47 protein-coding genes, 1 tRNA gene and 1 pseudogene (1 of these 49 only partly in view) are annotated in these 47,608 nt (G+C 58.1%); 20 read left to right on the top strand and 29 right to left on the bottom strand.

The window, feature by feature from the left end; all coding sequences use genetic code 11:
- Positions 1-186: 186 nt before the first annotated feature.
- The 4 genes from RAE09_RS05355 to ychF form a co-directional block, all read right to left on the bottom strand.
- Complete coding sequence (locus tag RAE09_RS05355; protein WP_005323579.1) at positions 187-1,116, bottom strand: PRC and DUF2382 domain-containing protein; 930 nt, start codon at positions 1,114-1,116, stop codon at positions 187-189.
- A gap of 512 nt (positions 1,117-1,628) precedes the next feature.
- Positions 1,629-2,540, bottom strand: coding sequence for a cation diffusion facilitator family transporter (locus RAE09_RS05350; protein WP_316981140.1), 912 nt, complete (start codon positions 2,538-2,540; stop codon positions 1,629-1,631).
- Between the two features lie 227 nt (positions 2,541-2,767).
- Positions 2,768-3,301 (bottom strand): type 1 glutamine amidotransferase domain-containing protein, encoded by a 534-nt coding sequence (locus RAE09_RS05345; protein WP_150851747.1) that lies wholly within the window; start codon positions 3,299-3,301, stop codon positions 2,768-2,770.
- 130 nt (positions 3,302-3,431) lie between these two features.
- Positions 3,432-4,517 (bottom strand): redox-regulated ATPase YchF, encoded by a 1,086-nt coding sequence (gene ychF / locus RAE09_RS05340; protein WP_316981139.1) that lies wholly within the window; start codon positions 4,515-4,517, stop codon positions 3,432-3,434.
- Positions 4,518-4,564: 47 nt separating this feature from the next.
- Here ychF and RAE09_RS05335 point away from each other — a divergent pair, with 47 nt between their 5' ends.
- The 3 genes from RAE09_RS05335 to RAE09_RS05325 all read left to right on the top strand — a co-directional run bounded on the left by RAE09_RS05335 (position 4,565) and on the right by RAE09_RS05325 (position 8,007).
- On the top strand, positions 4,565-6,034 hold the full coding sequence (locus tag RAE09_RS05335) for an AI-2E family transporter (RefSeq protein WP_179386299.1): 1,470 nt from the start codon (positions 4,565-4,567) through the stop codon (positions 6,032-6,034).
- A 36-nt stretch (positions 6,035-6,070) separates the two neighbouring features.
- Positions 6,071-7,141: a DNA recombination protein RmuC gene (locus tag RAE09_RS05330; RefSeq protein ID WP_034668173.1), complete on the top strand. Its 1,071-nt coding sequence runs from the start codon at positions 6,071-6,073 to the stop codon at positions 7,139-7,141.
- 62 nt (positions 7,142-7,203) lie between these two features.
- The gene (locus RAE09_RS05325; protein ID WP_050780313.1) at positions 7,204-8,007 is read left to right on the top strand and encodes a DUF6542 domain-containing protein; all 804 of its coding nucleotides are present in this window, start codon (positions 7,204-7,206) and stop codon (positions 8,005-8,007) included.
- Positions 8,008-8,072: 65 nt separating this feature from the next.
- Here RAE09_RS05325 and RAE09_RS05320 read toward each other — a convergent pair whose 3' ends face one another.
- Entirely contained in the window at positions 8,073-9,023 is a 951-nt protein-coding gene (locus RAE09_RS05320; protein WP_005323586.1) for a 4-hydroxy-3-methylbut-2-enyl diphosphate reductase, read from the bottom strand.
- 141 nt (positions 9,024-9,164) lie between these two features.
- On the opposite strand from RAE09_RS05320, the gene xseA reads away from it, so the two are divergent.
- Genes xseA through RAE09_RS05305 form a run of 3 tightly spaced genes read left to right on the top strand, consistent with a single transcriptional unit; the run spans position 9,165 to position 11,065 of the window.
- Entirely contained in the window at positions 9,165-10,406 is a 1,242-nt protein-coding gene (gene xseA, locus RAE09_RS05315; protein ID WP_238801620.1) for an exodeoxyribonuclease VII large subunit, read from the top strand.
- Between the two features lie 21 nt (positions 10,407-10,427).
- The gene (locus RAE09_RS05310) at positions 10,428-10,697 is read left to right on the top strand and encodes an exodeoxyribonuclease VII small subunit (protein WP_005327444.1); all 270 of its coding nucleotides are present in this window, start codon (positions 10,428-10,430) and stop codon (positions 10,695-10,697) included.
- Positions 10,697-11,065 carry a hypothetical protein gene (locus tag RAE09_RS05305; protein ID WP_250413502.1) on the top strand — a complete coding sequence of 123 codons (369 nt, stop codon included), beginning with the start codon at positions 10,697-10,699 and terminating at the stop codon, positions 11,063-11,065. Before RAE09_RS05310 ends, RAE09_RS05305 begins: the two co-directional genes overlap by 1 nt.
- Here the strand turns inward: RAE09_RS05305 and RAE09_RS05300 are convergent.
- The gene (locus RAE09_RS05300; RefSeq protein ID WP_200435108.1) at positions 11,049-11,618 is read right to left on the bottom strand and encodes a DUF4245 domain-containing protein; all 570 of its coding nucleotides are present in this window, start codon (positions 11,616-11,618) and stop codon (positions 11,049-11,051) included. The genes RAE09_RS05305 and RAE09_RS05300 overlap by 17 nt on opposite strands.
- A 188-nt stretch (positions 11,619-11,806) precedes the next feature.
- On the opposite strand from RAE09_RS05300, the gene glpX reads away from it, so the two are divergent.
- The 4 genes from glpX (at position 11,807) to RAE09_RS05280 (ending at position 16,664) form a co-directional block, all read left to right on the top strand.
- Positions 11,807-12,820, top strand: a complete 1,014-nt coding sequence (gene glpX, locus RAE09_RS05295) for a class II fructose-bisphosphatase (protein ID WP_239280113.1) — start codon at positions 11,807-11,809, stop codon at positions 12,818-12,820.
- A gap of 84 nt (positions 12,821-12,904) precedes the next feature.
- A complete protein-coding gene (locus RAE09_RS05290) occupies positions 12,905-14,305 on the top strand; it encodes a class II fumarate hydratase (protein ID WP_179386293.1) in 1,401 nt (466 codons plus the stop codon).
- A 173-nt stretch (positions 14,306-14,478) separates the two neighbouring features.
- On the top strand, positions 14,479-15,102 hold the full coding sequence (locus RAE09_RS05285) for a TetR/AcrR family transcriptional regulator (RefSeq protein WP_005327437.1): 624 nt from the start codon (positions 14,479-14,481) through the stop codon (positions 15,100-15,102).
- The gene (locus RAE09_RS05280; RefSeq protein WP_005327436.1) at positions 15,096-16,664 is read left to right on the top strand and encodes an MDR family MFS transporter; all 1,569 of its coding nucleotides are present in this window, start codon (positions 15,096-15,098) and stop codon (positions 16,662-16,664) included. The genes RAE09_RS05285 and RAE09_RS05280 overlap by 7 nt, the downstream gene beginning before the upstream one ends.
- Positions 16,665-16,957: 293 nt before the next feature.
- Here RAE09_RS05280 and RAE09_RS05275 read toward each other — a convergent pair whose 3' ends face one another.
- The 4 genes from RAE09_RS05275 to RAE09_RS05260 all read right to left on the bottom strand — a co-directional run bounded on the left by RAE09_RS05275 (position 16,958) and on the right by RAE09_RS05260 (position 20,602).
- Entirely contained in the window at positions 16,958-17,527 is a 570-nt protein-coding gene (locus tag RAE09_RS05275; RefSeq protein ID WP_150850904.1) for a GNAT family N-acetyltransferase, read from the bottom strand.
- Positions 17,528-17,605: 78 nt separating this feature from the next.
- A complete protein-coding gene (locus RAE09_RS05270; RefSeq protein ID WP_316981138.1) occupies positions 17,606-18,970 on the bottom strand; it encodes a PhoH family protein in 1,365 nt (454 codons plus the stop codon).
- A gap of 184 nt (positions 18,971-19,154) precedes the next feature.
- Positions 19,155-19,781, bottom strand: coding sequence for an LGFP repeat-containing protein (locus tag RAE09_RS05265; protein ID WP_005323598.1), 627 nt, complete (start codon positions 19,779-19,781; stop codon positions 19,155-19,157).
- A gap of 146 nt (positions 19,782-19,927) precedes the next feature.
- The gene (locus RAE09_RS05260; protein ID WP_316981137.1) at positions 19,928-20,602 is read right to left on the bottom strand and encodes a LysR family transcriptional regulator substrate-binding protein; all 675 of its coding nucleotides are present in this window, start codon (positions 20,600-20,602) and stop codon (positions 19,928-19,930) included.
- 71 nt (positions 20,603-20,673) lie between these two features.
- Here RAE09_RS05260 and RAE09_RS05255 point away from each other — a divergent pair, with 71 nt between their 5' ends.
- Positions 20,674-21,003 (top strand): DUF5997 family protein, encoded by a 330-nt coding sequence (locus tag RAE09_RS05255; RefSeq protein WP_023021891.1) that lies wholly within the window; start codon positions 20,674-20,676, stop codon positions 21,001-21,003.
- Here RAE09_RS05255 and glyA read toward each other — a convergent pair.
- The gene (glyA, locus tag RAE09_RS05250) at positions 21,000-22,283 is read right to left on the bottom strand and encodes a serine hydroxymethyltransferase (RefSeq protein WP_236882514.1); all 1,284 of its coding nucleotides are present in this window, start codon (positions 22,281-22,283) and stop codon (positions 21,000-21,002) included. The genes RAE09_RS05255 and glyA overlap by 4 nt on opposite strands.
- A 118-nt stretch (positions 22,284-22,401) precedes the next feature.
- Here glyA and coaA point away from each other — a divergent pair, with 118 nt between their 5' ends.
- Positions 22,402-23,328, top strand: coding sequence for a type I pantothenate kinase (coaA, locus tag RAE09_RS05245; RefSeq protein WP_005327431.1), 927 nt, complete (start codon positions 22,402-22,404; stop codon positions 23,326-23,328).
- A 3-nt stretch (positions 23,329-23,331) separates the two neighbouring features.
- Here the strand turns inward: coaA and RAE09_RS05240 are convergent, their stop codons facing one another.
- From RAE09_RS05240 to mca, 3 genes are read right to left on the bottom strand one after another with little or no spacing between them, the layout of a single operon-like run.
- Complete coding sequence (locus RAE09_RS05240; protein WP_150850761.1) at positions 23,332-24,108, bottom strand: isoprenyl transferase; 777 nt, start codon at positions 24,106-24,108, stop codon at positions 23,332-23,334.
- 12 nt (positions 24,109-24,120) lie between these two features.
- Positions 24,121-24,432, bottom strand: a complete 312-nt coding sequence (locus RAE09_RS05235) for a hypothetical protein (protein ID WP_204609642.1) — start codon at positions 24,430-24,432, stop codon at positions 24,121-24,123.
- 3 nt (positions 24,433-24,435) lie between these two features.
- Complete coding sequence (mca, locus tag RAE09_RS05230; RefSeq protein ID WP_316981136.1) at positions 24,436-25,326, bottom strand: mycothiol conjugate amidase Mca; 891 nt, start codon at positions 25,324-25,326, stop codon at positions 24,436-24,438.
- 95 nt (positions 25,327-25,421) lie between these two features.
- Between mca and RAE09_RS05225 the strand changes: the two genes are divergently transcribed.
- The 3 genes from RAE09_RS05225 (at position 25,422) to RAE09_RS05215 (ending at position 26,854) form a co-directional block, all read left to right on the top strand.
- Positions 25,422-25,892, top strand: coding sequence for a DUF4307 domain-containing protein (locus RAE09_RS05225; RefSeq protein ID WP_316981135.1), 471 nt, complete (start codon positions 25,422-25,424; stop codon positions 25,890-25,892).
- 120 nt (positions 25,893-26,012) lie between these two features.
- The gene (greA, locus tag RAE09_RS05220) at positions 26,013-26,534 is read left to right on the top strand and encodes a transcription elongation factor GreA (protein ID WP_005323614.1); all 522 of its coding nucleotides are present in this window, start codon (positions 26,013-26,015) and stop codon (positions 26,532-26,534) included.
- Positions 26,535-26,575: 41 nt separating this feature from the next.
- Positions 26,576-26,854, top strand: coding sequence for a thiamine biosynthesis protein X (locus RAE09_RS05215; protein WP_316981134.1), 279 nt, complete (start codon positions 26,576-26,578; stop codon positions 26,852-26,854).
- 44 nt (positions 26,855-26,898) lie between these two features.
- On the opposite strand, the gene RAE09_RS05210 is transcribed toward RAE09_RS05215, so the two are convergent.
- The 7 genes from RAE09_RS05210 to RAE09_RS05185 all read right to left on the bottom strand — a co-directional run bounded on the left by RAE09_RS05210 (position 26,899) and on the right by RAE09_RS05185 (position 32,964).
- Entirely contained in the window at positions 26,899-28,524 is a 1,626-nt protein-coding gene (locus RAE09_RS05210) for a hypothetical protein (protein ID WP_316981133.1), read from the bottom strand.
- Between the two features lie 306 nt (positions 28,525-28,830).
- A complete protein-coding gene (locus RAE09_RS11920; RefSeq protein ID WP_394371999.1) occupies positions 28,831-29,445 on the bottom strand; it encodes a DUF3558 family protein in 615 nt (204 codons plus the stop codon).
- 471 nt (positions 29,446-29,916) lie between these two features.
- Positions 29,917-30,687: a Bax inhibitor-1/YccA family membrane protein gene (locus RAE09_RS05205; protein ID WP_316981132.1), complete on the bottom strand. Its 771-nt coding sequence runs from the start codon at positions 30,685-30,687 to the stop codon at positions 29,917-29,919.
- A gap of 189 nt (positions 30,688-30,876) precedes the next feature.
- Positions 30,877-30,953 (bottom strand) — tRNA-Leu (locus RAE09_RS05200).
- A gap of 40 nt (positions 30,954-30,993) precedes the next feature.
- Positions 30,994-31,959, bottom strand: coding sequence for a Ppx/GppA phosphatase family protein (locus tag RAE09_RS05195; protein WP_049379137.1), 966 nt, complete (start codon positions 31,957-31,959; stop codon positions 30,994-30,996).
- 10 nt (positions 31,960-31,969) lie between these two features.
- The gene (locus tag RAE09_RS05190; RefSeq protein WP_198492793.1) at positions 31,970-32,518 is read right to left on the bottom strand and encodes a DUF501 domain-containing protein; all 549 of its coding nucleotides are present in this window, start codon (positions 32,516-32,518) and stop codon (positions 31,970-31,972) included.
- Positions 32,519-32,526: 8 nt separating this feature from the next.
- On the bottom strand, positions 32,527-32,964 hold the full coding sequence (locus RAE09_RS05185) for a septum formation initiator family protein (protein ID WP_316981131.1): 438 nt from the start codon (positions 32,962-32,964) through the stop codon (positions 32,527-32,529).
- A 221-nt stretch (positions 32,965-33,185) separates the two neighbouring features.
- Between RAE09_RS05185 and RAE09_RS05180 the strand changes: the two genes are divergently transcribed.
- The 3 genes from RAE09_RS05180 (at position 33,186) to RAE09_RS05170 (ending at position 35,628) form a co-directional block, all read left to right on the top strand.
- Positions 33,186-33,716, top strand: a complete 531-nt coding sequence (locus RAE09_RS05180; RefSeq protein ID WP_005323635.1) for a hypothetical protein — start codon at positions 33,186-33,188, stop codon at positions 33,714-33,716.
- 35 nt (positions 33,717-33,751) lie between these two features.
- The gene (locus RAE09_RS05175; protein WP_005323638.1) at positions 33,752-34,336 is read left to right on the top strand and encodes a hypothetical protein; all 585 of its coding nucleotides are present in this window, start codon (positions 33,752-33,754) and stop codon (positions 34,334-34,336) included.
- A 116-nt stretch (positions 34,337-34,452) separates the two neighbouring features.
- Positions 34,453-35,628, top strand: a complete 1,176-nt coding sequence (locus tag RAE09_RS05170) for an HNH endonuclease signature motif containing protein (RefSeq protein WP_316981130.1) — start codon at positions 34,453-34,455, stop codon at positions 35,626-35,628.
- Here RAE09_RS05170 and eno read toward each other — a convergent pair.
- The 3 genes from eno to RAE09_RS05155 all read right to left on the bottom strand — a co-directional run bounded on the left by eno (position 35,618) and on the right by RAE09_RS05155 (position 38,346).
- On the bottom strand, positions 35,618-36,895 hold the full coding sequence (gene eno, locus RAE09_RS05165) for a phosphopyruvate hydratase (RefSeq protein ID WP_316981129.1): 1,278 nt from the start codon (positions 36,893-36,895) through the stop codon (positions 35,618-35,620). The genes RAE09_RS05170 and eno overlap by 11 nt on opposite strands.
- 90 nt (positions 36,896-36,985) lie before the next feature.
- Positions 36,986-37,747, bottom strand: coding sequence for a lytic transglycosylase domain-containing protein (locus RAE09_RS05160; protein WP_316981128.1), 762 nt, complete (start codon positions 37,745-37,747; stop codon positions 36,986-36,988).
- An 11-nt stretch (positions 37,748-37,758) separates the two neighbouring features.
- Positions 37,759-38,346, bottom strand: coding sequence for a MazG nucleotide pyrophosphohydrolase domain-containing protein (locus RAE09_RS05155; protein ID WP_316981127.1), 588 nt, complete (start codon positions 38,344-38,346; stop codon positions 37,759-37,761).
- 57 nt (positions 38,347-38,403) lie between these two features.
- On the opposite strand from RAE09_RS05155, the gene RAE09_RS05150 reads away from it, so the two are divergent.
- Entirely contained in the window at positions 38,404-39,879 is a 1,476-nt protein-coding gene (locus RAE09_RS05150; RefSeq protein ID WP_316981126.1) for an amino acid permease, read from the top strand.
- On the opposite strand, the gene mfd is transcribed toward RAE09_RS05150, so the two are convergent.
- The 5 genes and pseudogenes from mfd to RAE09_RS05125 form a co-directional block, all read right to left on the bottom strand.
- The gene (gene mfd, locus RAE09_RS05145) at positions 39,880-43,518 is read right to left on the bottom strand and encodes a transcription-repair coupling factor (RefSeq protein WP_200436283.1); all 3,639 of its coding nucleotides are present in this window, start codon (positions 43,516-43,518) and stop codon (positions 39,880-39,882) included.
- Positions 43,519-44,124, bottom strand: a complete 606-nt coding sequence (locus RAE09_RS05140; RefSeq protein WP_040425065.1) for a TetR/AcrR family transcriptional regulator — start codon at positions 44,122-44,124, stop codon at positions 43,519-43,521. It lies immediately after the preceding gene.
- A gap of 347 nt (positions 44,125-44,471) precedes the next feature.
- A pseudogene (locus RAE09_RS05135) lies at positions 44,472-45,218 on the bottom strand (IS3 family transposase); the annotation flags it as partial.
- 305 nt (positions 45,219-45,523) lie between these two features.
- Positions 45,524-46,072: a hypothetical protein gene (locus RAE09_RS05130; RefSeq protein WP_157749122.1), complete on the bottom strand. Its 549-nt coding sequence runs from the start codon at positions 46,070-46,072 to the stop codon at positions 45,524-45,526.
- 188 nt (positions 46,073-46,260) lie between these two features.
- Positions 46,261-46,977 (bottom strand): trimeric intracellular cation channel family protein, encoded by a 717-nt coding sequence (locus tag RAE09_RS05125; protein WP_200436282.1) that lies wholly within the window; start codon positions 46,975-46,977, stop codon positions 46,261-46,263.
- Positions 46,978-47,099: 122 nt separating this feature from the next.
- Between RAE09_RS05125 and RAE09_RS05120 the strand changes: the two genes are divergently transcribed.
- Positions 47,100-47,608 carry the 5' end (the start) of an MFS transporter gene (locus tag RAE09_RS05120; protein WP_005323653.1) on the top strand. Its footprint extends 688 nt past the window's final position, so the window shows 509 of its 1,197 coding nt (coding positions 1-509); it begins with the start codon at positions 47,100-47,102; its stop codon lies off the right edge, out of view.

The following is a 47,608-nucleotide window of genomic DNA, read 5'->3' as shown; positions in this document are numbered from 1 at the left end:
GCCAACCAAGGCAACTAAGCCACGACGATCCGATTCAGACAACGAATGAAACGGGCCAACAACCCCAGACACAACAACACCCTCCTAAGGGAAAGTGTTGCAACGACCCTCTGAACTCAAGGTCTCCTAAATAAGGCAAAAGAAACGCCCGCAAGGTATTCCTTGCGGGCGTTTAGCTATGCGCTTTTACTTCTTGAGGCCGTCAACACCATCGGTGTCGATCTGCTCCTTGCGCAGCTCCTCGGTGTGAGTCTCGGTGTCGCGAACGGTGTCCTTCTTCAGGTTGATCTTCTCAACCGGAACGGTTTCCTTGTTCACGTTTACGCGCTCCTCGTGCAGGGTGACGGAAGCTTCCTCGGAGTCACCGGAGATGGTGCCGTTGTAGTTCTTGGCATCCTCAGCGCTGATCGGGGTGCGCTCGACGCTAACCTCTTCACGCTCAACCGGAACCTCAACGGTCTCGGTGTCGGTCACAACGTACTTGCGCAGGCGAGCCTCACCGGTAGCCACGCGCTCCTTGTTGACGTTGAGCTGCTCCTCGGAACGGATGAGCTCGCCATCGTTGTTGGTGCGTGCAGCTGCAGCGTCATCAGCTACGCCAGCCTTGCGCTCGGTAGCAGCGGCGTCGGTGGTGTGGGTAGCTGCCTTCTTCTCATCAGCGTGTGCACCAGCAGCGCCTGCACCTGCAACACCTGCGCCAGCACCAGCAGCGCCGGCACCTGCGGTCAGGTTGTGATCCTTGTCAGCGCCAGCCTGAGCGTCACGCTTGGAGTCAAGGTTGGAATCCTTGTAGTCGGTAACGTCGTGTGCGTTATCCAGACCGTAGTGCTTGAAGATATCGGACTGTGCCTCAGGGGTCAGCGGCTTATCGGAGTCGAAGTCCGGAGCATCCTTGATGCGGTCCTTGGAGAAGCCCAGCTTCAGGTCATCGCCGGAGAAGTCGTGGCCGCGCAGCGGAACCAGGCTGGAGTTCATGCCGAACAGGCCGTGGTTAACCTCAACGAAGGTAGGCTGGCCGGACTGGTCATCAACGAATACCTCGTTAACGTCGCCCAGCTTCTCGCCGTTCTTGTCGTATGCGGTTGCGTTAAAGAGGTCCTTAATGTTCTTACCCATTGTCAGTAAATCCTTTCTGCTATTGGTATAGCTATCTTCAACCAAACAAAAGGACATTTTCTACCCCCGACACGTGGAGTATGGGGGTGAAAATCTCCAATTGGTTGCTGTAACAACCACCATACGGAGAAATCAAAATTTTTCGACCGGCAGACAAAAATTTTCTAAATTTCGTTCACCGAAATCAGGCTTCATGCAGCTCAGAACGGTTGGTAACAGTTCTATAACATTGGAAAATCTGCACCATAAGCGCCCGAATTGAGGAAACCGGATGTCGATTCCCTCGCCCGTAGCGCCCTAGACACACCCCTTCACGATCTCCAAATCGTCCACTGTTCACCACACCCCGAAATGCGGTGACAACTACCCCACAGGATTCTTTAACGAGGGTGTACTTTTATCCCAGTATCCACAGGCGGTGCACAGGCCCGTACACCCGAACGGGCCTACACACATATTGGTCTAGTACACATACACCACAGTGATGGGCAGCAAACTTAGAAGATTAAGCCTTAGCGGAATAGGTACGGACGCCGATTTTCCAGGCCCGCTGGTTCCACATGAATGATCGCACTGCAGCCTGGGTACAGCTCGTCGAGGGCAATTTCCACTGAGTCTGCAACCTCGTGAGAGTGCATGACGCTCCACTCCCCTGGCACCTCCATGGTCAGGTACACCAACCGCTGGCGGCCAGAGGCCACGGTGCGACGATCCGTGAAGTTTACCGAGTGTTCCTGCTCCAGCCGAGCTAGGAGCTGCCTAATGTTCTGACGCTCGTCGTCGGGAAGCGCCTCAGAAAGTAGGCTACTCACCGAATCGCGCAGGAGGCTATAGCCCGTCCACAAGATATTGATGCCCACTGCAAGCGCCACTACAGGATCCAGCCACCACCAACCAGTAAGGAATACGGCGGCGATGCCTATAAGGACACCTACGGAAGTCCAGACGTCGGTAAGCAAATGGTGCCCATCCGCATCCAAGGTGGCAGACCGGTAGCGCTTACCTGCACGGATGAGCGCGATGCCCACCGCGCCGTTGAGCACGGACGAAAGCGTTGACAACGCCAAGCCCCAGCCTGGCTCTTCAATCGGCTGCGGAACAAAGAAGCGGTGGATCGCCGTGTACACGATCATGCCGGCCGCAATAAAAATCATTGCACCCTCTACCAAGGCGGAGACGTACTCGGCTTTGCCGTGGCCAAACTGGTGGTTATCGTCGGCCGGCTTAGAGGCAATCCGGAGGGCATAAAAGCCGGCGACGGCCGCGACGAGATTCACGATGGATTCGAAGGCATCGGAGAGGAAGCCCACCGAACCTGTAAACCACGCGGCCAAGGCCTTGAGGATGATGGTAGCCACAGCGGCGGCGATGGATAGCTGCATGAAGCGCTCGAGAATGCGCTGCTCTGAGCCCATGGAGGACATAGCCACTTCTCCCTTCGGTTCGGTTGCGGACCGAAGGTCTCGTTCACGGCCGCGGGCACTGCGGGCGCTGGCTGGCCGGGCTAAACGCCAATATGTCGACCAGTCATCTCGGAATTAACCGAGGGAACTACTCCCCTTCAGGAATTCCTAACTTTATAGGGCACGTGATACCGGCGCAAGATCGAAAAAAGCCACGGGAAACTCCCGTGGCTTAAATTCGTGAAGCTTTAGTGCTGTCCCTCTGCAAACTCTTCTACCAGCTTGGCGTTAAAGGCTGGCAGGTCATCTGGAGTGCGGGAAGAAACCAAGCCCTGGTCGCAGTGAACTTCCTCATCTACCCAGGTAGCGCCTGCATTGCGCAGGTCGGTCTGCAGGGAGGGGAAGGAAGTCAGGGTGCGGCCCTTGAGAGCTTCAGCATCAGCCAGAATCCAAGCACCGTGGCAGATGGCGCCAAGCGGCAGATCCTTGCTCATATGGTTGCGCACGATTTCCACCGCTGCCTTATCCAAGCGGATGAGGTCAGCATTCTCGGTACCGCCAGGCAGAATAATGCCGTCGAAGGACTCGCCGGTGGAGTCAGCGGTAGCGGCGTCCACGGAAATCTCCGTACCCTTCTTACCGGTAATGGTGCCGGCCTTTGGGGCGAGGACACGCACGGTAGCGCCAGCGTTCTTCACGGCCTCCAGCGGGGAGGTCAGCTCAGAGTCTTCGAAGCCATCGGTAGCGATGATGGCAATGGTCTTATTATCTAGTTCAGCCATGTTGCAGCCTCCTTTGTTCGAGTACGCCGCCCACGGTAACGCGGAAGTTTCGTCTTCGCTACCTTCTCTTGCGCGTGAGTGGGCGGCGCCTTCTCCCTCTGACAAAGGGCCGGTTCCAAGCGGTGTGGAATTAGCCGCCGATCTTAAAGTCGCACACGTCGCCGTCCTGCAGGATGTAGTCCTTACCCTCTTGGCGGACCTTGCCATGCGCACGAGCCTCGGCCATGGAGCCGGCGGCTACAAGGTCATCGAAGGAAACGATCTCGGCCTTAATGAACTTCTTTTCAAAGTCGGTGTGGATGACACCAGCGGCCTGCGGTGCGGCAGAGCCCTGCTTGATGGTCCAGGCGCGGGCCTCCTTTTCACCTGCGGTGAGGTAGGTCTGCAGGCCCAGGGTGGCAAAACCTGCCTTAGCCAGGGTGGCTAGGCCCGGCTCATCTTGGCCGACAGCCTCGAGCAGCTCGCGGGCTTCGTCTTCTTCCAGCTCCAGCAGCTCGGTTTCGGTCTGTGCATCGAGGAATACGGCCTCGGCTGGGGCGACGAGCTGGCGGAGTTCTTCCTTCTTAGCGTCGTCGGTAAGCACTGCTTCATCCGAGTTAAAGACATAGAGGAAGGGCTTCGCGGTCATCAGGTGCAGATCGCGCACGAGGGAGAGGTCAATCTCGCCTTCCTTCGCTGCGGCGAAGAGGGTGCGATCATCTTCCAGGATCTCCTGGGCCTTCTTGGTTGCTTCCACCTCGGCGGCCAAGTCCTTATTCTTGCGCGCATCCTTTTCCAGGCGCGGCAGGGCCTTTTCGATGGTCTGGAGGTCCGCAAGAATGAGCTCGGTATTAATAACGGAGATATCGTTGCGCGGGTCAACCTTGCCATCGACGTGAATGACATTGTCATCAGAAAAGGCGCGCACTACCTGGCAAATGGCGTCTGCCTCGCGGATATTGGCTAGGAAGGCGTTGCCCATGCCTTCACCCTGCGAAGCGCCGGAGACGATGCCGGCGATGTCCACGAAGGACACGGTGGCAGGAAGGATGCGCTCAGAGTTAAACATCTCCGCCAGTTGGGTCAGGCGGGAATCCGGCAGCTCCACCAAGCCCACGTTGGGCTCGATGGTGGCAAACGGGTAGTTGGCCGCCAGGATCTCGGAACGGGTCAGGGCATTAAACAAAGTGGACTTGCCCACATTGGGCAGGCCGACGATTCCTAGTGTAAGACTCACGGGGCCAATCCTAACGCACCCGCCTTCTTTTAAGGCAAGATGGTGGGGTGAATTCTGATAACCAACCGCTGCCCGATGACCCCCAAGCGGGCCTGGGCGATAAGTTTGATGAAAGCTTCGACACCAGCAAGCTGGAGGATGTATCCCCACATCCGCCGGGCGATCAGGTAGACCGCTCCGTCATCGCCGGCGAGGTGGTTAAGGCCGCATCTCTATGGGCCGTTCGCCTGCTCATCATCTGCGTATTCCTCTACGCCCTCTACCGTTTGCTGGGCAACTTCTGGCAGGGCCTTTTGCCGGTTCTTTTGGCCCTGATTATCTGTACCGTTCTGGCACCGGTAGCGAAAAAGCTGCGCAATATTGGCCTTCCCGCCGCGTTGGCGGCCGCCGTAACCATTTTGGTTTCCTTCACGGCCGTCGGCGGCCTCATTGCTTTTATTGCCCCAGACTTCGTGCGCCAATCCCGGTCACTGTATTTGCAGACGGTCTCCGGCATCCAAAGCCTGCAGCTCTGGGCCCAAGGCCCGCCGCTTAACCTCGATAGCGATGACATGAGTAGCTACATCGACGAGGCGGCGTCCTGGCTGCAGCAACGTGCCGGCGCCATCGCAGGCTCGGTCTTTACCGGCATCGGCACTGCTACCTCCATCCTCGTCACCCTCTTCATCGTCCTGGTGCTGACCTTCTTCTTCCTGAAGGACGGCGCTAAGTTCCTTCCCTGGCTGCGCGATGCCACGGGCAAGCGTGCCGGCTGGCACCTTACTGAGCTTCTTACCCGCGCGTGGAATACGCTGGGCGGCTTCATTCGCGCGCAGGCAGTTGTCTCGCTTGTCGACGCCGTCTTTATCGGCGTCGGCCTCGCCCTCATCGGTGTCCCTTTGGCCATGGCTTTGGCGATCATCACCTTTATTGCTGGATTTATCCCCTTCGTCGGCGCGATTGTGGCCGGCGCCCTATCCGTCACCATCGCGTTGGTCTCCCTTGGCGTCACCAAGGCCCTGCTCGTCCTCGGCCTGGTATTGCTGGTCCAGCAGTTGGAAGGCAATGTTCTTTCGCCCTGGCTGCAGTCCAAGGCCATGGACCTGCACCCGGTCATCGTCCTGGTTTCCGTAACGGTAGGCTCAGCTCTCTTCGGCCTGATAGGTGGCTTCCTCGCGGTTCCCGCGGCCGCTATGTTTGCGGTGGCCTACCGCTACGGCCAAGACATGATGAAGCTACAGTCGGGCGAAAAGACCGCTGCGGATCTGGACTTTTCTACCGTGGCTGGTTATCTCATCGGCCGCTACACCGAAGACCAAGGGCGTTATAAGCGCGAGGCATGGCTCAAGATGCCGGACTATGCAGCCCCAGAAGGCGCGTTTGCCGACGTCTCCGCGGACGGCGATTCCAATTCCCTCGACGCCGCCCTCAACGTGGAGTCCACCCCCAAGAAGCATGAAAAGCCCGGCATGCGCGCAAACCTGCGCCGCGCCCGCGACGCCTTCGAAGGCCTTTTGAACGGAGATTCGAAAAAATAGTGGGTCGTGTCGGCGGCGCGTGCCATGCTGGAAACCATGACTTCCACTTTGCCCGTGCTGCTACTTTTTATCGGCCTCATTCTCGGCGCGGTAATGGGCTGGTTAGCACATTCCTACTCCGCTACCCGCTCCGCGCCGAGCGCCGAGCACCGCGCGCTGCAAGACTCGCAGCGCCGCCAGGCCGAGCTCCAGCCGCTAGAAAAGGCCATGGACCGCTTGGGATTTCAGCTCCAAGAAATTGAGGAAGACCGCACCGCGCTGCTCGCCTCCCTCTCCAGCCAGGTGCAGGCGGTGACCCGCACCTCCTCCCGCTTGACCGAACGCACCGACAAACTTGTGACCGCTCTGCGCTCACCCAATGTGCGTGGCCGTTGGGGCGAGGTGCAATTGGAGCGCGTGGTTGAGCTCGGCGGTATGACCAAGCATGTGGACTTTGATTGCCAGGTCTCCGCCCCATTGGGCGGGCGCATCGTCCGCCCTGACATGCTCATCAATTTGGCCGGTGGCCGCCACATCATCGTCGATGCCAAGGTTCCTTTTACCTCGTACCTTGACGCCCTAGAAACCGATGACCCGGAAGAACACGCCGGCTTCCTCCGCCGTCACGCGCATTTAATGCGCGGCCATGTCCAAGCACTATCGCAGAAGGACTATATTGAGGCGTTTCAACCAACGCCCGAGTTCGTCATCCTCTTCGTTCCCGCTGACCCTTTCCTTGATGCCGCGCTATCGGTGGATCCGGAACTTATCGAGTACGCCTTTGAACGCAATGTAGTCATCGCCACCCCCAGCTCGCTTTTTGCCCTCCTGCGCACGGTGGCCATGGGCTGGCACCAAGAAGATATCTCCGCCAAGGCTAAGGAGGTCCAGCGCTTGGGGCGCGAACTGTATACGCGCCTAAATACGCTTTCTGATCACTACGGCAAAGTGGGCCATAACCTAGAAAAGGCAGTCGAGGCCTATAACGCCACGCTTTCCTCGCTTGATTCCCGCGTGGGCGTCACCGCCCGCAAACTGCATGAGATGGATATCCCGGGCCGCACGGACCGCACCCCGCGGGAGCCCTTGCCTATTGATACGTGGCCGCGCGGGAATTCGGCACTATAAATCCGCCGCTTTCGTGCGTGGAAATAGCCATGGGCCGGCGGCAACCGGTAGGATCTTCCGACGTGTCACAAGCCAAGCAAAGAAAGTCCTCCGCCGCCCAAAGCTCCGGTCTCCCCAGCATCTCGCTGGGCAAGGGCCTTGGGCTGCTCGCGGCACTCTTGCTCACCGGCGCGTTTATTTCCATCCTGATGGGTTCCATCGGGTGGAATTACCTCGCGTTCCTCGTCATCGGCTCGCTGCTGGTGACGCTCATCGTGGAAGAGCGGGGTCTTTTCCTCACCGTGGCTTCTATCCCCATTGTGTATGCCATAACGGTGGGCGTGGCCGGTTTCTTTATCACCAAGGCCAACTTGCCAGAGGGTGCATCGGCGTTTTCCAAGACGGCAATCGTCACCGCGGCGTTCCCCCTTGTCCAGAGGTTCCTGTGGCTCCTCATTGCCCTGGTGGGCGCGGCAATCATCGCCTGGCTGCGCTGGGCACGTTACCGCAAGACGGCCAAGCGCACCGCCGAAATGGAAACCGCTTCCCGCCGTGCCGACGCCGAACAAGACCGACGCAACCGCGAGGAACGCCTATCGGTTGCAGACTTGATGGCGCGCGATAAGCCGGCAAAGCAATCCAAGAAATCGCAAGCCGCTCCGCAGCGCGCCCGCGCCTCACACACGCTGAAGAAGTCACGCCCCGCCCCCAAGGATCGCCTACGTGGGCGCGATCGTGAAGAGCGCCGCCGAATGCAACAAGAGGAACGCGACAATCCACGGCGCCCGGATCCAGCCCGGCGCGCTGGCGATTCCGTTCCGGCGTCTCAGCAGGAGAAGGAACAGCCTAAGCAAGGCTGGGACGATAACCTCTACGACGAGGATTAAAGCAAAAAGAAAGGCCCGTTTCCGGGCCTTTCTTTCGTTTTCACTGCCATAGAGGCAAACGCTACTTAGGTGCGTGCTGGGCGCAGGTCGCGCGGTAGGGCGAAGGTAATCGTCTCGGTAGAAGTAGTTACCTGCTCTACGTCGCTATAACCGCGCTCGTCTAGGAACTCCAGTACTTCGCGTACCAGCAACTCAGGTACCGAAGCACCACAGGTTACGCCGACGGTCTGCACGCCTTCCAACCAAGATTCGTCGATTTCCTTGGCAAAATCCACGAGGTGGGAAGCCTTGGCGCCTGCCTCCAGCGCCACCTCAACCAAGCGCACCGAGTTGGAGGAGTTCTTAGAGCCCACCACAATCATCAGGTCGCACTGTGGGGCGATGGCCTTGACGGATTCTTGGCGGTTTTGGGTGGCGTAGCAAATATCGTCTGAAGGCGGGTTCTCTAGGTGCGGGAAGCGCTCGCGCAGCTTATTGACGATGGTGATGGTCTCATCCACCGATAGCGTGGTCTGGGACAGCCAGATAAGCTTCTCATCCTGCAGGAACTCTGGCAGCTTGGCGACGCCCTCTACGCCATCCACGAGGTGGGTGACCTCAGGTGCTTCGCCGGCGGTGCCTTCCACTTCTTCGTGGCCTTCGTGGCCAACCAAGAGGATGTGGTAGCCATCGCGCTGGAAGCGCTGGGCTTCCTTGTGCACCTTGGTCACCAATGGGCAGGTGGCGTCCAAAGTAAGCTGCTTGCGCTGCGTTGCTTCTGCGCGCACGGCAGGGGAAATACCGTGGGCGGAGAAGACTAGGTGGGCGCCTTCTGGTGCCTCAGAGGCCTCGTCGACGAAGATGACGCCGCGTTCTGCCAGAGATTCTACGACGTAACGGTTGTGCACGATTTGTTTGCGTACATATATGGGCGCGCCGTACTTTTCCAGCGCCTTTTCTACGGTCTCGACCGCGCGGTCCACGCCTGCGCAGTATCCGCGCGGGGCCGCGAGGAGAACATTTTTACCATCAGTCATGGCTCCCAGAGTATCGAAACACTACGCAAAACAATAGTGGGGCCTAACGTCACCTTTCTGGCTACCCCGAGCGGGGCAATAGACCGCGCTGGCCCCTAAACTAGACGGAAGAACACGGCAGACTGAAGAAAGGGAGGCTGTGTGAATCAACCGGCAAATACTCCGGATACTCCCTGGCCCGTTGGCAAGGTCAATGACCAAGTCAAGGGCTGGATCGAGCGCCTGGGTTACCTGTGGGTAGAGGGTCAGTTGACCCAAATTAACTTCAAGCCCACCTGGAAGCTGTCCTACCTCACTCTGCGTGACGTACAGCAGGAAAAGTCCGTGCAATTGACTTGCCCATCATCGATGTTGCAGTCATTGTCTGCACCGCTGAAAGACGGCGACCGCGTCATTGTCCACGGTAAGCCCGCCTTTTACGCTGGACGCGGATCCTTTTCACTGTGGACCACCGAAATTCGTCATGTGGGCATTGGCGATCTGCTTGCTCGCATTGAAAAGCTGCGCCAACAGCTAGCTGCTGAAGGCCTTTTCGATCCCGCACGCAAGCGTCCTCTCCCCTACCTGCCGCACAAAATTGGGCTGATTACCGGCCGTGGTTCTGCTGCAGAGCGGGATGTGATGGCGGTAGCCCATGACCGCTGGCCGGCGGTGCAATTCCGCGTCCTCAATACCGCGGTTCAGGGTGCGAATACCGTACCTGAGGTTATTGATGCGCTCCAGCAGCTTGATGCGGATCCTGAGGTGGACGTCATCATCATCGCCCGTGGCGGCGGCTCCGTGGAAGATCTGCTGCCCTTCTCGGAAGAAGCACTACAACGCGCAGTGGCAGCGGCCGGCACCCCGGTAGTCTCTGCCATTGGCCACGAGCCGGATAGCCCAGTACTCGATAACGTCGCCGACCTGCGCGCCGCCACGCCTACCGACGCCGCAAAACGCGTCGTGCCCTCTGTAGCCGAGGAACGCGCCATCGTCGCAGAGGCTCGCTCTCGCATGGCGGCCGCACTGCGCGGCTGGGTGGAAAGGGAACGTCGCGGCCTCGACAATATTCGTTCCCGGCCTGTCATGGCAGACCCGATGACCCCTATCCGTGCGCGCCGCGAGGAGGTGGAGCGAACCCGCGCTACCATGCGGCGAGAAATTGAAGTCATGGTGGAGCGGGAAACCCGCCACGTGGAATCGCTGCGCGCCCGCGTATCGGCGTTGGGACCGTCGGCAACTCTCGCCCGCGGATACTCCATTGTTCAGGTAGTGCCCAAGGACGGTTCCGGGCCCGAGGTTGTCACCTCTTATAAGCAATCCCCGCCTGGCGCTCAACTGCGCATTCGAGTGGGCGACGGATCTATTACCGCAGTTTCTATGGCCTCCCAGGCCGCCGATTAATCACCAACCGAGGAGAAAATCATGTCCGATGACACCATTGGTACCGGCCAGCCAGGCCAGGATGCTTTTACCCCAGTAGAAGAATTGAGCTATGAGCAAGCCCGCGATGAGCTCATTGAAACCGTGAAGATTCTCGAGCTTGGGCAGATGGGCTTGGATGAGTCGCTAAAGTACTGGGAGCGCGGCGAAGCCCTTGCCCGTGCGTGCGAGGCGCACCTCGACGGCGCGGCGAAGCGTGTGGAAGACGCGCTCGATAAGGCCGAGGACGCAGACGCTGAAGGAGACGAGTAGTGCAGATCTATGGTTATCCAGGCGAGCGCGTGGATTTTGTGTCGAAATCCGCGGCCGCCGGTTCCATCATGGCGGGAGATTCCCGAGATTTCGTAGAAGAATTCTTCGGTCCTGCACACACCCGCGACGATAATGAGGTGAGCTACTTCTCCCGATCCGTGGTGCTGCGCTTTACGGACGACAAAGTACGCGAAATCGCCGTTTATCCGCAGCGCTCGCAACGTGAGCGCGTCGATGTCTTTGTAGGAAAGACACGCCTCAGCGGCCTGGATGCGGAGGCTTTGGCGGAGGTTATTGCCCAGGCCGGCGACGGTCTTAGCGCCACCGCCGCGGAAGAAGGCTTGGGCGAGGTTATTTTTCGGCTATAGGTGCGGCGTCGATAAACGCAGCGGTAGCAGCCTCAAAGTCACTGTCGTCCGCGGCGCCGGAAATGATGAGGCGGGCATCGCCCAAATCCGTAACCCACAGGCGGCGCACGGAATCATCGTCGCTTTCTAGCACCCGCACTTGGTGCCCCTTGACCTCGCGGGCGGATTCGATGCCGCGGTAGTTGGCATCGTACGCCTCGCCTGCCTTATCGGCCGCGACCTGCGTTTGCGTAGACTCCACAAACCCTTGGTCAGCGGTCACCCAGCTGACCACGGTGGCGTTCTCGCCGCCCATATCTACGCGGCGGGCAGCATTGGCCTCCCAGCCCTCTGGCATTTCGGGATTGCGAATAGCACCGACCCCTGCGCGGGCTTGGGTGTCTAGGAAGGTTTGTTCATCCACTTCCTGCACCGCACCTTGCTGGGTTTCGGAGTTAATTGAGCACAGGCCGGTCGCTCCCACGGCGAGCAGCATCATAATCACCACGACGGCGAGGGACAGGGAGATGTCCTTCGCGCCTTCAAAAATCTTTGGTCTTTCTTCTGCAGCCACGCGCCTTAGTATCGCACGGCCTGCTTTCAAAAAGCCACACGGCCCCTTTTGCCCCGAAAGATCTGCCGATCCCCCACAAATGGGGCGCAAAATCGAACCCATTAGAGCAAAAAAGTGCGAGAATGGAAAGGTAGAGCATCAAGGGGAACACCCCTCGATGAGAAAACTATGGAAGGCAACCACTACACATGTCCGAAAATACGTCTTATCTTCCTGACCGCAACCTAGCAATGGAACTGGTTCGTGTCACCGAGGCAGCAGCACTCGCTTCCGGCCGTTGGGTAGGCCGCGGCCAGAAGAATGAGGGCGATGGCGCGGCGGTCGACGCCATGCGCAAGCTCATCAATTCCGTAGCGATGAACGGCGTCGTTGTCATTGGTGAGGGCGAAAAGGATGAGGCCCCCATGCTCTTTAACGGCGAAGAGGTAGGCACCGGCGAGGGTGCCGCCATGGATATCGCCGTAGACCCAGTCGACGGTACCCGTTTGATGGCAGAAGGACGCCCCAACGCCATCTCCGTCATTGCGGCTGCCGAACGCGGAACCATGTATGACCCTTCCGCAGTCTTCTACATGGAAAAGATTGCTGTCGGCCCAGAGGCCGTAGGTGCCATTGACATCAACGAATCCGTGGAATGGAATATCCAGTCCGTGGCCAAGGCGAAGAATATTCGCCCCACCGATCTGACCGTGGTGGTTCTTGACCGTCCCCGCCACGAGCAGCTCATCTCTGAAATTCGCGCCGCTGGCGCCAAGGTACGCCTCATCATGGATGGTGACGTAGCCGGCGCCATCGCCACCTGCCAGGATTCGAACTCCATCGACATGATGATGGGCATCGGCGGCACCCCGGAGGGCATCATCACTGCCTGCGCTATGCGCTGCATGGGCGGCGAAATCCAGGGCAAATTGTGGCCGAAGGATGAAGAGGAAGCAGAAAAGGCCCGCGCCGCCGGCCATGATTTGGACCGCGTCCTCAAGACCAATGATCTGGTCTCCTCTGAAAACTGCTACTTCGCTGCCACCGGCGTGACCAATGGTGACATGCTGCGCGGCGTTTCCTACCGCAATTCCGGTGCTACTACCCGCTCGCTGGTTATGCGCTCCAAGTCCGGCACCATCCGCTACATCGACTCCATCCACAAGCTGTCCAAGCTGCAGGAGTATTCCGTCGTGGACTACGACACGCCAACCAAGAAGTAGGGTCCACCCCCGAAGGCGGCCCTTCTTTTGGTTCTCCGCCATACTGGAAAGCACACACTCCCAATTAACTGAGGTGATCTTCACATGACTGAATACCGCATTGAACATGACACCATGGGCGAAGTTAAGGTTCCTGCAGATGCCCTGTGGCGTGCACAGACCCAGCGCGCAGTGGACAACTTCCCTATCTCTGGCCGCGGCCTGGAAAATGCGCAGATTCGCGCCCTTGGCCTGCTCAAGGCAGCCTGCGCTCAGGTAAATAAGGATTCCGGCAAGCTGGACGCGGACAAGGCCGATGCCATCATTGCTGCCGCCACCGAAATCGCCGAGGGCAAGCATAATGACGCCTTCCCTATCGACGTATTCCAGACCGGCTCCGGTACCTCGTCCAATATGAATACCAATGAGGTTATTGCCTCCTTGGCACATAACAATGGCGTGGAAATTCACCCGAATGACCACGTGAATATGGGCCAGTCCTCTAATGACACCTTCCCCACCGCTACGCACGTGGCTGCTACGGAAGCTGCCGTTAATGACCTCATCCCGGGCCTGAAGGTCCTCCACGAGTCCTTGACCAAGAAGGCCAAGGAATTCGCCGACGTGGTCAAGGCCGGCCGCACCCACCTGATGGATGCCACCCCGGTTACCCTGGGCCAGGAATTCGGCGGATATGCCCGCCAGATCGAGCTGGGCATCGAGCGCATTGAGGCCACCCTGCCACGCTTGGGCGAGCTGGCCATCGGCGGCACCGCCACCGGTACCGGCCTGAATACCTCCGCAGACTTTGGCGCCAAGGTCACCGAGGAGCTGAAGAAGCTCACCGGCGTGCAGGAACTGAAGGAAGCAGAAAACCACTTCGAGGCCCAGGCTGCCCGCGATGGCTTGGTGGAATTCTCCGGCGCCATGCGCTCGATTGCTGTATCCCTCAATAAGATTGCCAATGACCTGCGCATGATGGGCTCCGGCCCGCTGACTGGCCTGGCCGAGATTCACCTGAAGGACCTGCAGCCGGGTTCCTCCATCATGCCGGGCAAGGTCAATCCGGTTATTCCGGAGGCCGTCACCATGGTGGCCGGCCAGGTGGTGGGCAACGACGCAGCCGTAGCCTTCGGCGGCGCCCAGGGCCACTTCGAGCTCAACGTCTTCATCCCGATGATGGCGCGCAACGTACTCGAGTCCGCTCGCCTGCTGGCTAATGCTTCCCGCGTCTTCGCCGATAAGTGCATCGATCACATCGAGGCCAACGAAGAGCGCATGAAGCACTTTGCGGAGTCCTCCACCTCCATCGTGACCCCGCTCAACTCTGCCATTGGCTACGAGAACGCAGCTAAGGCGGCTAAGCACGCCCTGCACGAGAAGATCACCGTCCGCCAGGCCGTTATTGACCTGGGCTTTGTCGACGGCGAAAACCTCACCGAGGAGGAGCTGGATAAGCGCCTCAACGTGCTGAGCATGACTAACCGCGACCGCGATAACTTCTAAGTATTCGCCGCACCGCCACCCCGCCCGGGCAGGACTCGGGCGGGGTTTCGCATGTCTGGGGTAAGGGGGCGTCGGCAAGCGCTATGGCATAGCACACATTAGGGAAAACGCACCTCTAAAATCACCACTTTTGCACTTGGTGCAAGTTTGCACCGAGTGTAAAGTTGCATGGCATGCAAGAAGAATTATCACTACGCGAGCAGAAGCGCCTCGAGACGCGCCTGCGCATTGAGGATGCCGCCACGAAGCTGGTGGATGAACAATCCTTTAGCGCGGTCACGATTGAGAGGATCTGCGAAGTAGCCGGTATTTCTCGGCGCACCTTCTTCAATTATTTCGACTCCAAGGAATCCGCCGTACTAGGTGCTCCAAGCACCGAGTTTACGGAGGAGATGCGGGAATTCTTCCTCACGGAACCAACGACCAGCATGGTGGGACTCGTCCTCCAGTTGGTCAGGCAACACATGGAAGGCCACCACATCAACCCGACCATCCGGGACCGCCGCAAGCGCATCTCTAATGATCCGGATGCGGCCGCGGCGGCAATAAGCCGGAAGCGGGCAAAGTCCATTGAGCTTATCGATCTCATTGAAGAACGCCTCACCACAGAACCGGAGCTTCGCGTCCTCGATAACTGCTCCGCAAGTACCGAGGCGATGCTCATCGCCGGCCTCGTCCGCGAGGCACTTTGGCTCGCGATGGCATCCCCCGATGCGGATTGCAGCAAGGACCTCCACGCGCGACTCGATACCTCCCTCACGCTAATAACAGATTTTATGAAAGGAATGCGATGGTAGATACGGCTACTAAGGCCCCCACGCAGGGCCAGTCCCGAGCCGATAACCTCGGGCTTATCTTCTCGGCTTTGATGCTCACCATGCTGATGAGCTCTTTGGGCCAAATGATCTTCTCTACTGCTCTTCCCACCATCGTTGGTGAGCTTGGCGGCGTCGACCACATGAGCTGGGTCATCTCCGCCTTCCTTGTCACCATGACCATCGCCATGCCTATTTCCGGCAAGCTGGGTGACATGCTGGGCCGCAAGTGGCTCTACATCGGTGGTATCGCCACCTTCGTCGTGGGCTCTACCCTCGGCGGCTTTGCAAACTCCATGACACTGCTGATCATCGCCCGCGCTGTGCAGGGCTTTGGCGCAGGTTTTATGATGATTTCCTCCCAGTCCATCATCGCCGAGGTCACCTCCTCCCGTGAGCGCGGCAAGTTCATGGGCATCATGGGCGGCGTCTTCGGCCTGTCCTCGGTTCTCGGCCCCGTCCTCGGCGGCTGGTTCACCGACGGCCCAGGCTGGCGCTGGGGCATGTGGATGAACATCCCGCTGGGTATCCTCGCCATTATCGTGTGCACCCTCGTGCTGCACCTGCGCGTAGGTGATGCCGATATGAAGCGCTTTGACTGGCTAGGTGCCACCTTCATCGCCATCACCACCGCCTCCCTTATCCTCATGACCACCTGGGGCGGCACCGAGTACGAGTGGGGCTCTTCCATGATCCTCACCTTGGGTGCCATCACCATTATCGGCGCCATCATCACCGTCTTTGTGGAGCTGCGCGCTAAAGAACCGCTCATCCCGGTTCGCCTATTCAAGAACCGCAACATGGCCCTGACTACCCTCTCCGGCGTGGTACTTGGCCTGGCAATGTTCGGTGTTCTGGGCTACATGCCTACCTACCTGCAGATGGTGCACACCCTGACCCCAACCAAGGCGGGTCTCATGATGATCCCGATGATGGTTGGCCTTATCGGCACCTCCACTGGCGTGGGCTTTATCATCGCCCGCACCGGCCACTACAAGGTCTACCCCATCATCGGCCTGGCGATTACCGCCGGCGCCCTGTTCTGGATGTCCCACCTCTCCGTAGAGACTTCCCTGAAGCAGCTGGGCTGCGAGTTCCTCGTCTTCGGCATCGGCCTGGGCATGGTTATCCAGGTCCTCGTGCTCATCGTCCAGAACTCCTTCCCGCTGTCCCAGGTGGGTACGGCTACCGCGGCGAATAACTTCTTCCGCCAGATCGGCTCCGCACTGGGTGCTTCCCTGGTTGGCTCCATGTTCATCCACAATATGAAGGATGAGATGGCCACCCGCTTGCCAGAGGCTTTCCAGAAGATGGGACCGGAGGGCGCCGCCTACGCGGAGAAGTTCGGCGACGCCAATGGCGGTGCCAATAGCCTCACCCCGGATTTGGTTGCGTCCTTCCCCAAGCCCATCGAGGAAGCAATCCTCAACTCCTACAATGACGGACTGACCCCGGTCATCGCCCTCATGGTTCCGCTGGTTATCGTCGCCCTCATCCTCCTCCTGCCACTGCGCGAGGAGCGGCTGAAGGAAACGATTGACTAATATCACCTTCACCTGCAGAAATACAGGCCACTAGCCGGGAGCTGCACGCCCTGCGCGATGCACTCCCGCTTGCCGACGCCCCCATAGAATCTGCCCTCCAAGCGGCGTTACAAATCCAGGCCGGTCCCATCGAAGTGTGGCGCAAGCCCGCGCGCACGGTGGGCCGATATGCCCCGCCCTAGGCGGGGCATTTTTATTGCCGCTCCCCTGGTTCTAAGGCCTAAACAAAAAGCCCCTGCCATCGTTACCACGAGTGTGGTAACGATGGCAGGGGCTTGTATTCGCTGGGGAAGCTAGCGCTTCTTTTCCTCCGGCTTGGGCAAAAGCAGCTCATATACGTCGGTGTCGCGCCACTGGCCCGCAAGCTCGCCGTAGGTCATCTTCGCCATGTGCGAGTAGGTGCCCACTTTCACGAAGCCGCGCGACTTATGCAGCCCCGCAGAACCTGCGTTCTCAGGGAAAATCCACGAGTGAATAGCCCACTTGTGTAGGTCTTGACACACCTCGATCAGGCGATCCAGAAGTGCGCCGCCGATACCACGGCCCTGTGCCTCGGTGCCTAGGTAGATGGAATCTTCCACTACTCCGTGGAAGACGGTGCGGGTAGATACCGGTGCCGCGGAAACCCACCCCAAGACCTTAGAATCATCATCTGCTTCAACGGCCACATGCACCGAAGGCATGATCTTGCCGGCTTTGAATTCTTCAAAGGTCAGGGATCGGGTCTCATAGGTGGCGTGACCAGTGTTGAGCCCCTGTTCATAGATCTCTCGCATCTGCGGGTAATCCGCCGCGGTGAAGGGGCGGATGCGGAAATCTTTCTTCTTATCGTCCGAAGACGTCTGCTTAGCGTTCTCGCTCATATACAACATTATTACTGGGACTTGCCCAGCTTCGCCACGCTGTACACATAAAGATCGCCCAACGCGAACGAACTTGGCCTAGTTGCCGCCTTCCAACAGGTCAGTAACGAGCTCCGCAATGGCAGAGCGCTCAGAACGCTGCAGCGTAATATGCGCAAATAGCTCATGCCCCTTGAGCTTTTCAATCACTGCCTGCACTCCGTCGTGCCGGCCTACGCGAAGGTTATCGCGCTGTGCCACATCGTGAGTAAGAACTACACGCGAGCCCTTCCCCAACCGGGAAAGCACGGTAAGCAAGACGTTTCGCTCCAAGGACTGCGCCTCATCCACGATGACAAAAGCATCATGCAGCGAGCGACCGCGAATATGCGTCAGGGGCAAGACCTCGATGAGGCCGCGCTCGTGCACCTCTTCCATGACGTTGTCAGACACCAAACCCTCCAAAGTGTCATAGACCGCCTGCGCCCACGGGTTCATCTTGTCCGATTCCGTGCCCGGTAGGTATCCCAGCGACTGCCCGCCCACCGCATACATCGGGCGGAAGACCACAATGCGCCGGTGCTCGCCGCGCTCGAGCACCGCCTCCAAACCGGCGCACAGGGCTAGTGCCGATTTGCCGGTGCCGGCACGGCCACCGATGGAAACAATACCGACATTAGGATCCATCAGCAGGTCCAAAGCTATGCGCTGCTCCGCGGAGCGCCCCTGGAGGCCAAAGGCGTTGATATCACCACGTACAAGCTCGACCACGCCATCCGCAGTCATCCGACCCAGCGCAGATTGCGCGCCCGCAGCCAAGGTGAGGCCGCAGTGCACCGGCAGGTCCTCCACGGCGGTACCCTTTTCCGTTTCGACGCCGTCTAGCATGACTTCCCCATCACGATAGAGGGCATCGATGACATCCGAGCTGGTTTGCACCGTCGCCATTCCGGTATAGCCGGTCAAGACTACGTCCTGGGCGTGATACTCATCCGCCTGCACGCCTACCGCACCGGCCTTCACGCGCAGCGGCACGTCCTTCGTGACCAACACGGTGTCCTTCCCCTCGTGCGCAAGGTTAAGCGCGCACGCCAAGATGCGGTGGTCACCTTCTGGTCCGCGGAACGCGGTAGGCAGCAAGGATTGGTCTTGATGGTTCAATTCCACGCGCAGGGTGCCGCCATCGACGTTGACGGGAACCGGCTGGTCTAAGGCCTCATAGGTAGCGCGCAGCTCCTCCAAAAAGCGAAGAGCTTGGCGGGCGAACCAGCCAAGCTCCGGGTGATGACGTTTTCCTTCCAGTTCAGAAATAACTACAACGGGAAGGACCACGTCGTGTTCCGCAAATTTGCGCAGGGCCCAAGGGTCAGAAAGCAAGACCGAGGTATCCACTACATAGGTCTTGGTAGCGACGGTGTTATCAGTAGCGGCAAGCGGAGTAGAAAGTACAGAGGGACGAGACATGATGGCAGGGTTCTCCCTTAGTGTGCGGTAGATCAGACTTCTTCCGAATCACCCCGGATCCACGGGGTTGCCACCCAAAGTAGGCACCGAAGGTTGAAATTACATGGGTGCAAGATGAACATTAAGAAAACGAAAAATCCCTCCGCAGCACTTGCTGCAGAGGGAGAAGCTCTAAAGGAGCTTTTTACTTCTCTACGGAAGAGGTGAACTTACCGCTCTCGTCCTGGATCCAGGAGATTACGCCATTGTCGAACTGCTGGGTCCAGCCCTTGCCCTGAGCAGCCTTCTCCTCAGCAGCCTTAGGCAGGCCTACCTCAGAGTCCAAGCCGCCCTGCTCTTTCCAGGTTTCAGCAATCTTGCCGACGATAGGCTGAGCGCCCTCATCGTCGTCGAAGGTCAGCAGGTTGCCGTTATCGAAGTTAGCGAGGAACTCATCATCGTCACCCTGCTCGATGCTCTTTACGTCGCCCCACTCAGCCTTCTTCTCTTCAATAGCGGAAGCGAAATCAGCCGGAACGTCTACGTCACCGTTAGCGGTAGCGATGGACTTGGTAGCGCCGCCCTTGTCGTCAGCGTCGTCCTTGTCGTCGGAAGCATCCGCACCTTCGGAAGCGTCCGCATCGTCGGCGTCATCCTTGGAAGTAGCCTCAGCAGCAGCGGAGCCAGCAGCGTCGGTAGCGTCTGCAGCTACGGAGCCGGCGGTATCCTTAGCGTCGTTAGCTGCATCCTCAGCATCGGAGCACGCTACGAGAGCAACGGACAGGGTTGCGGCTGCAAAGCCACCTGCGATACGACGGGTCATCTTCTGCATTACTGCATCATCCTTTCATCGAGAAAGTAAGTTAATTCTAAAATTATTGTTAAATCACCCTTTATGGCGAACAACGACCACCGTAACGACGACTCCCAGCTGGCGCCACCCGTCCGGACAGGAAGTAGACAGCAAACAGTAAAGGCCTACCTACGTTTGCGCTGCTTAGGGACCTTCTTTTTCTTTTGTAACGAATTGTTAACGTTTCTCCGCGCCTGCTTCGCCTTCGCCTTTTCCCTGGCGCTGCGCTTCGGCTTCTCTTGGCGGGAGGAACGAGCCGTACGGCCCTTAGCGACGCCCACGAAGTCCTGGATCGCCTCCCCATCCTCATCCTTGCGCCACACCAACGCAATCTCCGTAACCGGCACGGACTCGTCCTTAAGGCCCAACGGCACCACCTGCTTTTTGCTCAGGACCTTCAGCAGGGGCCGCGGTGCAATCGCGATACCCACGTTGGCCGCCACTACCTGCAAGGCGTCGCGGACTGCGGGGACATCGACAAGCCCGGAATCGGCGAGGCGGTAGTTGAGGTGTTCATCGGCGACGTCGGCAAGCGCAAGCTCCTCGCCCACCTCCGCATAGACCGAGTCTTTGGGAACGGCAATGCCAGGGGCCTCTTTATAAAGTCGCACCACGTGAAAGGTGTCATCCACCCGCGCATCCGGCAAGCGCGCAAGAGCTAGGTCCACCTCGCCGGCTACCAGCGGGGCAAGCGCATCGTCCGCATCAACGGTGTACAAGCCACCATGAGCAGTATTTTCCTCGAATCGGCGGAACCACTTTCCAGGTTCTGTACCGGTGGCAAAAGCTAAGCGCAGCATAGAGGACAGTCTACTGAAAGTGCTACGGTAAAGGCGTGACTGAAGAACAAAAGCAACCATCCGGCACCGCCATGCGTGCCCAAACCGCGGCGAAGAAGCTAGGAATCTACCTGCCCGCCGCGCCGGACGAGTTCCAAAATAGTGCCATTAGCCACGAAGAGCTGCGCGAACTGCAGCATAACCCACCCGAGTGGCTGCAAACCTTGCGCCGCGAAGGCCCCCATCCCCGCCCCGAGGTTGCCCATAAGCTGGGCATCTCTGTTACCGCGCTCAAGAAGAACGATATGGATAAGCCGCTGACCACAGCGGAAATCAATCAGCTCCTCCAAGAGCAGCCGGAATGGCTCCAGCAGGCCCGCGCCACCATGGCGCAGGCCCGTGGCCATGAGGTGAAGGACTAGACCAGCTTCCAGTCCTCGAGGCCCTCATACAGCGGGTAGTGCTGGGCAATCTTGTCCACGCGAGCGCGCAGGGCCTCCACATCGGCATTCTTGCCCTGGACCAGGGCGGTGCCGATAATATCTGCAACCTCGGTGAAGGCCTCGGCATCGAGGCCGCGGGTTGCCAGCGCAGAAGTACCAATGCGCAGGCCGGAGGTGACCATCGGCGGACGCGGGTCATTCGGCACGGCATTTCGGTTAACGGTAATGCCTACCTCGTGCAGCAGATCCTCTGCCTGCTGTCCATCCAATTCAGAATTGCGCAGGTCCGCCAAGACCAAGTGCACATCGGTGCCGCCGGTCAGCACGTCCACGCCAGCCGCCTTGGCATCTTCTGCGGTAAGGCGCTCTGCCAGAATGCGAGCACCCTCCAAGGTGCGCTCCTGGCGCTCCTTGAATTCCTCGGTAGCAGCAATCTTCATAGCAATGGCCTTGGCAGCGACCACGTGCATCAGCGGTCCGCCCTGCTGGCCCGGGAAGACGTTGGAATTGATCTTCTTGGCATAATCCTGCTTGGCCAAAATCATGCCGGAGCGCGGGCCACCCAGGGTCTTATGCACGGTGGTGGACACGATATCCGCGTGAGGCACTGGGCTCGGGTGCAGGCCCGCCGCCACAAGACCCGCAAAGTGGGCCATATCTACCCACAGGTAAGCGCCGACCTCATCAGCGATTTCACGGAAGGCCGCGAAATCCATGGTGCGCGGGTAGGCAGACCAGCCGCCGATAATGACCTTCGGCTTTTCCTTCAGCGCCTGCTCGCGCAGCTTATCCATGTCCACACGCATGGTCTCTGGATCCACCTCGTAGGCGGCGACATCATAAAGCTTGCCGGAGAAGTTCAACTTCATGCCGTGGGTAAGGTGGCCGCCGTGAGCCAGGGACAGGCCCAAAATCTTGTCGCCCGGCTCAGCGATGGTGGAAAGAACCGCGGCGTTCGCCTGCGCGCCGGAGTGCGGCTGCACGTTGGCGAATTCCGCACCAAAGAGTTCCTTAGCGCGGTTGCGGGCTAGGTCCTCCACGACGTCGACATGCTCGCAGCCGCCGTAGTAGCGGCGACCTGGGTAGCCCTCGGCGTACTTATTGGTAAGCACGGAGCCCTGTGCCTGGAGCACGGCGCGAGGCACAAAGTTCTCAGAGGCGATCATTTCCAGGGTTTCGCGCTGGCGGGAAATCTCTCCCTGAATTGCGCCGAATACGTCCGGATCAAGGTCGCGGAGGTCAGAGGTAAAAGAAGCCATAAAGGTGTGGTCCCCTTCTCAAAATCAAGCGGTATGGGATGCTGCATATCTTATCGTGCCAAGCTCCCTAAGGGGGCATACTTTTACCCACAGATTATGCAAGTGCAACAATGGAACCATGGCGCGCACATTGGATTCGAGTCCCTACCTAGATTTTGACCGCGAGACCTGGCGTGAACTGCGTAAATCCATGCCTCAGGTGCTCACGGAAACCGAGGTGGAAAAGCTTCGCGGCCTAGGAGACCGCATCGACCTGGACGAGGTAGCTGATGTCTACCTCCCCCTCTCCCGCCTCATCCATATGCAGGTCATGGCACGCCAGCAGCTCACCACGGCTACCGAATCTTTCTTAGGCAACCCTCCGACGCACGTTCCCTTTGTCATCGGTGTGGCCGGCTCCGTGGCAGTGGGAAAATCCACCACCGCCCGCCTCCTTCAGGTGCTCTTGCAACGCTGGGAGTCCCACCCCAAGGTGGCGCTCGTGACAACCGACGGCTTCCTCTTCCCCACCGAAACCCTCAAGAAACGCGGCCTCATGCAGCGCAAGGGATTTCCAGAATCCTACGACCGGCGTGCACTCCTTCGCTTTGTCACGGACGTAAAATCAGGAAAGCCTCTGGTCAAGGCGCCGCTTTATTCCCATATCTCCTATGACATTGTGGACGGGGAATATCAAGAAGTTCACCAGCCCGACATCCTTATTCTGGAAGGGCTCAATGTACTACAAACGAGCCCCACGTTGACCGTGGCGGACCTCTTTGATTTCTCGGTATATGTTGATGCCCGCACCGACGATATCGAGCAGTGGTATATCGACCGCTTCCTTACTCTGCGCCACACCGCTTTTCGCGAGCCCAACGCCCACTTCTCTGCCTTTGCAGACATGAACGATGAGGAGGCCCGCGACCAGGCCCGCGAAATTTGGCAGTCCATTAACCTGCCGAACTTGGTGGAAAATATCTTGCCCACCCGTGTGCGAGCCTCCCTCGTGCTGAAAAAGGGCTCGCATCACCTGGTAGAACAGGTGCGGATGCGCAAGCTCTAGCGCCTACTTACCAAAGCGGCGCGAACGTTGGGAGTAATCCCGCAAGGCGCGGAGGAAGTCCACCTTGCGGAATGCTGGCCAGTAAGTATCCGTGAACCAGATTTCGGAGTACGCGGCCTGCCAGAGGAGGAAGCCCGACAGGCGTTGTTCACCAGAGGTGCGGATAACCAAGTCCGGGTCTGGAAGACCCTTGGTGTACAGGTGCTCACCAATAGACTCTGCGGTAACGCGGTCCGCCATTTCCGCTGCGGTAGTTCCCTTTTCCGCTTCCGCGCGCACCAAGTTCTGCACTGCGTCCACGATTTCTTGGCGCCCGCCATAGCCCACCGCCACATTGACGATGACCCCGGTATTGTCCTTGGTTTCTGCCGCCGCCGTCACCATGCGCTGGCGAATATCGTCCGGGAGCAGATCGAGGTGGCCAACCAAGCGCACCTGACAGCCGACGTCGCTATGGGATAGGTGTGTGACCACGTCCGAGATGATGTCAAAGAGCAGCTCTACTTCCTGCTCGCTGCGCTTCAGGTTCTCCGTGGACAGCAAATAAATGGTGACCACTTCGATATCAGTATCGCGGCACCACGAAATCATCTCTCCGATTTTCTTCGCGCCTTGGCGGTGACCATGGCTGATATCGGTAAACCCAGCCTCACGCGCCCACCGACGATTGCCATCGGCCATGATGGCGATGTGCTTAGGCTGCGGCTTGCCCTTGATCAGGCGCGCCAGACGGGCTTCATAAGCTGGGTAAGCCAGCTGCTTGAGAGAACTCACGCTCATTAGTCTATCCGCCTAGAAAATGGACTTCTTGCGGTTATCGTAAATGCCGGCTTCCTTCATCGCCTCATCCACGGCTTCCTCATCGAACGGATCGATTCCGTGATCTTCCGCAAACATCATGCGGCGGCGAAAGCGAGAGTAACGGCGATGGAAATTCCAGCCCGCAAACAACACCGCAACTCCCATAAGCGCCAAGATCAGCAGGCCAATGGGCGAAGCTTTGCCAAATTCAGGGCCCATTGGGCCGCCTTCGGCGCCCTCGGTTCCTTGGGCGAGTACAAATACGTCATGTGCGGCAAGCACGAAAGAACCATACATGCTCATATCTTAAGCCTCCTCTTCCTCTTCGATGCCGGCGAAGAGGTCATTTTCTGGCAGGGAGGTAGAAACGCGAGTCTTCGCCAGCTCGAACTCCTCGGTGGGCCAAAGGCGCTGCTGTACCTCCACCGACGTCGCCAAGAAGGCACCCGCCGGATCGATCTGCGTAGCGTGCGCCCGCAAGGCCTCCTCGCGATTGCTGAAGTAATCCGCGCATTCCACCTGGGTGGTTACACGCGCCATGATATCTCCAAAAGTGGTGTCCCAGCGCGCCAGCATCGGCCCATAAGGGCTGGTTTTACCCTCTTCTAGCAGCAGATCATGGAACATCTTCATGCGCTGGTAGACGAAACCGTGCGAATAGTAAAGCTTCAGCGGCGCCCACGGTTTACCCAGCTCTGGGTGATACTCGGCATCGCCCGCCTTCTCCCACGCGATCATGGAAGCCCGGTGCACCATCAAATGGTCTGGGTGCGGGTAACCGCCATTTTCGTCATAGGTGACAATGACGTGTGGTCGAAATTCACGGATAACCTGGACATATTCCTGCGCGACGGTGTCATCCCCCAGCAACGCGAAACAGCCCTCCGGCAGCAATTCCTCCATAGTCTTGCCTTCAACCGGGTCCGGCAATCCGGAATCGACGTGCCCCAGCCAGCGATGTTGCACGCCCAGCGCCCGCGCAGCATTAGCCATTTCTTCCCGGCGCACCTCGCCCATCTTTTCCTTGATTCCCGGGCGATTCATGGCGGGGTTAATCACATCGCCGCGCTCGCCGCCGGTACAAGTTAGCACCAAAACCTCATTGCCTTCTGCGGCATAGCGCGCGGTGGTTGCAGCACCCTTGGATGATTCATCGTCTGGGTGCGCGTGGATAGCTAGTAGGCGAAAATCGCTCACTGAAAATCCATCCCCTTATTAATCTAGGTTCTTTGAACAGATGATTATCCTAGTAGATAATTGGAAAACAGTGGTCCTCGGCTAGAGTGGAAGCTATGACTTCCGCCGGAAACTCTCGCTCAGTCGCCCGCTACGGCTCCCGCGGCTCCTCCGAAAAGAACTCTGGTAGCTGGACTAATAAGGCGCTGGTGCTCATCTTTGTCGCCATTTTTATCGCGCTTATTTTCTTCGGATTCCGGTACTTCCAAGAAAAGGAACGCGTGAACGCACAGGTGTCCATCGTGACCCAGGAGGTTTTGAGCGATGATTCCACCCGCGTTTGGGTCGATGTCACCCGCAATCACACCGATGAAGATGCTTATTGCATTGTCCAGGCCTTTGACTACTCCAAGTCCGAAGTAGGCCGCCGCGAATTCCCTGTTCCCGCGGGCGGAAACGAAACCCAGCGCATCGCTGTCGACGTCCCGACCAACGCTCGTGCCGTAGCCGGCGGGGCCTATGGTTGTTCCGGCAACATCCCCGAATACTTGGATATGGATAATCCTGACTACGCGGAAAGCCGCTAGCCGCGTGTGCTAGGATTTGTAGCGCCTAGAACTGGGCATATGCCCGGTTCCACTTTTACCTACAGCCCCAGGGATTAACAGGGGCTTTGACCACAATTCCTATCTACGGAAGGTTGCAGAATGGCTGAGCAGCAAAAGCAGTACATCACCCCGGAAACCAAGGCGAAGCTCGAGGCCGAGCTGCAGGAGCTCATCGACCACCGCCCAGTAGTCGCGGCTGAAATCAACGAGCGCCGTGAGGAAGGCGACCTCAAAGAGAACGCCGGTTACGACGCCGCACGTGAGATGCAGGACCAGGAAGAGGCCCGCATCAAGCAGATTTCTGAGGTTCTTGCGAACGCCACCACCGAGCGCGGTGCTGTTCAGGAGGGCGTCGCCCACACCGGTTCCGTAGTTCACGTTTACTACAACGGTGACAAAGACGATAAGGAGACCTTCCTCATCGGTACCCGCGCCGCTGCTTCCGATAACAAGGACCTGGAAACCTATTCCGAGCAGTCCCCGCTGGGCGCTGCCATCCTTGGCGCACAAGAGGGCGAGACCCGCGAGTACACCGCTCCGAATGGCAAGACCATTTCGGTCACCATCGAATCCGCAGCGCCGTATGATTCTGCTAAGGCCGCTGCTCCACGCGAGTCCTAAACTTTTAACCACTTACTACTCTGGAGAAAGAGCACATCCCCATGAAGAAGTTCTCCCGTTTCGCCGCCGCTGGCCTGGTCTTCACCGTTGGCCTCTCCCTCGCTGCTTGCCACCCACCGAACCAGCAGGATTCTGATTCCAAGGTAGAAAATGCCTCCACCTTCACCGGTGAGGCCCCGATGCAGAAGGATGCTGAGACCAGCTCTTCCGCACCCGAGACCGTTGTTGAAGAGGAAGCACCTGTAGTCGAGTCCGGTGTTCCAGAGGAGCCGGCACAGCCGCACTTGAACGGTACCGCCACCGAACTGCCACAGCAGTAATAAGGGCTTGAAGGGCCGAGGGATTTCCTCGGCCCTTTTTCATGCTATTTTTCTGGGTCCACTTCCCGAACCCAATCCCCGATGACACCGGGTACGACAGCAGGCGGCTCCCCCAGGAGGTCGCGCTTATTTGGATCCCGTTCCACCTGCGTGGTGACGGACTTTACGCGCTTTTTCTCACTGTCTTTGCCTCCGCGCATCCCCATCATTGGACCATAGGCTCGTGCCCCTCCGGTTGAGCGGCCCGCATTGCCACCGCGTGCTGCCGCGGCGCCTTCGCCGCCACCTGTTCCCGAAACAAGGCCGCCACCCACGCCAGGCCGCATGCCCGCACCAGCACCGTTTCCTGCACCGCTGCCAAGACCAGCGCGCACGCCTGAACCACCGCCGAGTGCATTGCCAAGACCAGCGCGCACGCCTGAACCACCGCCGAGTGCATTGCTATGGCCAGCGCGCACGCCTGAACCGACACCGGCGTAGGGCGCTCCAGCTCCTCGTCCTAGGTGCAGGCCCGACTGCGCTCCTCTTCCGGCACGCGCAATATCGGCGCCGCCACTTACATTTCCTGCAGCGGATCCAATTCCGCCTCGTGGCGACTGACCGCCGAGTACGCCGCGGCCCGCATCCGCAGGCCTTCCAGCTGCCATCATCGGCGCCATCCCAGTATTGGCGGATTGCCCTGTAGCTGTCGGCGCCATCGCACCACTGTTATTAAGCGCGCCTGCATTTGCGCCTGTGGCAACCGGATGCGCTGTACCACTAGGAACCTGCCCCATCGCCCCATTCGGCGCAGTTACGCCCGGCATGGATGCACCTTGGGTGGATACTTCATTTCCGCCGATGGCTACGTGGTCTCCCAGGCCCAGCTTTTCCAGCGCATTCCTGCCGCTAGTATGCATCTGCTGGTGAAAATCATTAATTTCTTGTGGGCTCATCCCCACTGCTTCTAGCCCGTCCACATTGCCATTGACGACGTCGAAGTTCCCCGGCCCCAAATCTCCTCGCGCTATCGCTTCCGCAATCTTCTTTGGCCATACCACGGCATCGGTGGTGTAGCGCTGCCCATCACCGTCAACGCCAGCGAGGCCCGCGTCGACACCGCCGCCTCCCGACGCCGGCGATTGTTCCATCAAAGCGTGCTGGTACGGCATTGCCTCAACCGCGAAGCGCTGCAGGTCAGGCTGCAATGCGGCCAATGCGGCCTTTTCCGCAATCTCGCGCTCAACCGGTTCCGGGATGGCCATCACTTCCATCGCCATGGCCATTGCAGTAGGCTGCATGCCCATCAGCTTGGCGTGGAATCCGGTCAGCTTCTCCCCCATGACCTTGGCATTTGCTACAAAGTGGCTTCCCGACGCCGCCACTTCCCTAATCTTTGCCGCCGCCCTCGACGTTGCCTCACTGTCGTTCTCGCCTTCCAAAGACCCGGCTGCTTCCTGCAGCCCGCTAACGATATCGTCGACTTCCGACGCCAACGAGCTCCACCGTGCATTCGCCTCAGACACATTCCAAATCTGCGTCGACATCAGGTCCGTAGCCAGCTTCACAATGTCCGTTCCGACATTCACCACCGGCATGGAAAACCCAAATGGGCTGTACCCCGGCTCAGGCTGGTTCATAATCGGCATCGACTCAATACCGATGTCCCCACCCGCATCCGCGATCTCCATTCCCCGACTATTCGCGTCCTCCTGCGACTGAAAACCTCGAGCCTCCCGCCCGAGACTGTCGTACAACCATTCCAATTGCTCTGAAAAATTCTTGATCGATTCACACGCAGATCCGGGGTCAGTCTCAAGAACCCTCTGGTGAACCGCGCCTACATGATCAATTCCATTAACTGAAGAAAATCCTGCATTAAGTGGAGAATTTATCCCCGCTCCTACTTCACTAATTCTTGATTGAAACTCATTAATTGCCATAGAATTCAGCTCAAGATTCTGACTACTCAGTTTCATTACTCCCCCGATTTTTAATTACATTGTAAGGTCTTCAAAAATTTGCTCGGCATTTCCGCAGGAAGTCTCTACAGTCCCTTCTTGAAGATTGGAAAAGCTAACTTTCACTGTTCCACCTTTAGTCTCTAGAAATGCCGAACAATATCGGCCCAAAGGACCATCTTCCGAATAAGCTACGAGTGGTAGATTCTCGCCTGTCAATATTGGTTCACCAGTAAATCTGATTGTTTCTTGGTCGAGCCCCAAATTCTTTGACGCCAAAGTGATAGAGGCTTCTCCATACCTCGCCTCAGAGCCACGAAATCCGCAAAAACTCCATCCTGACTCCCGATGAACCGAAATAGGCTCAGGATGTATACCAGAAGCTTCTAATCTGTCGTACGGAATCTCCGTACACGGATCAAAAAGCTGGAAGCTCGGGTCTGCCGGATCGAATTCCCCCAGTGGCGGTAGGACGCCGGAAGTGTCTCCCGACCCCGTGGCGCCGGCCTCCCCCGGTTGGCCGGCGCCGTCCGCATTCTTCCCGCCATTAGTGTGTGCCGATTCCCCCTGATTGCCTTCTGCGTCATCCCCCGGGTCCCCGTTGGTTCCCCCTGCACCGTCGGTCGAACTAATGCCGCCAGCCTCGTCCACCTTGGTGGTTTCCTCTGACGCGCTCCTCGTACCGATGTCCGCAACGCAACTGCTCAGCATAACGGTGCTGCTGACCATCAACGTTGCTACGGTGACCTGACGCTTCACAACAATCCTTCGCGCACTCACTTCCTGACGAGAGGAACAGGAAAAGTGAAACAGAGAACTTTTCACTTCGTATTTCCCGTTCCGGTACACAGCATGCATGAGGCCCCAAGAATTTTCTATGCAACCGCAAAGGTTAACGGCAATTTAACAAAATTATTTGCCCCATATGTCACATCCATAACGTCTAAAGGGCGAAATTTCCTGCTCATTAGCTGTACCACCCCGGGGAGTGGTTTTGTAGACCAAATGAAGGCTAAACCCGCACTTTATCCCCCAGAATTACCCCAGAAATTACACGTTTGTAAGCGATTTTTGGCAACAAAAAGGCCCGCACCGAAGTGCGGGCCAATGCAAAAGAGTCAGTTAGTCTCGCTGGAAATAGCTCAGCAGACGGAGGATCTCAGTGTAGAGCCAGACCAGGGTCACAGCGAGGCCAAGAGCTACGCCCCAAGCGTTCTTAGCAGGAGCACCAGCGCGGATCATGCGGTCAGCCTGATCAAAGTCGGTCAGGAAGGAAAGGGCACCCAGAACGATGCAGACGAGCGAGAAGATAATGGCAATCGGGCCACCATCACGCAGTGGGTTGAAGTCAAAGAAAATCGCGCCCAAGAAGTTAACAAGAGCCATGACAGCAACGCCAGCAATCAGGCCGAAAAGGATCTTGGTGAACTTCGGAGTCACCTTCACTGCGCCAGTCTTGTACACAATCAGCATGCCAATGAATACACCAATGGTGCCGACAATCGCTTGGCCAATGATGGCCATGCCGCCCTCGCCCTGGAAGTTGACGTTGGAGAACATCAAGGAGAAGCCACCGACAAATAGGCCTTCAAATACGGCATAAATCAGGGTGACTGCAGCAGAACCCCACTTCTTGCCAAAAGAGGCAACGAGCACGGTAATGAAACCACCGATGCCACCGACCAGAGTCAAAGCCATGGCGATACCTGGGCTTACTAGCATTCCCAAGGCGAAGTTGATGGCTGCAGCGACAATGATGACGCCGAGGGTAATGCCCGTCTTGGTCACTACGTCATCCACGGTCATGGGACGAGTAGATTGGTCCGCATAACCAGGATTTTGGTGGCTACTATTTTCGGTCAGAGAACTCATTACCGGATTGCTTGAACGCACGGTTGTCCTTTCTAAGAGAGGTGCAAATTAGCTATCTCACCCCATTCAACGAAACACCACCCCATAAAGTTCCACATTCTTACCATTTAGCTAGAAGTTTTGTGTGTAGCTTCCGCATACATGCTGTGGAGACATGCTGACGCAAAAAGTCTCGAGACGCTTCCAAGAAAGACGTCTCGAGACTCCACATGGTGCCCCCAGTGGGACTCGAACCCACACTGAATCGATTTTAAGTCGACTGCCTCTGCCGATTGGGCTATGGGGGCAAGGGCAAGGAATATTTTAGGACACCTCACCCTGCGGGAGTTAACGAGGGGTACCCTCTGCAGCCAGACCAGCGATAATGCCGTCGAGAATGTCCTTTTCACTAATGAAAAAGCTGCGCGCATCGCAATTGCGCTCGATAAGCTGCATGATGCCTTCGACGGCTACCGCCCCACCGCCGATGACGTCGGCACGGCCGGGGTGAATGACGGGGTTGAGGGCGCGGACGTCGGAAGGCAGGCTAATAAGCTGCTGCAAAAGCACGCGCAAGGCATCGAAGCGGAGCTCAGACCCGTGAATGGCATCGGCGTCGTAGCGCTCAAGTCCCTGAGCCAATGCAGAAAGAGTGGTAAAAGTGCCTGCGCAACCGACGATGGTACGGGCCTTAGAAATAGGTACTATCTTCTCCACTTCCGCCGTGCGCTCGCCGACGTACTCGGAAGCGATCTCAATCTCCGACTCGGTAGGCGGATCGGTACGCATAATGCGCTCGGTTAGCCTGACGCATCCCATGCGGGCCGAGTGGGTACCCAAGATATCACCATCGGCCGTGCCTACGACGAACTCGGTCGAACCGCCGCCCAGGTCGATGACACAGAAGGGCCCGCGGTCTGGCTCTACATCGGCCACGGCGCCATTAAAGGACAACAGAGCCTCTTCCTCGCCCGAGACGACCTCAGCCTGTGCGCCAGGCTGAATTTGGCCGAGCAACTCAGCAGTCATGTCGAAGAATTCCTGCTGGTTCTTGGCATCGCGAGTAGCGGAGGTAGCAACCATCCGCACGCGGGTAACCTTCTCAAACTTCATCTGGCGTACGTAGCCTTCCAAGGCCACGCGGGCGCGGTCTAGAGCCGCAGGGGCGATTTCGCCAGTGGCATCCACCCCCTCACCCAGGCGGATGATTTCCATGGTGCGGGTAATATCGCGGACCTTGCCGTCATCCTGAATTTCAGAGATGAGCAAGCGAATCGAATTGGTACCGCAATCAATCGCAGCAACGCGAGTCATAACAACCCTCCTATTCTGCGTTAGAGAAGTCGAACTGGGCCAAGTCAATTCCCAGATCTTCTACGCTGGGCCAGTCCTGCGGGATGGCAGAGCCTCGAAGCTTGCCGTGGTCGGCGGCCATGGCCACCGCCTCAGTTCCCAAACGGAAATGCTGTGGGCCTTCAGCAAGCGCGTACGCGATAAGCACATGCAGACACTTCACCCGATCGGGCATGCCGCCACCGGAGAAATCGGTGCCAAGGTCTTCGATGTCATTGCGCTTGGCCAAAAAGTATTCGTGGGCACGCTGATAGTCGGCAGCCAATTCCTCGTCCTCACCCAAGCGGGCTTCCATCCACTTCATAACGTGAGCAACCTCCAAGCGTGAGGCTTCGGCCGTAAGCCGTGGGTCGGTGAGGTAGTAGAGGGTGGGGAATGGGGTGCCGTCGGCAAGCTTGGGCGCCGTCTTAATTACCGCGGGCTGCCCATCCGGCGTGCGATAAGAAACCTCTAGGACCCCGCGTGGAGTGCGGCCCAATTGCTCAGTTACTACAGCGATATCTGCATCAGTGACGGTCATGCGGACAATTATCGCACATCTGGATTCTCTTCCGGCGCCGGCTCAATCGGAAGATGATTTACCTGCTCGGACGGAGCTTCTTCCTCAGGCGGCTCGGCTACAGAATCCCACAGAACTTCGTACCATTCGCGGGAATCTTCTTCCTTCTGACCATCTGTAGTGAGCTGGTGATCTGGCTTAATCTGCGGGTCAATGATGCGATAGGCGGTCTCGCCCTCATCGACGACCCCGAATCGGCGCCGCGCCTCCTGCTTGATGTACTCATCGGACTTATATTTATCAATCTTCTCCAGCAAAGCAGCTTTCTCATCCTGTTTGGCGGCGATTGACTCATTGAGGCGGGCAATTTCGGATCGGCCGTGGTAGTAATTGCGCAGCGGAATGGCGATAGCAAACAAAACAACGAGCACTATAGCTACGATTACGCCTACTCCGGCAATACTCATCCGGTCCGGCTTCTGTTTCTGCTTCAGTTGTGCACGCTGAGCTTTGCGGATATCCGCAGCACGCGACGCCACCGGAACCCTAGTGCGGCTCCGGTTTCGCTGCCTCTTCTTTTCGCGTGCCATAGGCCTCTAATCCTAGCGCCGTCACTCCTGTAACAGGGACGTGGCACGCGCAATTTGGATACACTAAAAGAAATTCTCCCTCCCAGGAAGGAAGTTTCATGTCCCTCAAGCGCCTCCTCCCCGTTCTCACCGCAACCCTATTCCTTGCCAGCTGCAGCCCTTCCGCCCAAGACGGCGAATACCCCGTCTACGGTGACGGCTACGACCTGAACACCAAAGACGGCATGGCCGACTATCTCAAGGAGTACAAAACCCTGCCGGATGATTACATCAACCACGATGCTGACCAGCTCGAGGGCGACGATCAGCCCGAGACCTTTGAAACCAACGCAGATTCCGTGAAGAAAGCCGGCGAAGCTACCTGCAAGAATAACGAGTTGCTCGACATTTCAAAGGAATATTTCCGAGGAAACACCGACAAATTTGGGGAAGCTGTTATGTCATCAGTCAGCGGCTCTGATGATAAATACAGTGATGTTTTTGAGGCACTGAACATCCCCGATGACGCACCAGACAATGACAAGATCATGGCTGCAGCGATGACCTCACTCGGTGCCGTGATGGCTTGCGGCGATGAATTCAGCGATGAAGAACTGGAAAAAGTCGCTGAGTCCATCCATTCCAGCTAGAGCTTCGAACCAGATTCCCTACTTAAGGAATAGCTATGCCCCTCAAGCGTCTCCTCCTCCTAGCCGCCGTAGGCACCCTACTTACCGGGTGCAGCTCGACCGACCACAAAGAAGAAGCAGCCACCAAAGCGGAATCCCCCACTAGCGAAAGCCCTACCAGCAGCGAAACCCCCACCACCACAAGCAGAAAGCACGACCTCAACACCAAAAGCGGCTTCATTTACCACATAAAGGAACACGGCACGATCCCGGACTTCTACCTAGATGTGTTCGGCGCTGGGGCTTCCGAAGAGGAAGACGGCCCTACAAGCTACGAGGTCAATGCTACGACGCTGAAGAAGGCTGGATCTGTTGCCTGCGAGAATGAGCAAATCCTGGACGACGCCAAGTATTTGCTAACCCATGGCGACAGCGCATTTGAAGAACTCGTCCCTAGCCTTGAGGAGTTCGATAGGAAATACGCTCCCGTCTACGAAAAGCTTGAAATTTCAGCGGCTTCTCCCGTCCTAGACAAGCTTTTTACCATGTACATGGCTGGCGTGGGTTCCCTCGCCACCTGCGGTGACAAATATGACGATAAGGAACTCGAAGCAGTAGCTGACAACGTTTTCAGTTACTAACCCCCGGAATTTCGCACATTTTTTCGTTTTACCCCTTGCGCACGCCGGAAAGGCGGCTTATACTAGGGGCAGAAATTCGATTGGGTGTGCGATTTATTCCAGAGGGGGAACTTTCCGTGACAGCCGGCGACGCACCACCAAAGAACGCCTATTTTTCTACCAATAACCTCGACGATACGGTTTGCGTTTTGGGCATGCTCCAACGCATTCAATCCTGGCAGCTATACCAATCCGTGCTTCCGCGATTAGAAAACGATGTCGAATGCACTACCACTGCTTTAGCTAAGCGGGTGGGCTTGAGCTACTGGCGCGTCTTATCCGCTCTGCGCTCTCACCTGCGCATGCGTGAGTTGCCGTTAACCACGGCGGTACAGACCGAACATTGGATTCTTGACCTCCCGCGGCTGCACGTTATTGATGCCGAGCTTGCCCCGCTTGGCGACGACGCCGAGGGCATCCAACTAGTCGATGCCGCCCTTGCAGACTTCCTCACCCCAAAGGAACCTGCCCAACATGTCCCCACGGAATCTGAAATCCGTAGATTCTTGCGCGACTACATCGACGGAATTCTCAAGCCAGAAATTGAGAAGGAAATCGAGCGATCCGTTTCCATTTCTTATTCCAAAGGCCAAGCCACCATCACCCTGAAAACGGATAAAGCAACCGCCAGTACTATTTCACGACACATCGATAAAGCAGCGCGAAAGAAGAACATCACCAAGCCAGAGGCTTTGGAAGCGCTGATTTTTAATCGCACCCAGACAAAAGTAGTTATAAACACCTATGCAGCGGGTGACGATGCTTCTCGGGTATACATACCTTCGGCGGGATGGTGCGTTCTTACGGAGCATTTAAGCAATTACTCGATGACTCGCGAGTTGTGCCCAGAAGAAACTTCCTCCTACGTTCCCACCGAACAAATCAGGACATGGGTCCACGGTCGCGATGCCACGTGCCGTTGGCCAGGGTGTTCCATGCCTGCACATTACTGCCAGCTTGATCATCGAGTGGAGTATGCCGACGGCGGACCGACGAGCGTCGATAATCTTGTCACTCTCTGTCAACACCACCACAACGTGAAGACCGATGGTAGGGCACGCTACATCATGGATCCCATCACTGGAGACGTTGCGTGGCTCTTTTCGGACGGCACCTTCGAAATTGACCGTGCCCAAGGGCCTTTAGCGCCGCGAACCGTGAATTGGAAGCAAACCTGGCAGCAATACCTAGACATGCGAAAGCGCCCCCGCGGCAATGCGAGGGCGCTACGAAAGGAGGCGATTAAGCCTTAAAGCGCGGGAAAGCGGAGCGGCCGGCGTAAACTGCGCCGTCGCCAAGCTCCTGCTCGATACGCAGCAGCTGGTTGTACTTAGCTACACGCTCGGAACGTGCCGGTGCGCCGGTCTTGATCTGGCCGCAGTTCAGAGCAACAGCCAGGTCCGCAATGGTGGTGTCCTCGGTCTCGCCGGAGCGGTGGGACATCATGGTGCGGTAGCCGTTGCGGTGAGCCAGCTCGACTGCGTCGAAGGTCTCGGTCAGGGTACCGATCTGGTTGACCTTAACCAGCAGGGCGTTGGCAGCCTTCTTTTCAATGCCCTCCTGCAGACGAGCAGGGTTGGTGACGAAGAAGTCATCGCCGACGATCTGCACCTTTTCGCCAATCGCGGCGGTCAGGGCGGTGTAGCCATCCCAGTCGTCTTCCTGCAGCGGATCCTCGATGGAGACGATCGGGTACTGGTCGATGAGGTCCTCGTAGACCTTGGACATTTCTTCAGCGGTGTGCTCGCCACCCTCGAAGTGATACTTGCCGTCCTTGAAGAACTCGGAGGAAGCAACGTCGAGTGCCAGGGCTACGTCCTTGCCGGGCTCGAAGCCGGCCTTCTTGATGGCGTCCACGATGACGTCAAGAGCAGCCTTGGCGGAGTCAACGGAAGGAGCGAAGCCGCCCTCGTCGCCCAGACCGGTGGACAGGCCCTTGTCCTTTAGCACTGCCTTCAGTGCGTGGTAGACCTCGGCGCCCATACGCAGAGCCTCGGCGAAGGACTCCGCACCAATCGGAGCGATCATGAATTCCTGGACGTCCACGCCGGAGTCAGCGTGTGCGCCGCCGTTGAGGATGTTCATCATTGGCACCGGCAGTACGTGTGCATTCGGGCCGCCGATGTAGCGGTACAGAGGCAGTGCAGCGGACTCTGCAGCGGCCTTGGCTGCGGCGATGGAAACGCCCAAGATAGCGTTAGCGCCGAGCTCAGACTTGTTATCGGTACCGTCCAGCTTAATCAGTGCCTGGTCAATGAGGCGCTGGTCGTCGGCTTCGAAGCCAGCAATTTCGTCGGCAATCTTCTCGTTGATGTTCTCAACAGCCTTCAGAACACCCTTACCCTGGTAGCGCTCGCCACCGTCGCGCAGCTCGTGAGCCTCGTGCACACCGGTAGAAGCACCGGAAGGAACGCCGGCAACACCGCGGGCGCCGTCATCAAGGAAGACCTCGGCCTCGACGGTTGGGTTACCACGGGAATCAAGAATTTCGCGGGCGAAAGTGTGGATGATGTCAGCCATGCTGTTTTTCACTCCTCATAAAAAAGTTCGCTCTGGACCAGCCGGCCCAGCTACGTTGTCAATTGTTGCAGAAAACTTTACTGTGTGACACTACTTTGCGCTTTGCGGAACCGAGTAGGCATTGGCGGCGTGTGCAACTTTATGCAAATACTCGCTGGACTGATTGTAATTTAGGACTGCTTCCTCCCACTGTTCTGGGTTAGAGAGATCTCTATCACCAAAACATAAAAGTCCGGCGGCGCCAACTGCGGCGTCGTCGATTTGGTTGGGGTCCGCCTTCCCATCGCCGTTGGCATCAGCGCCCACCGATTCCCACGTGGTCGGGATAAATTGCATCGGGCCGACGGCGCGGTCATATTCGGAATCCCCATCGATTTCGCCGTTATCGGTATCTGGGGTGTGCGCCGTATTGTTCAGGCCATCGAGGGCGATGCCGTTGATGGGTGGCTGGGGGTAGCCGGCGTCGTCAAGCTTGGAGGGCTTAAACCAATTGCCGTTGTAGGTGCCGTGGCGGGTCTCCACGTAGCCCAGGCCGGCAAGGGTATTCCACCGCAGATGGCAATTCGGCCATTTTTGCTGAGCTATGAGTTCGGCGTTGCCATAAGCGCGCAGGGCGGCCGGTGGGATGCCCGTCTGCTCAGCTAGGTCAGAGGCCCAGTAGGTAAGCTTATCCGCGGTGCGGCCGGGGGCGTTGACGTCAATATGCGCGACCTCTTTGCCCTCAACGGGCGGAATGTTCTCCGGTACGGGCTCCTGTGAAGTGCCGTGCCCCGTCAACAGCCATGCCACCAGCGCGATTATCACGGCTACGGCCACCCCGCAGCCCCCGAATATCTGCAGCAGCCTCTTCATGAGAAGCCATCCTACATTCCCTTGCCTTCGCGCCACAGCCTCTCTTGCGTGTCAACGTCGACAATCTCCGTGGTGCCATCAAATAGGTATGGGGCGCGGGCGCGCATTTTGGTGAGGAAGCTCTGGGCGACGTCGTCAAGCGAAAAGGTGGAGATTTCCGCATGGAAAAGTACTTGGAGGAAGATATCGCCCAATTCCTTGAGCATCTCGCTTTCCGGCTCGCGATTGCGCACGGCCGCGGCGAATTCGGCGGACTCCTCCTCGAGATAAGGCAAGAGTGAGGTATGGGTTTGCTCGCGCTCCCACTCCCCAATGCGCCGCGCCGTGGCCATGGTCTGGCGCGCTTGCATGATGGGATCTGCGAGGGATTCGGCGCGAATGACAGGCTCGCCGCTAGCAAGGCGGGCGCGAGTTTCCGGATCGTGTTCGTCGGTGCTTACCAAGGTGCCGGTGGCGTCCTCGCCTACCAGCAGATCGGAAAAATTCCACCGTACGGACACGGGTACCTCACCCGTGAAGTGGACGGGGCCACGCAGCTTCCCGTATGCCTGCATGGGGATCATGGTGGGCCAGCGTTCATCGAGCAACAGCACAGTCATGTGCACAAAGTCTAGCCCGAGTTCCCATTATGGGGCTATTCAAGGTATTTTAGGCCAATGACCTCCAGCCAGAATAGATCCCACTCCGTGACGTTGTGGACCCTCGTCGCGCTGATTATCGGTTCCACCGTGGGCGCGGGTATTTTCTCGCTGCCCCAAAACATTGCCTCCGTTGCCGGCCCAGGCGCGATGCTCATTGGCTGGCTGGTAGCGGGCATCGGCATGCTGTCTGTGGCGTTTGTTTTTCAAATTCTGGCCCGCCGCAAGCCGCACCTTGATTCTGGCGTTTATTCCTACGTGCGGGCCGGCCTCGGCGATTTTATTGGTTTTACCTCCGGCTGGGGCTACTGGCTGGGCTCCGTTATGGCGCAGGTGGGTTATGCCACCCTCTTTTTCAATACCTTGGGCCATTACCTGCCGCTTTTCGACGCCGACCATTACTGGACCTCCGCCATCGCCGTCTCCCTCCTATCCTGGGGCATTTTTGCGGTACTTGCCCGCGGCATTAAGCAGGCCGCGTTCATGAACCTCATCACCACAATTGCCAAGATTGTGCCCATCCTGGCCTTTGTGGTGCTCATTGCGTTCCTCGGGTTCAGCTGGGATAAATTCACCTTGGATTTCTGGGGACGCGCGTCTGAGGCCAGCGTTTTCGAGCAGGTCCAGGGAATCATGCTCTTTACCGTGTGGGTCTTCATCGGCGTGGAGGGAGCATCCGTTTATTCCAAGCAGGCTTCTAAGCGCACCGACGTCGGCCGCGCGACCGTCATCGGTTTTTTCGCCGTGCTGGCACTGCTGGTTTCCGTGTCTACCTTGAGCTTTGGCGTGATGACCAAAGAAGAACTAGCCGCATTGCCAGATAATTCCATGGCCTCCGTGCTCACCGAGGTCATCGGCCCCTGGGGCGGCGCGCTGGTGTCTATTGGACTGTGCTTGTCGGTTTTGGGTGCCTATGTCTCCTGGCAGATGTTGTGTGCCGAGCCCATCGTGATGATGGCCATCGACGGCCTCATTCCCCGCCGCATCGGAACCATCAATGTGGCGGGTGCGCCGTGGGTAGCGCAGCTGATTTCCACGATGGCGATTCAGCTATTCATCATCGTCTTTTACCTCAACGAGGCGTCCTATAACGCCATGGTGCAGCTGGCAACCATCATGTACTTGCTGCCCTATATCTTCTCTTCCCTGTACCTGCTGCTCTTGGCGCTGCGGGGCAAGGGGCTGTCTCACCCGCAGGCGGGTATCAAGTTCGATCTTTCCGGACCAGAGGTAGGCCGCAAGGATAACCGCAAGCACTTGGTCATTTCTTTGCTCGCGTTTATCTATTCCCTGTGGCTGATTTATGCGGCCGACCTCGTCTACGTCCTGCTCGGCGCTTTGGCCGTGGTTCCAGGCCTCATCCCGTATGTCGGTACCCGGTTGTGGAAGAAGGAACGCATCTTCAACACCTTCGAGTGGTGCGTGGTGGCCATTGTCTTTGCCGGTGCCGCCACCGCCATTTGGGGCTTGAGCACCGGCTGGCTCACCCTCTAGCTACTCCCCTACGCTGACCACGTTCGAGGTGGGCTGGGCGCCGCTGACGTTGATGGGGTCGACGTCGAAAAGCGCGCTTAGGAAGTCCGCCGCCCACTGAATGAGCTCGGTATCGCGCAGCTTCGGGGAGGTGACATTGCGCCCCGCCTTGGGGAACGGCACGTTGATTGCCTTCGCCGCCGCGCGGAAGCTGGAGCCCGGATATAGGCGCTTGAGACGCACCTGCTTGGAATCCGGCAGCTCCACCGGGTGGAACTTGACGCGGGTGCCCTGCACGGTGATATCGGAAATGCCGGCGCGGCGTGCTTGATGGCGCAGGCGGGCAACGGAAAGCAGGCGCAACACCTCTTGCGGCAGTGGGCCGAAGCGGTCTTCCATTTCCTCGATGACGGCTTTGAGATCATCGTCATTCTGCGAAGCCGCAAGCTTGCGGTAGACCTCCAGGCGCAGGCGCTCGGAGTCGATATAGCCTTCCGGAATATGCGCGTCCACGGGGAGATCGATGCGGATTTCCTTCGGGCCCTCATCGGTAACGGTGGGGGCCTCGCCGCGGGCGAGCGATTTGAAGGTCTCGACCGCCTCGCCAACGAGCCGCACGTAGAGATCGAAGCCCACACCGGCAATGTGGCCGGACTGTTGGGCACCGAGCACGTTACCGGCACCGCGCATCTCCAAGTCCTTCATGGCTACGGCCATGCCGGCACCAAGGTCGTTGTTTTGAGCGATAGTGGCCAGGCGGTCATAGGAGGTTTCCGTGAGCGTGGCCCCCTTGGGGTACAGGAAGTAGGCATAGCCGCGCTCGCGGGAGCGGCCCACGCGCCCGCGCAGCTGGTGCAGCTGGGACAGGCCCATATGGTGGGCGTTTTCCACAATGAGGGTATTCGCGTTAGCGATATCCAGGCCGGTTTCCACGATGGTGGTACACACCAATACGTCGTACTCACGATCCCAGAAACCCTGGACGGTCTGCTCGAGCACCTCCTCGTTCATCTGGCCATGCGCGACGACGACGCGGGCCTCCGGTACCAGGTCGCGCAGCTCGCGGGCCTTCTTTTCGATATCAGAGACTTTGTTGTGGATGAAGAAGGTCTGACCATCGCGCAGCAGCTCGCGGCGGATGGCCGCGGCTACCTGCTTGTCCTCGTAAGCGCCGACATAGGTTAGCACCGGGTGGCGGTCTTCCGGTGGGGTCAGGATGGTCGACATCTCGCGGATGCCAGCCATGGACATCTCCAAGGTGCGCGGAATAGGTGTCGCGGACATGGTAAGCACATCCACGCTGGCCTTGAGCGCCTTGATGTGTTCCTTGTGCTCCACGCCGAAGCGCTGCTCCTCGTCCACGACGATGAGGCCGAGGTTCTTCCAGTGCACGCCGGTCTGGAGGAGGCGGTGGGTGCCGACGACTATATCGACGCTGCCATCGGCCAGCCCCTTGAAGATGTCTTTCGCTTCCTTCTTCGAGGTAAAGCGCGAAAGCACCTCAATCTTGACGGGGAAGCCGGTCATGCGCTCGCTGAAGGTATCAAAGTGCTGCTGCGCTAGCAGCGTGGTGGGCACGAGGACCGCTACCTGCATGCCGTCTTGCACGGCCTTGAAGGCGGCGCGGATGGCCACCTCGGTCTTGCCGTAGCCCACATCGCCGACGACGACGCGGTCCATCGGCACCGTGGACTCCATATCGTGCTTGACGGCGTCGATAGCCAGCATCTGGTCTTCGGTTTCGACGAAGGGGAAATTATCCTCCATCTCCGCCTGCCACGGATTATCCGGGGAGAACTGGTGCCCCGGCGCGGCCTGGCGCTTGGCGTAGAGCTCGACCAGCTCGCCGGCGATTTCGCGTACGGCGGCGCGCGCCTTCTTCTTGGTGTTCTTCCAGTCGGAACCGCCCATCTTGGACAGGTGGGGCGATTCGCCACCGGTGTACTTGCTGAGCAGATCCAGCGAGTCCATGGGAACCCAGAGCTGATCGGCGGGCTGACCACGCTTGGAGGGCGCGTACTCGAGCACGATGTATTCGCGGCGGCTGGTTTCATCGCCGGACTGGATGGTGCGCTCGGCCATCTTGAGGAACTTGCCGATACCGTGGGTCTCGTGCACCACAAAATCGCCCTGCTTGAGGGCAAGCGGGTCAACCTTATTGCGGCGTTTGGCGGGCCGGCGCTTCGCTTCGGCGATATCGCCTACGCGGTTACCGGTCAGATCCGTCTCGGTTACAACGACCAGTGGGAGGGCCTCGGCATCCTTGGGCTTTTTCACCTTGGGAAATACCAGGCCGGCGTGGCTTAGTGCTTGGTAGAGGGTGACTTCACCGGCGGTGGGCTCCCAGCCAGGGGTGGCCACCTTGGTGCGGATGCCTTTTTCTGCAAAGCGATCCACCATACGCTTGATGGCACCTTGCGCCGGCGCGATGAAGGCTGCCCGGCCGCCGGCATTGGTGTGCGCGAGGAGTTGGGCCATCATGGCATCGATTTCTTCGATATTGCCGCGCGGGGTGGGCCCTGGCTCGAATTCGAGCGGGAGGGTCTCCTCTTCCGGGGCGGCGAGCATTCCCGGTGGGGAGAAAGTCCACAAAGGCAGGCTGGACTCGCTGATGGAGACCTCGAGCGACTCATAGGAGCGATAGCTGGATGCCTCGGTATCGAGCCCTTCGGTAGCCAGCGGGCCATCGGCACCCATGGCCGCGGCCTCCCAACCGGCAGCGAGGAATTCCGCATCGGTCTTTTCTAGATCTGCCACGCGGCGGCGAATCTTTTCCGGGCCGACCATCACCACGTGGGTGGTGGGGCGCAGGAATTCGGGGAGGGTGATCATGGGGGCGTCAGAAAGCGCGGGCAGGAGCGCCTCCATGCCTTCGGCCGGGATGTGCTCGCTTACCTTGGTCAGCAGCTCCACCAAGGCGGGATTGCCGGGGTGCTTAACGGCGAGATCGGCCGCACGCTTGGCAATGGCGTCCGTAATAGGCAGCTCGCGGGCCGGGAAAATGTCTACGCGGCCCACCTCGATTTCCGGAATGGTGCGCTGGTCAGCCACGGAGAATTGGCGGATATCGGTAATCTCATCGCCCCAAAACTCCACGCGGACCGGATAATCCAGCGTGGTGGGGAAAATATCGATGATGCCGCCGCGCGTAGCATACTCGCCGCGCTTAGCCACCATGTCTACGTGCTTATAGGCGCGGAACCCGAGCTCGCGGACTACCTCATCAAAGTCATATTCATGATCTTCTTCGAGGTGGACGGGAGCGCGGCCCTCCACCTCCTGCAGGATGGGCTGGGACAGGCCGCGGGCGGCGGTGACGATGACCTGCAGGCTATCGAGATTGTGCAGAACTTCAGCGCGGCGGCCGATGATGTCTACACCGGGGCTCAGTCGCTCGTGCGGCAGGGTCTCCCAGGCGGGGAACATGGCCACCTTCTCCCCCAGCATCGCCGTAAGCTCCGCCGTAAGGTCCTCAGCCTCGCGGCTCGTGGCGGTCACCACGAGCACTGGGGCGTGATGGGCCAAGGTGCCCAGGGCCCATGGCCGGGACTGATCCAAGCCCGTGATGTGGAGGTCTTCGCCCACATGAGAAATCATGCCCTTGAGCTTGGGATCCGAGGCCGCTACCTTGAGCAGGCCGGCCAGCATTGGGGTCGCCATTTATTTGCCTCCTAGCTTGGGCTTTACTTCCATACCGGACAAACCATTCCAGCATAGATTGACAATATGCGTGGCGACGACTTCCTTATCCGGATTGCGCTCATCCAGCCACCATTGCGCGGTGGTCGATACCATCCCCACCAGCGCTTGGCCGTAAATATCCGCCAAATCTGGGTCGATGCCACGGTGCTCAAATGCTTCCCGCAGAATATAGGAAACCTGGCCCACCGCGGAATTCAACAGCGTGGAGAAGCTGCGCTCGTCACCGGGCTTGGCATCGCGCACCAGGATGAGAAAGCCATCAGTTTCTTCCTCAACATAGGTCAAAATGGCCATGACGGCCTGCTCGATGCGCTCGCGCCAGCTGCCGGTCTCCAAGGAATCAGTAATGACCTTTTCCAGGGCCAGCATCTCGCGGTCAACGACCACCGCGTAGAGGCCTTCCTTGCCCCCGAAGTGCTCATAGACTACGGGTTTGGATACCCCGGCGCGTGCCGCGATCTCTTCGACGCTGGTTCCTTCAAAGCCTAGTTCCGCGAATGCGGCGCGTCCGATGGAAATGAGTTGTTCGCGGCGTTCCCGGCCGGTCATCCTTTGTCGAGCCATGCCCTCTACCCTATCCTTTGCCCCGCAATTTGTGATTTACCCGGGGGCGTCAGGTACGCTATGCCTACAGCTTTTGCTGTGTTTCCCCATGGTGTAATCGGCAACACTACGGTTTTTGGTACCGTCATTCTAGGTTCGAGTCCTGGTGGGGAAGCTGTTAGGTTACCCTCTTCTACCTGTGTTTATGCTGCTGGGAGGGGGTTTCTACGTTTTCGGCTATGCCGTGGTTTCCGGTGGTTTCCTGCCCCGTATGTCGTGGAATTGCATGGCCGTTTAAGCCCCCTAAAACGACAAAAAGACCCCCACCCCGCGCTGAACTGGCCCCCGAAAGTTGGACTGGTTTAATTCTAGGCGGTTAGGGCTTCAAGGGTCTGATTTCGATATTGCATCGGGGTCAGACCCTTGAGTCGTTGTTGGATGCGTTCGGTGTTGTACCACTGGATGTACTCGTCGATCGCCTGGTTGAACTCTGCGACGGTGTCGAAGACTTCTCCGTGGTACATCTCGGTTTTTAAGTGCCCGAAGAAATTCTCCATGACCGCGTTGTCGTAACAGTTGGCTTTACGCGACATCGACTGAACACCACCGTTGTCATGAATCAAGTTGCGCCAGGACGAATGCTGGTACTGGAAACCTTGATCGGTATGCATCATCCACCCAGGCTCAGGCGCACACGTTTTAATCGTCTTAGTTAAAGAATCGGCGGTAAACGCTGTCGACGGCGATGTAGCCACGGTATGGGCAACGATTGAACGGTCGAACAAATCCATCACCGGTGATAGGTAGACCTTGCAGCCTGCGACCCTGAACTCGGTGACGTCGCTGACAAAGACGGTATTTGGCTTATCTGGAGTGAACTTGCGGTCAAGTGTGTTGTCGGCAATGTGGCTGATCGTCCCGTTATAGGAAACATATGGCCTGCGTTGGCGGATCTTGGCTCGAAGCCCCATCTCGCGCATGAGTTTGTAGACGAGCTTGTGGTTGACCACCCACCCCTGGTTGCGCAGGTCAAGTAGCACTCGTCGGTAGCCATAGCGATGCTTGTTACGCTCGAAGCTTTCCCAGATCGCGTCTTTGAGCGCAGCGTGCTTATCTGATCTGGCCCCCAAAAGTTGGACTGTTTTAGTTCTTGGTTTGATGGTGCGTTGAAGCGGGCGCAGGCTAAGGATGCGTCTATAGAGCGGGTGACGCCACATGGTTTGCGGCATGTGGCGTCGGAATTGCTGGTGAATGCGGGGGGCGAACGTGAAAGCGGTGGAGACTCAGATGGGTCATGCGTCGGCGACTATGCCCCTCGATACCTACAGTGATCTGTTTGATGATGGTTTGGATGTGGTGGCACAGCGTTGAACGATGGTTTTCTGATTCCAGTTCTAAACCATCATCCAACGTTTCGTCTCTACGCTGATTCCTTATCTGAAGATGATTTTTCTTTACTAGGTGCAAACACAGCAGCTAAAGCGACGACATCAATCGCGACAAGGAACCCAGCCAGCCACGGCTTATCTAGGTATGCGCACCAGCCCGCTAGCAATAGGACAGCGACGACTGAAATAATTCCTAGGATCTGTCCGCGGGAAGCCAATTCGTAGGAATTGTCGACTGTTTGCCTACGGACATAATTGTCCGTGCCAATAGAGGACTTTGTAGTCTCGAGCCATGCGTCATAGACTTCGGGAGCTCTTTCCCGCAACTGTTCAGCAACTTCGGGGTCTGGGTAGTATTGCCGGAATTCTTGGTGGATAAGCGGTATTAGCGCTTGGATGAGAGTGCGGTCTGAAACTCCCTGCCCGTTCGGAATGCCGCTGTTGAGAAGTTCGTCGAGCGAGTTGCCGGTGACATCCTGTATGTCGCTTTGACTGTTTTCAGTCCCCGCAGATCGAGGATGCTCGCCATCCCGATGAGGATCGGGTTGGTCGTTCGGTTGATTCGGATTGTCACTGGACATGTCACCTCGTTTCTCGTGAAGCATCGATTATGACTCAATTTTACCTCAATTCAAAGTCTTTTTCTCACAACGATCTTTATGGCCGCGGGTGCGAGTTATTTTGTTTTATGTCGTCAAAATATCGTCAGATGAGGAGGTTTGCCGAGCTGAGCAGAGCATTTAACAAGGTTCGAGTCCTGGGGAAGCTTTTAGTTTTTCTTCCTACCGCGGCGAAAGCCTTTGAGCTCGGCTTTCTTCGCAATAGCCGCCACTTGGACGGCCGTGTAGTTGACGGGGGCTACACCGGCGCGGGGCAGGACCCAGCCGCGCCAATAGGACACGATGGCCATGCCACTGCCGACGATCGGCGCGACCACCATGCCGAGTGCAAACTGTCCGTAACCGGCAAAGGTAACCATGACGATGCCGGTGAGGATAGAGGGCACGGCATACAGGGGGCTGCCGCCAAAGATGGAAGGGATTTCCCCGGAGGCAATATCGCGGACCATTCCCCCGCCCACTGCTGTCAGCACGCCCAGAAAGACACAGGGAATAAGTGGCATGCCGTGGGTGAGCGCTTTAACGCAGCCGGTGGTGGACCACACGCCGAGAATGATGGCATCGCCGTGTTCGCGGAATAGCTCCCACGCCTTGCCCTTGAGATCGATAAGAAACGCTATGAGAGCACCGCCGCAAGCCAGGCCGAGGTACCACGGGTCTGAGATCGCTGCCGCTGCTCCATCCCCGATGAGCATGTCACGGATCATGCCACCGGCCAGCCCAGAAAAGAGGGCGAGGAACACGAAGCCCACGATGTCGAATTCGCGGCGGCGGGCAAGGGTGCCGCCAATGATGCCGTTCAAAACTACGCCGAGAAGATCGAAGGCTTGGTAGAGCGAATTGATGAGGGGATCGACATCGTGCATGATTCTTAGGCCTCCTGCCGCGCGGGTAGAATTTCGGCGTGACTGCGGCCGTCTTTTACTCTCCGGCGTGTCAGCATGGCTCTTATTTAACCAACTCGTTTCTCTGAAAGATCGCATTTCTCATGTCTAAATCCAACGCCCGGTATTTCATCTGGTCCAATGGTCTGCAAAATTTGGGCGATCAGATTGTTGCTGCCAAGACGGTGCTGCCTGCGCTCTTTAGTGCGGCCGGAGTGCCTGCCTTCTTTACCGGTCTGCTCACCCCTATCCGCGAGTCCGGTTCGATGCTCCCGCAGGCGGCGCTGACCCCGTGGGTGACTACCTATAGGGCCCGCAAGCGCCTGTGGATTATCGGTTCGCTGGGACAAGCGGTATCCGCCGCGGTCATCGCGCTCGCGGCATTTTTTACCCGCGGGGCGGTATTGGGCGTGGTGGTGCTGGTGGCCTTGGCGGCGCTGTCCCTCTTCCGCGCGCTGTGCTCGATTGCGGGCAAGGACGTGCAAGCGCGCACGATTTCTAAGGGCGCACGCGGCCGAGTGACCGGTAGCGCGGCAGCCCTCGGTGGCGGTGCCACTTTGCTGACCGGCATTATCCTTTACTTTCTCGGCGAGCTCAGCATTCCCATGATGGG

Origin of the sequence: Corynebacterium tuberculostearicum, assembly GCF_032821615.1 — a bacterium.
Classification (GTDB): domain Bacteria; phylum Actinomycetota; class Actinomycetes; order Mycobacteriales; family Mycobacteriaceae; genus Corynebacterium; species Corynebacterium tuberculostearicum_H.
Note: the sequence above shows the minus strand (reverse complement) of the source record. Positions and strands in the feature narration are given on the sequence as shown.

What these genes read in the sequence shown, in the direction of transcription:
- RAE09_RS05320 (WP_005323586.1), bottom strand. Translation starts at nt 9,023, where the DNA reads ATGACTGATGGTAAAAATGTTCTCCTCGCGGCCCCGCGCGGATACTGC.
- RAE09_RS05270 (WP_316981138.1), bottom strand. Translation starts at nt 18,970, where the DNA reads ATGTCTCGTCCCTCTGTACTTTCTACTCCGCTTGCCGCTACTGATAAC.
- RAE09_RS05235 (WP_204609642.1), bottom strand. Translation starts at nt 24,432, where the DNA reads ATGAGCATGTATGGTTCTTTCGTGCTTGCCGCACATGACGTATTTGTA.
- RAE09_RS05210 (WP_316981133.1), bottom strand. Translation starts at nt 28,524, where the DNA reads ATGGAGATCGCGGATGCGGGTGGGGACATCGGTATTGAGTCGATGCCG.
- RAE09_RS05290 (WP_179386293.1), top strand. Translation starts at nt 12,905, where the DNA reads ATGACTGAATACCGCATTGAACATGACACCATGGGCGAAGTTAAGGTT.
- glpX (WP_239280113.1), top strand. Translation starts at nt 11,807, where the DNA reads ATGTCCGAAAATACGTCTTATCTTCCTGACCGCAACCTAGCAATGGAA.
- RAE09_RS05260 (WP_316981137.1), bottom strand. Translation starts at nt 20,602, where the DNA reads ATGCTGCGCTTAGCTTTTGCCACCGGTACAGAACCTGGAAAGTGGTTC.
- mfd (WP_200436283.1), bottom strand. Translation starts at nt 43,518, where the DNA reads ATGGCGACCCCAATGCTGGCCGGCCTGCTCAAGGTAGCGGCCTCGGAT.
- RAE09_RS05285 (WP_005327437.1), top strand. Translation starts at nt 14,479, where the DNA reads ATGCAAGAAGAATTATCACTACGCGAGCAGAAGCGCCTCGAGACGCGC.
- RAE09_RS05125 (WP_200436282.1), bottom strand. Translation starts at nt 46,977, where the DNA reads ATGCACGATGTCGATCCCCTCATCAATTCGCTCTACCAAGCCTTCGAT.
- glyA (WP_236882514.1), bottom strand. Translation starts at nt 22,283, where the DNA reads ATGGCTTCTTTTACCTCTGACCTCCGCGACCTTGATCCGGACGTATTC.
- RAE09_RS05140 (WP_040425065.1), bottom strand. Translation starts at nt 44,124, where the DNA reads ATGGCTCGACAAAGGATGACCGGCCGGGAACGCCGCGAACAACTCATT.
- eno (WP_316981129.1), bottom strand. Translation starts at nt 36,895, where the DNA reads ATGGCTGACATCATCCACACTTTCGCCCGCGAAATTCTTGATTCCCGT.
- RAE09_RS05310 (WP_005327444.1), top strand. Translation starts at nt 10,428, where the DNA reads ATGTCCGATGACACCATTGGTACCGGCCAGCCAGGCCAGGATGCTTTT.
- RAE09_RS05160 (WP_316981128.1), bottom strand. Translation starts at nt 37,747, where the DNA reads ATGAAGAGGCTGCTGCAGATATTCGGGGGCTGCGGGGTGGCCGTAGCC.
- RAE09_RS05180 (WP_005323635.1), top strand. Translation starts at nt 33,186, where the DNA reads ATGTCCCTCAAGCGCCTCCTCCCCGTTCTCACCGCAACCCTATTCCTT.
- RAE09_RS05240 (WP_150850761.1), bottom strand. Translation starts at nt 24,108, where the DNA reads ATGAGCGTGAGTTCTCTCAAGCAGCTGGCTTACCCAGCTTATGAAGCC.
- greA (WP_005323614.1), top strand. Translation starts at nt 26,013, where the DNA reads ATGGCTGAGCAGCAAAAGCAGTACATCACCCCGGAAACCAAGGCGAAG.
- RAE09_RS05190 (WP_198492793.1), bottom strand. Translation starts at nt 32,518, where the DNA reads ATGACCGTCACTGATGCAGATATCGCTGTAGTAACTGAGCAATTGGGC.
- RAE09_RS05345 (WP_150851747.1), bottom strand. Translation starts at nt 3,301, where the DNA reads ATGGCTGAACTAGATAATAAGACCATTGCCATCATCGCTACCGATGGC.
- RAE09_RS05355 (WP_005323579.1), bottom strand. Translation starts at nt 1,116, where the DNA reads ATGGGTAAGAACATTAAGGACCTCTTTAACGCAACCGCATACGACAAG.
- RAE09_RS05195 (WP_049379137.1), bottom strand. Translation starts at nt 31,959, where the DNA reads ATGACTCGCGTTGCTGCGATTGATTGCGGTACCAATTCGATTCGCTTG.
- RAE09_RS05350 (WP_316981140.1), bottom strand. Translation starts at nt 2,540, where the DNA reads ATGTCCTCCATGGGCTCAGAGCAGCGCATTCTCGAGCGCTTCATGCAG.
- RAE09_RS05225 (WP_316981135.1), top strand. Translation starts at nt 25,422, where the DNA reads ATGACTTCCGCCGGAAACTCTCGCTCAGTCGCCCGCTACGGCTCCCGC.
- RAE09_RS05150 (WP_316981126.1), top strand. Translation starts at nt 38,404, where the DNA reads ATGACCTCCAGCCAGAATAGATCCCACTCCGTGACGTTGTGGACCCTC.
- RAE09_RS05330 (WP_034668173.1), top strand. Translation starts at nt 6,071, where the DNA reads ATGACTTCCACTTTGCCCGTGCTGCTACTTTTTATCGGCCTCATTCTC.
- RAE09_RS05275 (WP_150850904.1), bottom strand. Translation starts at nt 17,527, where the DNA reads ATGAGCGAGAACGCTAAGCAGACGTCTTCGGACGATAAGAAGAAAGAT.
- RAE09_RS05130 (WP_157749122.1), bottom strand. Translation starts at nt 46,072, where the DNA reads ATGTCCAGTGACAATCCGAATCAACCGAACGACCAACCCGATCCTCAT.
- RAE09_RS05175 (WP_005323638.1), top strand. Translation starts at nt 33,752, where the DNA reads ATGCCCCTCAAGCGTCTCCTCCTCCTAGCCGCCGTAGGCACCCTACTT.
- RAE09_RS05215 (WP_316981134.1), top strand. Translation starts at nt 26,576, where the DNA reads ATGAAGAAGTTCTCCCGTTTCGCCGCCGCTGGCCTGGTCTTCACCGTT.
- RAE09_RS05280 (WP_005327436.1), top strand. Translation starts at nt 15,096, where the DNA reads ATGGTAGATACGGCTACTAAGGCCCCCACGCAGGGCCAGTCCCGAGCC.
- RAE09_RS05255 (WP_023021891.1), top strand. Translation starts at nt 20,674, where the DNA reads ATGCGTGCCCAAACCGCGGCGAAGAAGCTAGGAATCTACCTGCCCGCC.
- RAE09_RS05265 (WP_005323598.1), bottom strand. Translation starts at nt 19,781, where the DNA reads ATGCAGAAGATGACCCGTCGTATCGCAGGTGGCTTTGCAGCCGCAACC.
- coaA (WP_005327431.1), top strand. Translation starts at nt 22,402, where the DNA reads ATGGCGCGCACATTGGATTCGAGTCCCTACCTAGATTTTGACCGCGAG.
- RAE09_RS05185 (WP_316981131.1), bottom strand. Translation starts at nt 32,964, where the DNA reads ATGAGTATTGCCGGAGTAGGCGTAATCGTAGCTATAGTGCTCGTTGTT.
- RAE09_RS05155 (WP_316981127.1), bottom strand. Translation starts at nt 38,346, where the DNA reads ATGACTGTGCTGTTGCTCGATGAACGCTGGCCCACCATGATCCCCATG.